We start from the raw sequence: 57671 nt of genomic DNA on the forward strand, positions 1-57671 counted from the left end.
GAGTTCTCAAGGAGCAGATGCTCACCGTCGGGACCCGCGAAGGTCCGTCTGGGGCTTGTGGCCGCCCGGCTCTGCTCACCTCGCGGTGATCTGGCCTGTGTCGGGGCCGGCCACCTCTCGGTGTTCGGCGCTCCCTGTGGGGCGGCGAAGAGAAAGTTACGTGCGTGCGTCCAGGAGGTCAAATCGGCTGGTCAGAGCCATGATCGTCCCCGTGCCGCCGCTCAGGCGGGCGGCAGGACCGCGGCCAGGGTCTTGCGGCCCCGCCGGAGGACGGCGACCCGCCCGTGCACGAAGTCCTCGGCCGCCAGGACGGCGTCCTCCTCGGAGACCTTGGCGTTGTTGAGGTGCACCGCCCCCTCGCCGATGGACCTGCGCGCCGCCGAGCGGCTCGGGGACAGACCGGTCTCGGTGAGCGCGTCCACCAGGCTCGCCCCGACCGGCAGCGTGGCCCGCGGCAGCTCGGACGCGGCGTCGACCAACGTCCGCTCGTCCACGCCCCTCGGGTCCTCCCCCCCGAACAGCGCCCTGGCCGCGGCCTCCACCGACACCACGACGTCGGGCCCGTGCACCAGCCCCGTCACCTCGGCCGCCAGGCGACGCTGCGCCGCGCGGGCGAACGGCCGCTCGGCCACCTCGACCCCCAGCTGCGCGGTGTCGTCGTCGTCGAGGAACGTGAAGTACCCCAGGTAGCGCATCACGTCCTCGTCGGCGCTGTTCAGCCAGAACTGGTGGAACGCGTACGGGCTCGTCATGCCCGGGTCGAGCCAGACGGCCCCGCCCTCGGACTTGCCGAACTTGGTGCCGTCGGCCTTGGTCACCAGCGGGGTGCCCAGCGCGTGCACGGCCTGCCGCTCGACCCGGTGCAGCAGGTCCACCCCGGCGGTGAGGTTGCCCCACTGGTCCGATCCCCCGGTCTGCAGCCTCACCCCGTGACGGCGGTACAGCTCCAGGAAGTCCGCCGCCTGCAGCAGCTGGTAGCTGAACTCCGTGTAGCTGATCCCGTGCTCGCTGTTGAGGCGCGCGCTGACGGACTCCTTGGCCAGCATCTTGCTGACCCGGAAGTGCTTGCCCACGTCGCGCAGCAGCTCCAGGGCGCTCATGCCCCCCAGCCAGTCCAGGTTGTCGACCATCTGCGCCGCGTTCGGACCGTCGAAGTCCAGGAACGGGGTCAGCTGGTCGCGGATGCGCCCCACCCACTCCTGGACCTGCTCCTGCGGGTGCAGGGTGCGTTCCGACGTGGGCCGGGGGTCGCCGATGAGCCCGGTCGCCCCCCCGACGAGGGCGTACGGCCGGTGACCGTGCAGCTGGAACCGTCGAAGCGTCAGCACCTGGGTGAGGTGCCCGACGTGCAGGCTGGCGGCGGTGGGGTCGAAGCCGCAGTACAGCGACACCGGCCCCTGCGACAGCTCGGCCTGCAGGGCGTCGGCGGGCGTGCTGACGGCCACCAGTCCCCGTCGCTCGAGGTCCTGCCATACCGCGCCGGTGGACGTGCTCACGTGGCTCCTCCGAGGTCGTGCTGCTGGTGGCCCGTCGGCCGGGTCGGGGCGGGCGACCTGGTCGTCGGTGTCGCCCACGGCTGGGCAGCACGGTACGCGGCTGCGACGCCCCGGTGCGTCGACGTGGCCTCAGGCGCGCCGGTAGGCCGACACGGTCGCGTCGCCGGGCAGCCAGAACCGCCACGGGTGCACCTCGGCGTCGCCCCCCACCCCGCTCACCCCGACGCGGCCCCCGCTGCGGGCCCGGTCCTCCCCGCCCCCGTGGAGGGTCAGGGACAGCGGGCCGGCCCCGTCGAGCAGGTCCGTGCCGTCGTGCTCGCGGGTCAGGCCCAGCACGACCGCGAGCCGGGCCGGTCCGCGGGCCAGGTCCACCGCCCGTCGGCACACCCCCCGCCCGCTCGTGCGCCGTCGCCAGGCGACGTCCTCGCCGTCGACCACCTCGCCCGCGCGCAGCAGGACGGCAGAGGCCGTGCCGGGCGGCCCGCAGACGACGTTGACGCAGTGGTGCAGCCCCAGGTGGCGGTACACGTACAGCCGCCCGGCCGGTCCGAACATCACCTCGTTGCGGGCCGTGGGCCCTCGGTAGGCGTGCGAACCGGGGTCGTCGGTGCCCTCGTAGGCCTCGACCTCGCTGATGCGCACGGAGACCCGGGCCCCGCCGACGACGCTGGTGACGACGGCGTCCAGCAGCCGTGGGGCCACCTGGAGGGCCCGGCCGCGCAGCAGGGTGCCTGCCTCCGGGCTCACGCCTGCTGCGGCCCCCGGGCCCAGCGCAGCGCCTCGCCGAGCTGCTCGCGCAGGAGCGCCCGCTGCTCGGTGACCCGCACGGGGGCGGTCCCCCCCACGGCGTCGCGGGACGCGATCGCCCCGGCCACGTCCAGCACGGTCCGCACGTCGGGGCGCAGGTGCGGGCTGATGGCCGTCAGGTCCTCGTCGGACAGCTCGTGCAGCTCGATGCCGCGCTGCTCGCACGTCTGCACGCACGCCCCGGCGACCTCGTGGGCCACCCGGAACGGCACCCCCTCGCGCACCAGCCACTCCGCGACGTCGGTGGCCAGCGAGAAGCCCGCCGGCGCCAGCGACGCCAACCGCTCGGTGTCGAAGCGGAGGGTCGCGACCATGCCGGCCATGGCGGGCAGCACCAGCGCCAGCTGGGCCACGGAGTCGATGACCGGCTCCTTGTCCTCCTGCAGGTCGCGGTTGTAGGCCAGCGGGAGGGCCTTGAGGGTGGCCAGCAGACCCGTGAGGTTGCCGATCAGGCGCCCCGTCTTGCCGCGGGCCAGCTCGGCGATGTCGGGGTTCTTCTTCTGCGGCATGATCGAGCTGCCGGTGGCCCAGGCGTCGTCCAGGCGGGCGAACCCGAACTCGTGGGTGGTCCAGATCACGACCTCCTCGGCCAGGCGGGACACGTCCACCGAGGTCATGGCCAGCACCCAGGCCGCCTCGGCCGCGAGGTCCCGCGACGCGGTCCCGTCGATCGAGTTCTCGACCGGGCGGGAGAACCCGAGCTCGGTGGCCACCAGCGCGGGGTCCAGGCCGAGCGAGGTCCCGGCCAGCGCCCCCGAGCCGTAGGGGCTGGCGTCGGCGCGCGCGTCGAGGTCCTGCATCCGGCCGATGTCGCGCAGCAGCGCCCAGCCGTGGGCCTGCAGGTGGTGGGCCAGCAGGACGGGCTGGGCGTGCTGCAGGTGCGTCCGTCCCGGCATCGGTGCCTCGGGGTGCGCCTCGGCCTGCAGGAGCAGCGCCTCGACCAGCTCGCCCACCTGGCCGGCGACCTGGCGCAGCGCGTCGCGCAGCCACATCCGCAGCAGGGTGGCGACCTGGTCGTTGCGGCTGCGACCGGCTCGCAGCCGCCCACCCAGGTCGGGGCCCAGCCGCTCGATCAGGCCGCGCTCGAGGGCGCTGTGGACGTCCTCGTCGGTGGTCGCCGGGGCGAACGTGCCCTCCGCGACGTCCGCGGCCAGCTCCGCGATCCCGCTCAGCAGCCCGTCCCGCTGCGCGTCGTCCAGCAGCCCGGCCCGGTGCAGCACCAGGGTGTGGGCGGCCGAGGCGCGCAGGTCGTACGGGGCCAGCACCCAGTCGAAGTGGGTGGACACGCTCAGGGCGGCCAGCGCGTCGGACGGCCCGCTCGCGAACCGGCCACCCCACAGGGCGCCTCCCGCGGTCGTGCCGGGGCTGTTCTGGGGGCTGGTGCTCACGCGTGCTCCTGTCGGTGGGGCGGTGCTGGGGGTGGTGCGCGCTCCAGGGGTCAGGGTCTCAGGTGACCGGCTCGGGGCGACCGGGGTCGCTGAGCTCCAGGAACCGTTGCGCGACGGCCGGGCCCCCGTCGGGGTCCCGGGTGATGACCAGCACGGTGTCGTCGCCCGCGATCGTGCCGAGGACGCCGGACACCACGGCGTGGTCGACCGCCGAGGCGAGGAACTGCGCCGCCCCCGGCGGGGTGCGCAGCACGACCAGGTTGGCCGAGGCCTCCGCGCTGACCAGGAGCTCGGCGCAACGTCGCGCCAGACGGGCCCCGAGCACGTCGACGCCGACGTCGGCCACGGGGCTGGCGTCCCCGCCCTCGCCGGGCACGGCGTAGACCAGGGTGCCGTCGCCGTGACGGACCTTGACGGCCCCGACCTCGACCAGGTCCCGGGACAGGGTGGCCTGGGTGACGACGTACCCGGCGGCGGCCAGGCTCTCGCCCAGCTGGGTCTGGGAGCGCACGGCCCGGCGGGTGATGGTGTCCACCACGGCCGCCTGGCGTGCGGCCTTGCTGCGCACCACCGGGCGCTCCTCGCGCCCGGTCGGGGCGGGGCCGGCGCTCACCGCTCGCCCCGGGCGTGCGCGAGCAACCACACCAGCAGCGCCTTCTGGGCGTGCAGCCGGTTCTCCGCCTCGTCCCACACCGCGGAGCCCGGCGCGTCCAGGACCGAGCCCTCGACCTCCTTGCCGCGGTAGGCGGGCAGGCAGTGCAGCACGACCGGGTCCGTCCCGGTCGCGACGAGCGCGGCCTCGGTGATCGCGTAGGGGACGAACGGGGCCTCGCGGTCGAGGGCCTCGTTCTCCTGCCCCATGGACACCCAGGTGTCCGTGGCCAGGACGTCCGCCCCCTCCAGCGCGGCCCGCGGGTCCTCCGTCACGGTGACCGAGCCCCCGGTCACCAGCGCTCGACGCCGGGCGTCGGCCACGACGTCGGGACGCGGCAGGTAGCCCGACGGCCCGGCCAGGCGGACGTGCATGCCGGCCGTCGCGCCGGCCAGCGCGTAGGAGTGGGCCATGTTGTTGGCCGCGTCGCCCAGGTACGTCATGGTCAGCCCGGCGAGCCGTCCGGTCCGCTCGCGGACGGTCTGCAGGTCCGCCAGCAGCTGGCAGGGGTGGAAGTCGTCGGTCAGGGCGTTGACGACGGGCACGGTGGCCACGGCGGCCATCCGCTGGATCCGGTCGTGGGCGCCCGTGCGCCAGGCGACGGCCTCGACCTGGCGCTGCAGGACCCGGGTGGTGTCCTCGACGGGCTCGCCCCGCCCGAGCTGGGACCCGGCGGCGTCGATGACCAACGGGTAGCCACCCAGCTGCGCGACCCCGACGGAGAACGAGATGCGGGTCCGGGTGCTGGGCTTGTCGAACAGCAGCGCGACGGCGCGCGGCCCGTCGAGCGGGCGGCGGGAGAACGGGTCGGCCTTGAGGGCGTCGGCCAGGTCGAGCACCTCGAGGAGCTCGGCCGGATCGAGGTCGTCGTCGCGCAAGAAGTGCCGCGGTGCGGCTGGGGTACGGGTCATCACGAGCCTCCGAGGGCGGGGCCGCTCCGCTGGAGGACCCGGTCGAGGACACCCGGCAGGGCGTCGAGGAAGGTGGTGGCCTGCGCGTCGGTCAGGACCAGGGGCGGGGCGAGCCGGACGGCGTCGGGGGCGACGGCGTTCACGACGAAGCCCGCCTCCAGCAGCTCGGCCACGGCGTCACGGGCCAGCGGTGCGGTCAGCACGAGGGCGAGCAGCAGCCCCTCACCGCGCACGCCCGCGACCAGGGGGTGCCCCAGCCCGCTCATCCCGTCGCGCAGCCGCGCCCCGACGTCGCGGGCACGCTGCAGCAGCCCGTCGCGCTCGATGACGTGGATGGTGGCGAGCGCGGCCGCGGCGGCCACCGGGTTGCCGCCGAACGTCGTGCCGTGCTGACCGACACCGAGCAGCCCGGCCACCTCCGGGCCGTACGCGACGGCCGCACCGATCGGGATGCCGCCGCCGAGGCCCTTGGCCAGGGTGACGACGTCGGGCCGCATGGCGGGGTCGGCGGCGATCGCCTCGCCCAGGTGGTGCGGCTGCTGGTGCGCCAGCCACGTCCCCGTCCGACCGGCCCCGGTCTGCACCTCGTCGAGCACCAGCAGGGCCCCGTGCGCGCGGGTGAGCCGGCGGACAGCGGCCAGGTACCCGGGCGGCGCGGGGCGCACCCCGCCCTCGCCCTGGACCGGTTCCAGCACGACCGCGGCCACCGCGCCCGCACGGGTGTCCGCCAGGGCGGTGGCCATCGCGTCGACGTCGCCGAACGGGACGTGCTCGACCCCGCCGGGCAGGGGCTCGAACGGCTCCCGGTAGGCCGGGGCGTGGGTCAGCGCGAGCGCGCCCATCGTCCGGCCGTGGAACCCGCCCTCGGCGGCCAGGACGCGGGTCCGACCGGTGCGCCGGGTGATCTTGAAGGCGGCCTCGTTGGCCTCGGCGCCGGAGCTGCAGAAGAAGACCCGGCTGCCCTCGGGGGCGTCGCTGGTGCGCAGCAACGTCTCGGCCAGGCCCACCTGGACCGGGGTGACGGCCAGGTTGGACACGTGGCCGAGCGTGGCCAGCTGGGCCGACACGGCCCCGGTCAGCGCGGGGTGCGCGTGACCGAGGGCGTTGGTGGCGATGCCGGCGAGCAGGTCCAGGAGCTGGTTGCCGTCGGCGTCCCACAGCAGGGCGCCCTCGCCCCGCACCAGCACCCGGGCCGGTCGGCCGTAGGTGCCCATGACCGCGGCGGCGTGGCGGTCGAGCCACTCCTGGCCGAGGGGACGGTCGAGCGCGCCGTCCCGGGTCGTCGTCGCCGTCATCTGCATGACTATACATGGATACGCATGGCCGGTTGGCGGGACGGACCTCGGGTGTGGCAGGTTCCGGACGTGCCTGCCGACCTCAGCGACAACCCGTCCGTCCCGCCCGACGCCGCCGCGGTGGTGGCCGCCGGACGACCCGCCGCCGTCACCGTGCGCAGCGGGGTGGTCGAGTGCCTGCACCACGGGGTCGGGGCGGCCGTCCGTCTGCCGGCCGGGGCCGGCGACCACGAGCCCGGTGACGTCGTGGCGCGGCTGGGCGAGGACTCGTGGGTGCTCCTGCCCCGGTCCGCGCTCAAGCTCCTGCACGCCGTCGCGTTCCTCGAGGTCGGCCTGGACGTGGACGACGAGCTGCTGGCGATCGTGTGCGCCAGCCACTCCGGCGAGGCCGGCCACCTGGGCGTGGTCCGGCGGCTGCTGGCCCACGCCGGGTTGTCGGTCGAGGACCTGCGGGGCACCCCCGACCTGCCGCTGGACGCCGAGGCGGCGTTCGCCTGGCGGGCCGGGGGCGGCACGGCGTGCGCGCTCACCCAGAACTGCTCGGGCAACCACGCGGGGATGCTGGCCGCGTCGGTCGCGGCCGGGTGGGAGCCCGCGGGCTACACCGCTGCCGACCACCCGGTGCAGCGGGCGATCGCGGCGACCACGGCGCGCCTGGCCGGTGGGGTGTCACCGGTCGTGGCGGTGGACGGCTGCGGGGCGCCGGCCTTCGGCACGACGGTGGCGGGGCTGGCCCGGGCCTACGCGGCGATCGCCGGCGCCCCGACCGGCACGCCCGAGGCCCGGGTCCGCGACGCCGTGCTGGCCCACCCGTGGCTGGTCGGCGGGACGGGACGACGGAACACCGTCCTGATGGGGGCCCTGCCCGGGGTCGCGGTCAAGGACGGCGCCGACGGCGTGATCGCGGCGGGCTGGGCCGGCTCCGACGGTTCCGGGGTCGGCGTGGCGGTCAAGGTGCTCGACGGCGCCGACCGGGCGCGCGGGGTGCTGCTGGGCGAGGGGATGCGACGGGCGGGGCTGGACGTGCCGACCTCGACACCGGGCGTCACGGACCCGGTGCTGGGCCACGGCGAGCCCGTCGGCGCGGTCGTCGCGCTGCCCTGGGGCTGACGGGACGTCTCGCCTCCCCGGCGCCTCAGCAGAAGGGGCAGGAGTGCGGGGCACCCAGGACCACGACGACCACCGGGACCAGCACCGACAGCCGTCGCCGGCGGTTCAGCCAGCCCAGGAACCGGCCCTGCCAGCCCTCGGCCGGCCCGAGGTCCGGACCGCCACGCGGAGGCGAGGTCGTGCCGCACGTCGGCGCCGGACCACCGGTCGGGCTGGCGGTGGCCGCGGGGCTGGTCGGGCTGCTCATGAGCGGCAGGGTACGACGTCCACCCGAGCACCCGACGCGGCAGGGCGACGGTGCGACCAGGCGGTGCACCTCAGGAGGAGCACCTCAGGAGGAGCACCTCAGGAGGTGACCATCGTCCCGGCGCCGGCGTCGGTGAACACCTCGACCAGCAGGCTGTGCGGGCGCCGGCCGTCGATGACGTAGGCGGCGGGCACGCCGCCCCGGACGGCCTCGAGGCAGCCCGCCATCTTGGGGACCATGCCGCTCTGCAGCCGCGGCAGCATCTGCTCCAGGTCGTCGGCGCTCACCTGCGACAGCAGGCTGGCGCGGTCCGGCCAGTCCGCGTAGAGGCCCTCGACGTCGGTGAGCACGACGAACCGGGTGGCCCGCAGGGCGACGGCGAGCGCGGCCGCCGCGGAGTCGGCGTTGACGTTGAGCACCTGCCCCGTGGGCCGACCGGCCGCGTCGACCTCGGGGGCGACGCTGGACACCACCGGCACCCGGCCCGCGTCCAGCAGGTCCGTGACCGCGCTCGTGTCGACCCCGACGACGTCACCGACGAGCCCGATGTCGACCTCGCTGGTCGAGCCGTCCTCGGCCGTGACGGTGGCCGTCCGCCGACGGGCGGTGAGCAGGCCGGCGTCCTCGCCCGACATCCCGACGGCGTAGGGGCCGTGGGCGTTGACGAGGCCGACCAGCTCGCGCCCGACGGAGCCGGTGAGGACCATCCGGACGACGTCCATCGCCTCGCGGGTGGTGACCCGGTAGCCGCCGCGGAACTCGCTGGCGATGCCCATCCGGTCGAGCATGGTGCTGATCTGCGGCCCGCCGCCGTGCACCACGACGGGTCGCAGCCCGGCCAGGCGCAGGAACAGGATGTCCGCGGCGAACGCGGCCTTCAGCTCGTCGTCGACCATGGCGTTGCCGCCGTACTTCACCACCACCAGGGCACCCTGGAGCTGCTCCAGCCAGGGCAGGGCCTCGACCAGGACCGCGGCCTTGGCGCCGGCCGCCTCGAGCTCCTCGGCCCGGCGGGCGGTGGGACCCGGCGGGCGGGGGTGCTCGCTCATGTCGAGTAGGCCGAGTTCTCGTGGACGTAGGCGTGGGTGAGGTCGTTGGTCCACACCGTGGCCCGGGCCGCGCCCGCGTGGAGGTCGACGAGGATCGTCACCTCGCGCCCGGACAGGTCCACGCCGGTGCGGTCCTCCCCCGGCCCACCGGCGCGGCACACCTGGACGCCGTTGACGGAGACGTCGACCGCGAGCGGGTCGAAGGCGGCCCCGGTGGTGCCCACGGCGGCCAGGATGCGACCCCAGTTGGGGTCGCGGCCGAAGATGGCGGTCTTGACCAGGGCGCTGCGGGCGATGGCCCGCCCGACCTCGACGCCGTCGTCGTCGGTCGCCGCGCCCACCACCCGGATGGCCACGTCGTGCTCCGCGCCCTCGGCGTCGGACAGCAGCTGCATGGCCAGGTCGTGGCACAGCTCGGTGAGCACGGTGGTGAACGTGGCCTCGTCCGGGACGACGCCACCGGCCCCGGACGCCATCAGGGTGACGGTGTCGTTGGTCGACATGCAGCCGTCGGAGTCCAGCCGGTCGAAGGTCACCCGGGTCGCCGCCCGCAGCGCCCGGTCGAGCGTGGCGGCGTCGAGCACGGCGTCGGTGGTCAGGTGGACGAGCATCGTGGCCAGGCCCGGCGCGAGCATGCCCGCGCCCTTGGCCATCCCGGCCACGGTCCAGCCGTCGGCGGTGCGGACCGCCTGCTTGGCCCGGGTGTCGGTCGTCATGACGGCCTGCGCCGCGGCGAGGGCGTGGGCGTCGTCGTCGCCCAGGTCGGCGGCGGCGGCGGTCATCCCGGCCAGGACGGTGGCGGTGTCGAGCGGGACGCCGATGATGCCCGTGGAGCAGACGACGACGTCCCCGCCGCCGACCTCGCGCCCGGCGGTGCCGAGCAGCTGCGCGACGTGCTCGGCGGTGCGGTGGGTGACGAGGAACCCGTCGGGCCCGGTGTAGCAGTTGGCGTTGCCGGCGTTGATCGCCACGGCGCGGGCACTGCCGCTGCGGACGACCTGCTCGCTCCACAGCACCGGGTGCGCGCGGGCACGGTTGGACGTGAAGACCGCGGCCACGGCGTCGAGCGGGCCGTCGTTGACCAGCAGGGCGATGTCCGGGCGGCCGGACGGCTTGAGCCCGGCCGTGGCGGCGCCGGCCCGGAAGCCGGCCGGGGCGGTGACACCGGTTCGCCCCGCGTCGCGCGGGCCGTCGCTGACGCGCGGGTCGCCCGCACCGCGGCTGCCGCTCGGGTCAGCGGTCACGGTGCGAGCCCCGTGGTGGGCAGGCCCAGGGTCTCGGGCAGCCCCAGCGCGAGGTTGGTGGCCTGGACCGCGGCGCCGGCGGTGCCCTTGGTCAGGTTGTCGACCGCGGCGACGACGACGGCGCGGCCGCAGCGGTGGTCGAGGGTGACCTGCAGGTGCACGGTGTTGGCTCCCAGGGTGTCGGCCGTCCGGGGCCAGCGGCCCTCGGGCAGCAGGTGGACGAACGGTTCTGCGGCGTAGGTCGAGGCCCACGCCTCGCGCAGCTGCCCGGCGGTGGTGCCGGGCACGACCCGGGCGGTGCAGGTGGCGAGGATGCCGCGCGGCATGGGGGCCAGGGTGGGCGTGAAGGACACCGTCACGGGTGCCCCCGCGGCCAGGGTCAGGTTCTGCTCGATCTCCGGCGTGTGCCGGTGGCCGCCGCCGACGCCGTAGGGGGTCATCGAGCCCATCACCTCGCTGCCGGCCAGGTGCGCCTTGGCCGCCCGACCGGCGCCGCTGGTGCCCGAGGCCGCGACCACGACGACGTCGTCGGGTTCCAGCACACCCTCGGCCAGGCCCGGCGCGAGCGCCAGCGACACGGCCGTGGGGTAGCAGCCCGGCACGGCCAGGCGGGCCGGGGCGTGCGGGTCCAGGCCCGGCAGCCGGTGCCGCTGGCGGCTGCCGCCGGCCAGCACGAGCTCCGGCAGGGCGTAGGGCCAGGCGCCCGCGTGCGCGCCGCCGTAGAACTCCCGCCAGGCCGCGGGGTCGGTGAGGCGGTGGTCGGCGGCGACGTCGACCACGAGCACGTCCGGGCCGAGCTCGGCGGCGACGGCAGCGCTGTGGCCATGGGGCAGGGCCAGCGCGACCACGTCGTGGCCGGCCAGGGTCGAGGCGTCCGTCGGCTGCAGCACGGTCTCGGCCAGCGCCGGCAGCTGCGGGTGGTGCTCGCCCAGCACCGTCCCGGCGCTGGCGGCCGCCGTCAGCGCGCCGACCTCGAGCTCGGGGTGGCCCAGCAGCAGCCGGAGGAGCTCCCCGCCCGCGTACCCGCTCGCCCCGGCCACCGCCACGCTATACGTCACAGTGCATGACCATACACAGGGTGGGGCCTCAGCCGGCTCCCAGCAGGGCGCGGCCCTGGTCGGTGAGACCGTCGACGGCGACCTGGGGGTGGCCTTGGTCGCGCCACCGCTCGGCAGTCATCCGGAAGCGGCGGCCCTCCCTGCGCTGCCCCCGGACCACCTCGACCGTGTCGCCGTCGTCCAGGTAGCCGGCCTTGTGCGACACCCGGGCGCTGGCCCGGTTGTCCTTGTACGCGGACGTCACGGCCGAACCGGCCCGCAGGTGGTCGAAGGCCAGCGACAGCACCGCCAGCCGCATCAGGCTCCCGGTGCCCCTCCCCTGGTGGGCCTGGCCGAGCCACGAGCCGGTGGACACCTCACGGGTGACGGCGAACCGGGTCGACTGCAGGTCCTGGCGCCCGACGACGACCCCGTCGCGCAGCACGGCGAAGGAGAGGTCCCACTGCTCGGCCGTCAGGGCCGCCCGTGTCCTCCAGACGTGCTGGGCGACGCTGCGGCCGCGCTCGAGGTCACCGACGTCGGCCCAGTCGCCGAGCGGCTGCCAGGACGGGTCGTGGATGCCCTCCGCCGCCACCGTGGCCAGCGCCGGGAGCAGGTCGTCGTCGACGTAGCGCAGCTCGACGCCGTCCCCGGCCCGCAGCGTGAGCCCGAAGAACGGGTGCAGGTCGTCCCAGCCGAGCGTCATGGCGCTGCCCCCTCCCGGTCGGTGACCGCACCCGTCCACGTGTCGCACGCCACCGTCCGGCCTCAGGTGCGCAGCGTCGCGCCGACCGCCTCGGCGGCCCGCAGGGCCCCGGCCCGGGCGGACTGCACCTCCTCCGCGGTCAGCGTCCGGTCGGGGGCGCGGAACCGCAACGCGTAGGCCAGGGACTTCCGGCCGTCACCGACCTGGGTCCCGGTGTAGACGTCGAACAGCCGGATCGACTCGAGCACGTCGCCGGCCCCCATCACCAGCGCCGCCTCGACCGCGCTGGCCGGGACCGATGTCTCCACGACGAGGGCCAGGTCCTCCTTGGCCACGGGCTGGCGCGAGAGGGGCTGCGCCGTGACGACGCCACCGGCCCCGGCGGCGACCACCAGGTCGAGGTCGAGCTCGACGGCACAGGTGCGGGCGGGCAGCCCCAGCCGTGCCAGCACGCGCGGGTGCAGCTCCCCGGCGTGCCCGACGAGGACGGGCTCGCCGAGGGCCCCGGCGACGTGCAGCGCGGCGCAGCGCCCCGGGTGCCACGGCGCGTGCTCGTCCGGGGTGACCGTGAGGGCGGCGCCGGCCGCCGAGGCGACCTGCCGGGCGACGTGCACGACGTCGACCCAGCCGAACGGTCGGCCCGGTCCCTGCCAGCCCGCCGGCTCGGCCTGCCCGGCCAGGACCGCGGCCAGGCGTCGCGGCTGGCGGGGCACGGCGGCGTCGAGCGCGGCCAGCTCGTCGTCGGTGGGCCTCGCGTCGGTCCCGGGGACCCCCGCGGAGGCGGTGCCGGCCGACGGCCGGACCACCAGGCCGACCTCGAAGACCGCCAGGTCGGTCTCGCCGCGCCCCAGGTTGCGCACGGCGGTGTCCAGCAGCGGCGTCAGCAGGTTCGTCCGCATCTCCGGCTGCTCGTCGCTCAGCGGGTTGGCCAGGCGCAGCGCCCGGCGGCGGGCGTCGTCGACCGGCAGCTCGAGGGCGTCGTGGGCCGCCGGGGCCACGAACGGGTAGGACAGCACCTCGACCAGGCCGGTCGAGACGAGGTGCTCGCGGACGCGCCGTACGGTGCGCTGCGCCTCCGTGAGACCGCCTCCGGGCGGCGGGGTCGGGACCCGCTCGGGGATGGCGTCGTAGCCGCGCAGCCGGGCGACCTCCTCGGTGAGCTCGGGCGCACCGGTCAGGTCGGGCCGCCACGACGGCGGGGTGACGGCCAGCCGGTCGCCCGCCGGCACCACGTCGCAGCCGATCTCGCGCAGGGTCTGCACGACCTGGTCGGTGGTGTAGTCGACGCCCACCAGCCGGGCCGGGAACGCCGGGTCGAGGCCGATGGCCTCGGCAGCGACGACCTGGTCGAGGTCCGTCCAGGCCTCGTCCGCCGTCCCGCCGCCGTGCTCCACCAGCAGGCGGACCGCGAGCTCGGCCGCCGCAGGCGCCAGGTTCGGGTCGACGCCGCGCTCGAAGCGCCGGCTCGCCTCACTGGGCAGCCGGTGCCGGCGCGCGGTCCGGCCGACGCTGACGGCGTCGAAGTGCGCGGCCTCGACCAGGACGTCCCGCGTGGCGTCGGTGACCTCGGTGTCGGCACCACCCATGACGCCGGCCAGACCCAGGATGCGGGAGGCGCCCTCGCCGGTCCCGCTGTCGGTGATGAGCAGGTCCTCCGGGTGCAGGGTCCGCTCGACGTCGTCCAGGGTGCGCAACGTCTCGCCCGCACGGGCGCGGCGGACCACGACCTCCCCGGCCAGCAGCCCCAGGTCGTAGGCGTGCAGGGGCTGACCGAGGGCCAGCATCACGTAGTTGGTGACGTCGACGGCGAGGCTGATGGGCCGCATCCCTGCCTGGGTCAGGCGTCGGGTGAGCCAGGCCGGGCTGGCCGCGGTGGGGTCGATGCCGCGCACGGCACGGGCGACGAACCGGTCGGCGCCGGCGCGACCGTGGATCGGGGCGTCGTCCTGCACCCGGACCGGGTAGCCCTCCCCCGTGCTGGGCGTCGGTGCCAGGCCCGCGACGGGGTCCACGAACGGACGGCCGGTGCTGTGGGAGTACTCGCGGGCGACGCCGCGCACGCTCAGGCAGTAGCCGCGGTCCGGCGTCACGTTGACCTCGACGGTCTGCTCGGCCAGGCCCAGCAGGCCCAGCGCGTCCTGGCCGGGAGCCAGCGTCTCGGCGTCGTGCCCGAGGCGGGTCAGCACGATGATGCCGTCGTGGTCCTCGCCCAGGCCGAGCTCGGCGGCCGAGCAGATCATGCCGTCGGAGACGTGGCCGTACGTCTTGCGTGAGGCGATGGCGAACCCGCCGGCCAGGACCGCACCGGGCAGGGAGACGACGACCAGGTCGCCGGGGGCGAAGTTGTGCGCCCCGCAGACGATGCCGCGCGGCCGGCGGGTCGACCCGTCGGTCCCGTCGGGCCCGTGCGGCCCGACGTCGACCGTGCACCAGTTGATGGTCTTGCCGTTCTTCTGCGGCTCGGGCTGCATCGTGAGGACCCGGCCCACGACGACGGGGCCGGAGACGTCACCACCGTGGATGCCCTCCTCCTCCAGGCCCACCCGGACCAGGTCGGCGGCCACCTGCTCGGCGGTGGTTCCGGTGGGGACGTCCACGTGCTCGGCGAGCCACGACATCTGTATGCGCATCAGGCGATCCCTCCGAGCTGACGGGCGAACCGGACGTCGCCCTCGACCATGTCGCGCATGTCGGCGACCCCGTTGCGGAACATCAGGGTCCGTTCCACGCCCATGCCGAACGCGAACCCGGAGTACACGTCCGGGTCCACGCCGCAGGCCACCAGGACGCGGGGGTTGACCATGCCGCAGCCACCCCACTCGATCCAGCCGGTCCCGCCGCAGGTGCGGCAGGCCGGGTCGACGACGCCCGTGCGGGCCGCGCAGACGAAGCACCGCAGGTCGACCTCGGCGCTCGGCTCGGTGAACGGGAAGAACGCCGGGCGCAGCCGCGTGGTGACGGCGTCGCCGAACATCGCCTGGGCGAAGTGGGTCAGCGTGCCCTTGAGGTCGGCCATGGTCAGGCCCTCGTCGACCGCCAGGCCCTCGACCTGGTGGAACACCGGGGTGTGGGTCGCGTCGAGCTCGTCGGTGCGGAACGTGCGGCCGGGCGCGATCACGTAGACCGGGACGCCGCGGGTCAGCAGCGACCGGGCCTGGACGGGCGAGGTGTGGGTGCGCAGGACCAGGTTGGCCTCGGGCGGGTCGACGTAGAAGCTGTCCTGCATCTGCCGGGCCGGGTGGTCGGCGCCGATGTTGAGCGCGTCGAAGTTGAACCACTCGGCCTCGACCTCCGGGCCCTCCGCCACCTCCCAGCCCATGGCCACGAACACGTCGGAGACGCGGTCCATCAGGGCGGTCAGCGGGTGAGCGGCGCCGGGGGCGCGGCGCGCGGTCGGCAGGGTGACGTCGACGGCCTCCTCGGTGAGGATGCGGGCGTCGCGCTCGGCCTCCAGCTCGGCCTGACGCTCGGTGAGCGCGCGGGTGACCTGCCCGCGGGCCTGGCCGACGAGCTTGCCGGCGGCGGCCTTCTCCGCGCCGGGCAGCTGCCCGATGGACCGGTTGGCCAGCGCCAGCGGGGAGCGGTCCCCGGCGTGGGCGAGCCTCACCTGCTTGAGGGCGTCGAGGTCGCCGGCGCTCGCCGCGGCGGCCGAGGCGGCGGCGACGGCACCACCGACGGCCTCCTCGGTGAGCTCGAGCGGGGCGACGGGCTGACCGTCGGCGGGAGCCGTGGTGGGGGCTCCGCTGGGGGCATCGTGAGGCTGGCCGGACACGGTTGCGGAGTCTAGGTGCGGGTCGCCGTCCCGTGCGCCCCGGTATCGGCGGGCGGGGCCGTCAGCGGGCGGGGTCGCGCCGGGCGCGGGCCGAGGCGTACAGGCAGACCGTCGCGGCCATGGCCAGGTTGAGGCTCTCGGCGCGACCGTGGATGGGCACCGACACCGTGGTGTCGGCCAGCGCCGCGTCCTCCACCGGCAGCCCCCACGCCTCGTTGCCGAGGACCCAGGCGTGCGGCCCCACGAGCAGGCCCCGCCCGTCGGCGGCCTGGTCCTGCAGGTCGTCCAGGTCCTGCTGACCGTCCGCAGCCGTGGCGAGGGTGGCGATGCCGGCCTGCCGGCAGGCGGCGACGACCTCGGCCAGCGGCAGACCCGTGACGACCGGGACGTGGAACAGGCTGCCCGCGGTGGAGCGGACGACCTTGGGGCTGTGGACGTCCACCGACTCCGCGGTGAGCACCACGGCGTCGGCCCCGGACGCGTCGGCGGCCCGGACGACGGTCCCCGCGTTGCCCGGGTCGCGGACCCGGGCCAGGACGACCAGGGTGCGCGGGCGGCCGGCCAGCACCTGGGCCAGGTCCACGTCCACCCGGTGGGCGACGGCCAGGACCTGCTGGGGGGTCACCGCGTCGGCCATCACCGCGAGCACCTCGGCGCTGGCCGTCCGCACCTCGACCCCGGCCTCCAGCGCCACGCGCTGGTACGCGGGGTCGGCACCAGGACCGACGTACAGGGTGTCGACGACGACCCCGACCGCGGCCTCGGGGTCGCCCACCGCGGCCAGCAGCTCGGTCACCGGCCCGTGACCCTCGACCAGGAACCGGCCCTGGGCCTGACGCACCGAGCGCCCGGAGAGCCGGGCCACCTTCTTCACCCGCTCGGCGCGGGGGTTGGTGAGCTCCGGCGCCTCCGGGCGCTCGGTCATGTGCGTGATGCCTGAGGTGCTCGTGCGCGACGGACCGCTCAGGCGGCCTTGTCGGCCTTGTCCGCCGGCTTGGCGTTCGCCGGCAGAGCCGCCTTGGCCGCCTCGACCAGGACGGCGAAGGCCGCCTCGTCGTTCACGGCCATCTCGGCGAGCATCCGGCGGTCGACCTCGATGCCGGCCAGGTTGAGACCCTGGATGAACCGGTTGTAGGTGATGCCGTTCGCGCGGGCCGCGGCGTTGATGCGCTGGATCCACAGCCGGCGGAAGTCACCCTTGCGCGCCTTGCGGTCGCGGTAGGAGTACACGCTGGAGTGGAGCAGCTGCTCCTTGGCCTTGCGGTACAGGCGCGAGCGCTGACCGCGGTAGCCGCTGGCCTTCTCGAGGACCTCGCGGCGCTTCTTGTGGGCATTCACTGCCCTCTTCACACGTGCCATGTGGTGCTCCTGCTAGTTCGTGGGGAGGTCGCTGCCGACCCGGACGTGCGAGGGAAGGCTCAGAGACCGAGCAGCTTCTTCGCGTTGCGCGTGTCCGCCTTGGACAGCACCTGGTCGACGTTCAGCTTGCGCTTGCGCCGTGAGCTCTTGTGCTCGAAGAGGTGCTGGTTGTTGGCCTGCTCGCGCATGAGCTTGCCCGACCCAGTCACCTTGATGCGCTTCTTCGCACCGGAGTGCGTCTTCATCTTCGGCACCGTGGTGCTCCTGTCTGTGTCGTGGGCCGCCCTCGCTGGACGGCGGCCCGGTGTCGCAGCCTCAGGTATCAGGCCTGCGGGGCGTCGGTGGTGGCCGTGGTCTCGACCTCGGCCTGCGGGGCCTCGACCTGCGGGGCGTCGGCCTCCGAGGCGTCGGCCTGCGGGGCATCGGCCTGCGGGGCGCCGGCCTGCGGGGCGTCGGGGGTGGCCGTAGTCTCGGCCTCGGCCTGCGGGGCGCCGGCCTGCGGGGCGTCGGGGGTGGCCGTAGTCTCGGCCTCGGCCTGCGGGGCGCCGGCCTGCGGGGCGTCGGGGGTGGCCGTAGTCTCGGCCTCGGCCTGCGGGGCGCCGGCCTGCGGGGCGTCGGCCTGCGGGGCGTCGGGGGCTGAGGTCTGACCCTCGGCCCGGGCGGCGTCCTTCTCGGCCTGCTTCGCGGCCTTGGCCTCGGTCTTGACCTCGGCCTTCTTCTTGTGCGGACCGATGACCATGACCATGTTGCGGCCGTCGACCCGAGGGGTGGACTCCACCGAACCCAGCTCGTCGACGTCCGCGGCGACCCGCTGCAGCAGGCGCAGACCCATCTCGGGCCTGGACTGCTCGCGGCCACGGAACATGATCATGACCTTGACCTTGTCGCCCGCCTTGAGGAACCGGGTCACGTGACCGGTCTTCGTGGCGTAGTCGTGGTCGTCGATCTTGAGCCGGTAGCGGATCTCCTTGAGGACCGTGTTGGCCTGGTTCTTGCGGGCCGCACGCTCCTTCATGGCCGACTCGTACTTGAACTTGCCGAAGTCCATCAGCTTGACGACCGGCGGGCGGGCCTCGGGGGCCACCTCGACCAGGTCGAGCTCGGACTCAGTCGCGAGCTTCATGGCCTGTTCGATGCGGACGATCCCGACCTGCTCGCCGTTCGGGCCGACGAGGCGGACCTCGGGGACACGGATGCGGTCGTTGATACGTGGCTCGGTGATGTGCGTGCTCCTCGGTGAGGGTCTGTGGTCTGTCCGGCGGCCTGTCGACCCGGCGGCTGCCACTGGGGCAAGCACTGGCCGGGTCCGGCGCACAGGGACGACAGCTGTCGCACACATGCTCGGGTGGTCAGACTGTCGTCGTCCCGCCCGTGGACCTGAACCGCGGACACCATGGGTGTCCGGGTGGGAGTGGCCTCCGCTTGCTGCCGACCCGGTTACCCGGGACGGCTGGTCTGCTGTCAGGGTAGCAGGGTGAACCCCGACCCCCTGCCCGAAGTGGCGCGTGACCTGGCCGACGTCCCTGCCGTGGAGGTCATCACCACCGCCGCCGTGCACCTGATGAGCGCCGCTGCGGTCAAGTGCGGTCTGGTGTCGCCCGCGGACCTGGACGGCGCGGTGGGCGAGGACGGCCGGCCGCTGACCCCGGCGGACCTGATGGACCTGGCCGAGGCGCGGAGCCTGATCATCTCCCTCGCGGGCCTGGTGACGGCGGCCGCCCCCGAGATCGGCTCGCAGCACGCGCGGGCCCTGCGGGACGGTCTCCGCTCCCTGCAGCTGGCCTTCCGGGAGGCCTCGGTGGTCCCCGACGAGCCCGGTCAGGGCCCGGGCGAGAAGCTCACCGGCCCGGTGCGCTGAGGCGCCTGCCCCACCGTCGCCCGGTGCCGGCGGACCAGGGTCAGCCCGACCAGCGCCAGCGACCCCGACACGACGGCCACCACCAGGAACGCGCTCCACGGACCGAGCAGGTCCGCGGCCCCACCGGCCAGCGGCGCCCCCATGCTGAACCCGGCCGTGGTGGCCGAGCCGTGCCAGCCCATCGCCTCCCCCCGGTTCTGCTCCCCCACCCGCCGGCTCACGCCGTCGGCGCTGGCGGACAGGGTCGGCGCCACCAGCACGCCCGCGGGCACCACCAGCAGGAACAGCAGGAGCGGGTCGACCGCGAAGACCAGGGGCAGCGTGGCCAACGACAGCCAGGCCAGCAGGACCAGGGGGCTCGAGGCGCCGCGACGCATGGCGCCGTAGACCAGCCCACCCATCCCCGACGCCACGCCCCAGACGGCGAACACCCAGCCGACCAGGTCCACCCGGTCGAGCCCGCGCAGGACGGCGATGACGCCCACCTCGGAGCCCGACAGCACGAACGCCGTGCCGAACGAGCATGCGTACATCGCCGCCAGGCCGGGGCTCATCCAGGCCGGGAGCGGCAGCCGGAGTCGACGCAGTCGGCGGTCGTCGCCCCCGGTCAACCCGGCCGCGACGTCGACCTCGCCGCCGGGCCGGTCCTGGCCCGCCGCCTGCGCCCCGTTGCCGAGCTCGCCCGGCAGGCTCCTGAGCCGCGGGTCGAGGATCGCGAGCAGGACCCCCGCCAGCGCCTCACCGATCCCGATCGCGATCAGCGCGGCCGGGGCGCCGACCTGCAGGACGGCCACGACCACCAGCGGGGGTCCCGCCACGAAGCTGGCCTCGACCAGCACGGAGTCCAGGGCGAACGCCGCCCGGCGTGAGCGGAGCGGCACCACCACGCCGATCGCCTGCCGCAGGACGGTGAACACGGGCACCGCCAGCGCCCCCGCCAGCATCGCGACGGGGATCAGCACCCAGTACGGGCTGAACGCGGCAGCGGTCCACAGCACCGGCATGGCCACGACGCTGGGCACCAGCGCCCGGCGCAGCCCCACCCGGTCCACGAGGCGACCCCGCCACGGGCTGCCGAACGCGATGCCGATGGTGAGCGCGGCCGTCACGAGGCCCGCCTCGAAGTAGCCGCGACCGAGGCCCTCGGTGACGTAGAGCGTGAGCGCCAGCCCGCCGCCGACGTGGGGGACGCGGGCCAGGACCCCGACCAGGTACAGGGCCGTCATGCCGGGGACGGCGAGGACCTCGCGGTAGGCGCCCGGCCCGCGGGACTCGATCTCGGTGCTGCTCACGGGCCCCAGTGTCGGGCACGGGTAGGACGCCCCACGCGCCCGGGAGACCGCACCGTCGAGAACCAGTCCAGTTCTCGTGGGGTGGTGGACGAAGGGCCGCAGCGGACGGTCGTCGAGGAGGGGATGGACCTGGCCCGCCCCTCGGGCTCAGCCGGCGACGGCGAGGGCCTCGGGCAGGGTGAAGGCACCCGCGTAGAGGGCCTTGCCGACGATGGCACCCTCGACGCCGTCACCGACGAGGGCCCGCAGCGCCTGGAGGTCGGCCAGGCTGCTGATGCCGCCGGAGGCCACGACGGGCTTGTCGGTCGCGGCGCACACCTGGCGCAGCAGGTCGACGTTCGGCCCGCGCATGGTGCCGTCCTTGGTCACGTCGGTGACGACGTAGCGGGAGCAGCCGTCGGCGTCCAGGCGGGCCAGGGTCTCCCAGAGGTCGCCCCCCTCCGACGTCCACCCGCGAGCGGCGAGCGTCGTGCCGCGGACGTCCAGGCCCACGGCGATGCGGTCGCCGTGCTCGGCGATGGCGCGCCGGGTCCAGTCCGGGTCCTCCAGGGCCGCGGTGCCCAGGTTGACGCGACGGCAACCTGTCGCCAGGGCCCGAGCCAGGGACTCGTCGTCCCGGATGCCGCCCGACAGCTCGACGGCCACACCGGCGTCGTCCACGGCCCGCACCACCGCGGCCAGCGCCTCGGCGTTGCTGCCGCGTCCGAAGGCGGCGTCCAGGTCGACCAGGTGGATCCACTCGGCGCCGTCGCGCACCCAGGCCAGCGCCGCGTCGAGCGGGTCGCCGTAGGACGTCTCGGAGCCGGCCTCGCCCTGCACCAGGCGCACGGCCTGGCCGTCGGCGACGTCCACCGCGGGCAGCAGCTCCAGGCGCGCGGCGCCGTCGGCGCCTGGGGTGGGCTCGGGGGCGGACGGGGTGGCGGGGGTGGCGGGCGTGGTCACGGACGCCGACGGTAGCCGGTGCGCCGCCCTCGCGCGGAGTCGGTCACCAGCACCCAGAGCACGGGCGAGGCCAGCAGGGTGACCCCCAGCGCCACGAGGCTCGTCCGCACGTCGCCCACCAGCACCCACAGCAGCACGTGGGCCGCCACGACCACCACGACGACGGGCACCCACCGCCGGACGGCGGCGCGCCGGGTGGCCGAGCGCACCCGGGTGGGCTGCAGCCCGAGCGTGCGTCGCAGCGCGCGGGCGCGGGCGTCGCGACGTCGCCGTCGCTCGACGGCCGCCAGCCGGTCGCGTTCGGCCCGCTCCCGGGCCGCGCCCGCCTGCGCCTCGCGGGCCGCGCGCCGCCGGGCCCGGTCCTTGCTCATCTCGGACTCACCTCGGGCACCTCGTGGCCGACCTCGGGAGCCCCGCCGGCTGAGCACGACGTCACGAGCGGAGCGAGTCCACCCAGCCGGCCAGCAGCGCCGCGCCGGCGTCCCCGGACTTCTCGGGGTGGAACTGGGTCGCCGTCAGGGCACCGTTCTCGACCGCGGCGACGAACCGCACCCCGCCGTGCTCCGCGTAGGTCACCAGCGGAGCGGCGATGCGGTCGCTGCCCAGGTCGGCCACGTGCTCGGGGTCGGGCTCCTCGCCCTCGACCGGGCGCTGACCCGGCGCGAGCACGGCGTAGGAGTGCACGAAGTAGAACCGCTCCCCCGCCAGACCGGCGAACAGCCGGCTGCCCTCGGGCACGTCGACGGTGTTCCACCCCATGTGGGGCACCCGCTCGGCCGGCAGCCGGCGCACCGTGCCCGGCCACTGACCCAGCCCCTCGCGGTGCCCGGCACCGGGCTCGGTCGACGCCTCGAACATGACCTGCAGGCCGACGCAGATGCCCAGGACGGGACGACCACCGGCCAGGCGGCGTCCGACCAACACGTCACCGCCCACGGCCCGGACGCCCTCGGTCACCGCGGCGAACGCCCCGACACCGGGGACGACGAGACCGTCGGCGGCCAGCGAGCGCTCGTGGTCGGCCGTCAGCTCGACGTCGGCCCCGGCCCGCTCCAGCGCACGCACGGCGGAGCGCACGTTGCCGGACCCGTGGTCCATCACGACCACGGTGGGCCGACGCGACGAGGCGGCCGCGCCGGTCCCGGGACCGGTGGCGGTGGCCGGGGTGGCGGCGGCCGGGGTGGCGGCGGCCGGGGTGGCGGCGGCCGGGGTGGCGGCGGCCGGGGTGGCGGCGGCCGGGGTGGCGGCGGCCGGGGTGGCGGCGGCCGGGGTGGCGGCGGCCGGGGTGGTGCCGTCGGCCGTGGTCACAGGGCGCCCTTCTCGCTGGGCACACCGCCCACGCGCGGGTCGGGCTCGACCGCGGCGCGGAACGCCCGGGCGAGCGCCTTGAACTGCGCCTCCACCACGTGGTGGGGGTCGCGGCCGGACAGGACGCGGACGTGGATGGCGATGCGGGCGTTGTGGGCCAGCGCCTCCAGGACGTGCCGGGTCAGCGAGCCCACGTAGTGCCCGCCGATGAGCACGTGCTCCTGACCGGCCGGCTCGCCGTCCTGCACGCAGTAGGCGCGGCCGGCCAGGTCGACGGCGGCCATGGCCAGGCACTCGTCCAGCGGCACGGTCGCGTCGCCGAAACGGCGGATGCCCACCTTGTCGCCCAGCGCCTGGTCGAGGGCCTGGCCGAGCACGATGGCGACGTCCTCCACCGTGTGGTGGGCGTCGACGTCGGTGTCGCCGTCGGCGCTGACGTGCAGGTCGACCAGGGAGTGCCGGGAGAACGTCTTGAGCATGTGGTCGAAGAACCGGACACCGGTGGACACGTCGGAGACGCCGGTGCCGTCGAGGTCGACCTCGACCACGACGCGGCTCTCCTTGGTGGCTCGTTCGATGCGCGCGGTCCGGGCAGGCGTACTCAAGGGGGCTCCTGGGTGGGTCTCGTGGGGTGCGGGTCGACGGATGCAGGTCTCGGGTCGAGGTCGCGGCGTGCGTCCGGGTCGTCGCCGACGGTACCGGGCGCGCCGCCGGCCGGGCGGGCTCAGCCGGACCGGGCGACGAGGTCCTCGAGCGCCTGGAGCAGCGTCGTGGTCTCCGCCTCTGTTCCCGCCGTGAGCCGGAGGTGCCCGACCAGGCCGACGTCCCGCACCAGGACCCCGGCCTCCAGCAGGCCCTGCCACGCGGCCGACTCGTCGCCGAACCCACCGACGAGCACGAAGTTCGCGTCGCTGGGCACGGGGCGCAGGCCCAGCCGACGGGTCCCCTCGACGATGCGGTCCCGCTGGGCCTTGATGTCCTCGACGCTGCCGAGCAGGGCGTCGGTGTGCGCCAGGGCCGCGCGGGCGGCGGCCTGGGTCAGGGACGACAGGTGGTACGGCAGCCGCACCAGGCGCATGGCGGTGGTGACCGCGGGGTCGGCCGCCAGGTAGCCGACGCGCGCCCCGGCGAACGCGAACGCCTTGCTCATGGTGCGGGTGACGACGAGACGGCGACGGCCCTCGAGCAGCGTCAGCGCGCTCGGCGTGCCCGCCCGCGCGAACTCCGCGTACGCCTCGTCCACGACCACGACGGCACCGGGCGCGGCGTCGTGGACCGCCGTCACCACGTCCAGGTCGAGCGCCGTCCCGGTCGGGTTGTTGGGCGAGCACAGGAACACCACGTCGGGGTCGACGTCGGCGGCCTGCGCCGCCGCGGCCTCGGCGGTGAGGTCGAACGGGTCCTCGCTGCTGCCGGGACGGTGCCCGTCGACCCACGCCGTGCCCGTGCCGTGGCTGATGATCGGGTGCATCGAGTAGGCCGGGGTGAAGCCCAGCGCGACCCGGCCGGGGCCCCCGAAGGCCTGCAGCAGGTGCTGCAGGACCTCGTTGCTGCCGTTGCCGGCCCAGAGCTGCTCGGCCGTCAGCGGCACGCCGGAGGTCCTGCCCAGGTAGCCGGCCAGGTCCTGGCGCAGGGCCGTCAGCTCGCGGTCGGGGTAGCGGTTGAGGTGCGGGGCGACCTCGGCGACGGCGGCCACCAGGGCCTCCACCACCGCCGCGGGGACGGGGTGGGAGCTCTCGTTGGTGTTCAGCCGGACCGGCACGTCCAGCTGGGGGGCGCCGTAGGCGCTCGCCCCGCGCAGGTCGTGGCGCAGCGGCAGCCCGTCCGCGTCGAGCCGGTCGACGGCCGACGTCCGCGGCGCCTGGTGACGCCCGGTCACGGCGTGGTCGAGGGGCGCGCCGACCCGGGCCCGGCGGCGCCCGCGGCCCTCGCCTCGAACCGCACCGTCACGGCGTCGCCGTGCGCGGGCAGGTCCTCGGCGTTCGCGAGCGCCACGACGTGGTGCGCGACGTCGGCGAGCGCCTGCTCGTCGTAGTCGACGACGTGGATGCCGCGCAGGAACGTCTGCACGCTCAGCCCCGAGGAGTGGCAGGCGCAGCCCCCGGTGGGCAGGACGTGGTTGGACCCGGCGCAGTAGTCGCCCAGGCTGACCGGCGCCCAGCGGCCGACGAACACCGCACCGGCGTTGCGGACCCGGGCGGCCCGCTCGCGGGCGTCGACGGTGTGGATCTCCAGGTGCTCCGCCGCGTAGGCGTCCACGACCTGCATGCCCGCCTCGAGGTCGTCGACCAGGACGACGGCGGACTGCGGGCCGGCCAGCGCCGTCGTCACCCGCTCGGTGTGCTTCGTGGTCGCGACCTGACGGATGAGCTCGGCGGTCACCGCGTCGGCGAGGTCGGTGGACGGCGTGACGAGGACGGCCCCGGCCATCGGGTCGTGCTCGGCCTGGCTGATCAGGTCCGCGGCGACCTCGGCGGCCACGGCGCTGTCGTCGGCCAGGATGCCGATCTCGGTCGGGCCGGCCTCGGAGTCGATGCCGATGATGCCCTTGAGCAGGCGCTTGGCCGCGGCGACGTAGATGTTGCCCGGTCCGGTGACGATGTCCACGCCCGGGACGACCAGCGTCCCGTCGGCGTCGCGGGCCCCGTAGGCCAGCATGGCGACGGCCTGCGCCCCGCCGACGGCGTAGACCTCCTCGACACCGAGCAGGGCGCACGCGGCGAGGATGGTCGGGTGCGGCAGACCGCCGAAGTCCTTCTGGGCCGGGCTGGTGACCGCGATCTGCTCGACGCCGGCCTCCTGGGCCGGCACGACGTTCATGACGACGCTGCTGGGGTAGACGGCCAGGCCACCGGGCACGTAAAGGCCGACCCGCTCCACGGGGACCCACCGCTCGGTGACGCTGCCGCCGGGCACGACCTGCACGGTCGAGTCGGTGCGGCGCTGGTCGGCGTGGACCATCCGCGCCCGGCGGATCGACTCCTCCAGCGCGGCCCGCACGGCCGGGTCGAGCGCCGCGAGGGCGTCGGCGAGGGCCTGGACGGGAACCCGCAGCTGCTCGAGCCGGACCCCGTCGAAGCGCTCGGTCGCGTCGACGACGGCCGCCACGCCCCGCGCCCGGACGTCGTCGCAGATCGGCCGGACCACCGCCAGGGCGCCCTCGACGTCGAGCTCGGCGCGCGGGACGACGCCGCGCAGCTGCCGGTGCTCCAGGTGACGTCCCCGCAGGTCGAGCGTGCGGATGGGCGCGTCGACCAGCTCGGTCGCGCCTGACGTGACCATTGTTGTCTCCACCCATCCATGGTAGGTCGCCCGGGGCGGTGCTCCCCGACCGGTGCGCGGGGCGCCTCGGACCCGCCCTGGGTACCGTCGGGCCGTGACCCGACGCAGCCCGGCCGGTCCCGGCGGGACCCCCGCCACCGTCGCCCTCGAGCAGGCCGGCATCAGCCACACCCGGCACACCTACGCCCACGACCCCCGGGTCGTGGCCGACGGCGGGTCCTACGGCCTGGAGGCGGCCGACGCGCTCGGCCTGGCCCCGGAGACGGTGTTCAAGACCCTGCTGGTCGCCCTCGACGGGGCGCCACGTCCCGGTCTGGGTGTCGCGGTCGTCCCCGTCACGCACCGCCTCGACCTCAAGGCCGTGGCGGCCGCGCTGGGCGTCAAGCGCGTCTCGATGGCCGAGCCCCGCGTCGCCGAGCGGACCACCGGCTACGTGGTCGGGGGCATCTCGCCGGTGGGGCAGCGGGTGGGGTTGCCGACCGTGGTCGACTCCTCGGCGGCCGCGCACCCGGCCGTGTTCGTCAGCGGCGGTCGACGGGGCTTCGACATCGGGCTCGCCCCCGCGGACCTCGTCCGCATCACCTCGGCCGTCCTGGCCCCCGTCGCCCGGTGAGCCCCCCGGCGGGCCGGTCGCCGGGCGGGGTCGTCCGGGCGGGTCGTCGGGCACGTCGCCGGGCTGGGAGGGCTCGCTGAGCGGGGTGGGCGGCGCGGACCTACGCTGAGCCGATGAGCACGACGGTGCCCCTCTTCCCGCTGGGCACGGTGCTCGTCCCCGGGCTGGTCCTGCCGCTGCACGTCTTCGAGCAGCGCTACCGCGACCTGGTAGCCGACCTGCTCGCCGCGGACGAGGTCGACCAGCACTTCGGGGTCGTCGCCATCCGCTCCGGGCACGAGGTCGGGGTCGGCGGGGCCCGCGCCCTGCACGAGGTCGGGACGCTCGCGGAGCTCACCGACGTCACCGCCCTGCCGGACGGCCGCTACGACGTGCAGACCGTCGGCACCCGCCGGTTCCGGCTGCTGGGCGTCGACCCGGACTCCGGCCGGCCGGACGCCGCCGTGCCCTACCTGCGCGGTCGGGTCGAGGTGCTGGACGAACCGGTCGGCGACACGGCCGCGCTCCTGGCCGGGTCGGTCAGGGCGGCGTTCGAGCGCTACCGGGCCCGGCTGCGGGGCACCGACAGCGTCCTGCCGGACGACCCGCTGCTGCTGTCGTACACGGTCGCCGCCAACATGCTGCTGGACCTGGTCGACCGGCAGCGCCTGCTGGAGTCCGAGGACACCTCCCAGCGGCTGCGCCGGGCGCTGCAGCTGCTGGCGCGCGAGGAGGTCCTGCTGCAGCTGCTGCGGGCGGTGCCCGCCACCGACGTCGTCCGCCGGGCCCCCGGCCTCAACTGACCCGACCGGCGGGTCGCGGCCCGCGACGGGCCGCCCCCGCCCCCGGCCTCCCGGGCACGCCGCCTCAGCGGTCGCGGTCCTCCCGCAGCGCCTGCCAGGCCACGTCGCGCAGCGTGTCCACGAGCACCAGCACACCGGTGGCCAGCGGCCAGAGCAGCACACCGGCCGCCACCGCCAGGTTGGGCCGCGGCGCGGTCAGGTCGCGCAGCACCTCGGCGGGGACGTCGGCGACCTCGACGGGCACCAGCAGCTGCAGCAGGGCCCCCGTGCACCAGGCCAGGACGGCGGCGAGCAGACCGCCGACCAGGAGCCCCACGAGGCGCCCCACCGCCCGGGCGTCGTGCTCCTCCTCGCGGGCCAGCACCCACCAGATGCCCGCCGCGGCGCCGGCCGCCAGGCACGCCACCGCGAACGCCGCGTCGGCGGTCCCGGCGGCCTGGAGCAGGTCCAGGTAGGTGTCGCCCGGCGCGCGGAGCCCGCCGGGGGCCAGCAGCCACCAGAGCAGACCCACGAACGGTCCGGCCGCGAGGCAGACCAGCAGGGCCCGCACCGCCACCCGGCGCGGGGACCGCCGTGCCCGCCGACGGTTCGGCCGGGGACGGCGCAGCGTCTGGTCGTTCACCCCAGGCACGCGGGGCCGAGCAGGGCTTTGAGGTCGCCGAACAGCGCCGGCGTGACCGTGACCCGCAGGCCCTCGTCCAGGCGCATCAGGGTGTCGCGGCCGGGCTGCTGCAGGCGCAGCCTCACCTCGGTGGTCCCCGGGTGGGTGTCGAGCACGACCTTCAGCCGCTCGACCACGACGGGGGTGCAGCGCGCCAGGTCCATCTGGATCGTCACCGGCCCGTCGGCCCGGGTGTCGACGTCCGGCAGGGTGATCTCGGTCGCCCGGATGCTGACCGACTCGTCGGAGCGGTTGAGGTCGCCCTTGACCACCACGACGACGTCCTCGCCGAGCACCGGCCCGGCGATGTCGTACTGGCTGGGGAAGACGAGGACCTCCACGGAGCCGGCCAGGTCCTCGACCGTGACGATGGCCCAGGTCTTGCCGGCCTTGGAGATCTTGCGCTGCACCCCGGTGACCAGACCGGCGATGGTGACCTTCGCCCGGTCCTTGATGGTCTCGTCGGTCGCGAGCTGCGCGATGGACACGTCCGCCAGCCGCGCGAGGATGCCCTCGATGCCGCTGAGCGGGTGGTCGGACACGTACAGCCCGAGCATCGACCGCTCGCGCGACAGCAGCTCCTTCTTGTCCCACTCCGGCAGGTCGGGCACGACGACGCTGACGCCGGTGGCGATGGCCACCTCGCCGTCGGCGGGCGGGCCGTCGCCCATCAGGGACGCGAACAGGTCGAACTGGCCGTCGGCCTGCTTGCGCTTGAGCGCCACAGCCTCGTCGACCGCGTCCTCCATGACCGCCGTCAGCGCCCGGCGGGTGTGCCCGAGCGCGTCGAACGCCCCGGCCGCGACCAGCGACTCGACCGTGCGCTTGTTGCAGACCGGCGCCGGGACCTTGTCGAGGAAGTCGCAGAAGTCGGCGTAGGCGCCCTTCTCCTCCCGCGCGGCGACGACCAGGTCGACCACGTTGCCGCCGACGTTGCGGACGGCCTCCAGCCCGAACCGGATGGACTGCCCCACCGGGGTGTAGTCGCGGGCGGAGGTGTTGACGTCCGGCGGCAGCACCTCGATGCCCATCCGGCGGCACTCCTGCAGGTAGATCGCCGACTTGTCCTTGTCGTCGCGGACGCTGGTGAGCAGGGCGGCCATGTACTCGGCCGGGTAGTTGGCCTTGAGGTAGGCGGTCCAGTAGCTGACCAGGCCGTAGGCGGCCGAGTGGGCCTTGTTGAACGCGTAGTCGGAGAACGGGACCAGGACGTCCCACAGCGTCTTGATCGAGGCGTCGGAGAACCCGTTGGCCCGCATCCCGTCCCGGAAGCCGACGAACTCCGCGTCCAGCACCTCGCGCTTCTTCTTGCCCATCGCACGGCGCAGCAGGTCGGCCTTGCCCAGGCTGTACCCGGCCAGCTGCTGGGCGATGGCCATCACCTGCTCCTGGTACACGATCAGGCCGTAGGTGGTGCCGAGGATGGGCTCCAGGGCCTGGGCCAGCTCGTCGTGCGGGTAGCTGACCGGCTGCAGCCCGTTCTTGCGCAGCGCGTAGTTGGTGTGGGACCCGGCGCCCATCGGGCCCGGTCGGTACAGGGCACCGACGGCCGAGATGTCCTCGAAGTTGTCGGGCTTCATCTGCCGCAGCAGCGCCCGCATCGGACCGCCGTCGAACTGGAACACCCCGAGGGTGTCCCCCCGCCCGAGCAGCTCGTAGGTCACCGGGTCCGTGGGGTCCTTGCTGAGCGCGTCCAGGTCGATCTCGACGCCGGCGTTGGCCCGGACGTTGATCAGGGCGTCGTCGAGGATGGTCAGGTTGCGCAGACCCAGGAAGTCCATCTTGACCAGGCCGAGGTTCTCGCAGCTCGGGTAGTCGAACTGGGTGATGACCTGCCCGTCCTGCTCCCGGCGCATGATCGGGATGAGGTCCAGCAGGGGCTCGCTGGACATGATGACGCCGGCGGCGTGCACGCCCCACTGGCGCTTGAGGTTCTCCAGGCCCTTGGCCCGGTCGATGACGCCCTTGGCCTCGGGGTCGGTGGCGTACAGGGTGCGGAACTCACCGGCCTCGGCGTATCGCTTGTGCTCGGGGTCGAAGATCCCCGACAGCGGGATGTCCTTGCCCATCACGCCGGGCGGCATGGCCTTGGTGAGCTTCTCGCCCATGGAGAACGGGTGGCCCAGCACGCGGGAGGCGTCCTTGAGGGCCTGCTTGGCCTTGATGGTGCCGTAGGTGACGATCATGGCGACGCGGTCGTCGCCGTACTGCTCGGTGACGTAGCGGATGACCTCGGCCCGGCGGCGCTCGTCGAAGTCGATGTCGAAGTCGGGCATCGACATGCGCTCGGGGTTGAGGAACCGCTCGAAGATCAGGCCGTGCTGCAACGGGTCCAGGTCCGTGATGCCCATGGCGTAGGCGCACATCGACCCGGCGCCCGAGCCACGGCCCGGCCCGACCCGGATGCCGTTCTTCTTGGCCCAGTTGATGAAGTCGGCCACCACGAGGAAGTAGCCGGGGTAGCCCTTGCCGACGATGACGTCGGTCTCGAACTCGGCCTGCTTGCGGCTGGCGTCGGGGACGCCCTCGGGGTAGCGGGCCTGCAGGCCCAGCTCGACCTCCTTGATGAACCAGCTGGTCTCGTCCTCACCCTCGGGGCAGGGGAAGCGGGGCATGTAGCGGCCCTCGCCCTCGGTGAACTGCACGTCGCAGCGCTCGGCGATGAGCAGCGTGTTGTCGCAGGCCTCGGGCAGCTCCCGGAACAGGTGGCGCATCTCGGCCGGGGACTTGAGGTAGTAGCCGTCGCCGTCGAACTTGAACCGCTTGGGGTCGTCCAGGCGCGAGCCGGACTGCACGCACAGCAGCACCTCGTGCGCGGCGGCGTCGGCCTGGGTCGTGTAGTGCAGGTCGTTGGTCGCGACCAGGGGGAGGTCGAGGTCCTTGGCGATCCGCAGCAGGTCCTCGCGGACGCGTCGCTCGATGTCCAGGCCGTGGTCCATCAGCTCGCAGTACAGGTTGCCCGCGCCGAACAGGTCCTTGAGCTCGGCCGCCGCCCGGACGGCCTCGTCGTACTGGCCCAGGCGCAGCCGGGTCTGCACCTCACCCGACGGGCAGCCCGTGGTGGCGATCAGGCCGTGGTGGTACCGCTCGAGCAGCTCCCGGTCCATGCGCGGCTTGAAGTAGAACCCCTCGAGGCTGGCCAGGCTGGAGAGCCGGAACAGGTTGTGCATGCCCTGGGTGTTCTCGGCCAGCAGGGTCATGTGCGTGTAGGAGCCGCTGCCGGACACGTCGTCGCGGCTGCCGTCACCCCACTTGACCCGGGACCGGTCGAACCGGCTGGTGCCGGGGGTGATGTACGCCTCGGTGCCGATGATCGGCTTGATGCCGGCCTTGGTGGCCTTGGACCAGAACTCGTAGGCCCCGAACACGTTGCCGTGGTCGGTCATCGCGACCGAGCTCATGCCGAGGCGCTCGGTCTCCGCGAAGAGCTCACCGATGCGTGCGGCCCCGTCCAGCATCGAGTACTCGGTGTGGACGTGGAGGTGGGAGAACGAGTCGCTGGACATCGGAGGTGAGTCTAGGTCGCCCCCCGGACGCTTCGACCCCGGACGCGCGGTCCGGGCCCGGGCCCCGCGTCGCCAGGCACGTGCTCGGGTGGTCGACCCGGGACGCGGCCGGGAGGATCGGCCGGGGCCCCACGCCGGGCCGGGGCGTCAGGTGCGGGCGTCGTCCTCGCGGAGGACGTCGAGGGCGCGCACGAGGTCGTCGGGGTAGGACGACTCGAGCCTCACGCGCTCACCGGTACCGGGGTGGTCGAAGGCCAGGCGGTGGGCGTGCAACCACTGCCGGCTCAGGCCGAGGCGGGCGGACATCACCGGGTCGGCGCCGTAGGTGGTGTCGCCGACGCAGGGGTGCTTCAGCGCCGACATGTGGACCCGGATCTGGTGGGTCCGCCCGGTCTCCAGGTGCACCTCGAGCAGCGTCGCGGCCGGGAACGCCTCGAGCGTGTCGTAGTGGGTGACGCTCGGCTTGCCGTCCTCGACGACCGCCCAGCGGTAGGAGTGCGTGGGGTGCCGGCCGACCGGGGCGTCGACGGTGCCCGAGCTGGGGTCGGGGTGGCCCTGGACCAGCGCGTGGTACGTCTTGTCGACCGTCCGCTGCCGGAACTGGTCCTTCAGCGAGGTGTACGCCCGCTCCGACTTGGCCACGGCCATCAGCCCGGACGTCCCCACGTCGAGGCGGTGCACGACCCCCTGGCGCTCCTCGGCCCCGGACGTGCTGATCCGGTAGCCGGCCGCGGCCAGGCCGCCGACGACGGTCGTGCCGGTCCAGCCGGGGCTCGGGTGGGCCGCGACACCGACCGGCTTGTCGACGACCACGACGTCGTCGTCGTCGAAGACGATGGTCATCCCCGGCACCGGGGCGCCGTCGGACGACAGCTCGGCCTCCTCGGGGATCTCGACCTCGAGCCAGGAGCCGGCGACCAGACGGTCGGACTTGCCGACCGCGCGACCGTCGAGCAGCACGTGCCCGCCGGCGGCGAGCTCGGCGGCACGGGTGCGGGACACGCCCAGCAGGCGGGCGAGGCCGGCGTCGGCGCGCTCGGAGTCCAGACCGTCGGGCACGGGCAGGGATCGGTGGCTCATGAGTCCTTCGGGTGCTGGGCGGGGCTGTCGGTGTCGGTCGTGGTGCCGGCCGCGGCGGCGTCGTCGTCCGGCGTGGCCGCGAACGGCACGTCGCGCACGGACAGCAGGACGACGAGGACGGCCCCGGAGACGACCGCCATGTCGGCGACGTTGAAGATGGGGAAGTTGGGCAGCTCGAAGAAGTCGACCACCTCGCCCCGCCCGAAACCGGGCTCCCGGGTGAGCCGGTCCACGAGGTTGCCGGTGGCCCCGCCCAGGAGGATCCCCAGCGCGACCGTCCAGGACATGCTCCAGGTCCGGGCCAGGGCGACCACCATGACGACCACGGCGACGCAGGCGAACGCCGTCAGCACGGGGGTGATCCCGGTGCCGAGGCTGAACGCCGCCCCGGAGTTGTAGAACAGCCGGAGACCGAACAGGTCACCCAGCACGTCGACCCGGGTGCCCGTCTCCAGACGGGCCTCGGCGAGGTACTTGGTGACCTGGTCCACGACGGCGATGACGAGCGCCGTCGCGACCCCGAGGACCAGCAGACGTGCGCGCGGCCTCGGGGGTGTGCGTGTCGCGGAGCTCAGTTCTGGCCACCGAAGGGGAAGCCGGCAGCAGCGGCGTCGTCGCCGCCGAGGCTGCGACCGCCCGTCGCGCCGGGCGTCCGGCCCGGGACGACCTGGCCCTTGCTGTCCAGCTCGCGGAGCTGGTTCTCGAGGTAGCTCTTGAGCCGGCTGCGGTAGTCGCGCTCGAAGCCACGGAGCTCGTCGATCTTGCGCTCCAGCAGGGCACGCTCCTGCTCGAGGGAGCCGAGCGTCTGGGCCTGCTTCTCCTCGGCCTCGCGGACCAGGCGGCTGGAGGTCTCCTGCGCCTCGCCGATGAGGCGGTCGCGCTCCTGCTCGCCGTTGTGGACGTGCTCGTCGTGCAGCCGCTGCGCCAGGGCGAGCATGCCGGCGACGTCGCCGCTGCCGGCGTCGACCCCGGTCGGGACCGGGCCGGACGGTGCGGCCGCGGCGGGGGCCGGGCTGGCCACGGGAGCCGGGGTCGGGACCGGGGCGGAGTCGGCGGAGCCGTTGCCGGACAGCTCGGAGACGCGGCTCTCGCTCTGCGCCAGCTGGCGGCGCAGGTCCTCGTTCTCCTCGTTGAGGCGTCGCAGCTCCGCGACCACCTCGTCCAGGAAGTCGTCGACCTCGTCCTGGTCGTAGCCCTCACGGAACTTCGTGGGGTTGAACCGCTTCTGGACCACGTCGTCTGCGGTCAACGGCATGTCGTCACCTCGTCGAGTTGTCTGTTGGAGGCCCTGGGGCCTCCGTCACGTTAGCGGACGATCGAGCAGGAACTGGCTCACCGTTGCACGGGTGACGCAGAGGCTACCCCCGCGGGACCGGTACGGATCACGTCGTCAGAACGACGCGGCCAGGGACATCAGGACGTTGTAGAGGATCACCGTCAGGAAGAACAGGATCATGAACCCCAGGTCGAGCCGGATCGACCCCAGCGTCAACGGCGGGATGACCCGGCGCAGCGCGTTCAGGGGCGGGTCGGTGGCCGAGTAGACCACCTCGAGGACCACGACCAGCGGGCCCGACGGGCGCCAGTCACGGGCGAACACGCCGATCCAGCCGATGACCAGCCGCGCGAACAGCAGGATCAGGTAGAGGAAGACGACGAACGCAAGGATCCCGAAGACGACGCCCACGACTACAGCCTAGGTGCCGCGGGGACCGGTCGTGACCTCAGGACTGGTTGAACAGCCCTGCGCCCGCGGTGACCTCGTGCTTCTCGTTGGTGACCTCGACCGCGGACGGCGAGAGCAGGAAGACCTTGCTGGTCACCCGCTCGACCGCACCGTGCAGGCCGAACACCAGCCCGGCGGCGAAGTCGACGAGGCGCTTGGCCTCGACGTCCGTCATCTCGGACAGGTTCATGATGACGGGCACGCCCTCGCGGAAGTGCTCGCCGATGATCTTGGCGTCGTTGTAGGTGCGCGGGTGCACGGCGGTGATCCGCTGCAGGTCTCCGGCGGCACGGACGGCGCTGGGAAGGTGGGTCACGGTGGCCCCTCGGGACTCGTCCTGGCGGGTGCGCACGGGACGACGGTCCGCCTCGGGCTCCTGCTCCTCGACCTCGTACTCGTCGTAGCGGTCCTCCTCGGCGAGGCCGAGGTACACGAGAGTCTTGCGTAGTGCGCCCATGACGCCTCTCCTTCTGCCGTGGCCATGCCAGACCGCCTGCGGTGCGAGGCAGTGGCACCCCTACCGATGCCGACGCTAGCCCGTCGGGGACCGCGAACCGAGGACCGCAGCCCCGACACGCAGGTGTGTCGCACCGTGGGCGACGGCCTGCTCGAGGTCACCGCTCATGCCGGCGCTGACGTGCACCGCGTCGGGGTGCTCGTGCGCCACCCGCGACGACAGCTGCTGCAGGCGGGCGAACGCCTCGGCGGGGTCCGACCCGACCGGGGCGACCGCCATCACCCCCAGCAGCCGCAGCGACGCGCTGCTCGCCACCTGCTCCGCGAGGGGGAGCAGCCCCGCCTCGACGACACCGCCGCGGGCGGGGTCGCCGTCCAGGCTGACCTGCACGAAGCACCCCACCTGCCGGCCCGTCTCGCTCGCGCCGTCCGACAGCCGCGGCAGCAGCCGCTCGTCGTCCACGGAGTGCACGACGTCGGCGAGACGCCCGACGGAGCGGGCCTTGTTGCGCTGCAGCCGGCCCACCACGTGCCACCGCAGCCCCGCGGTCGCGGCGTCCGGTTCGGCGTCGACCTGGAAGCGCTTGTCGCGGAGCTCCTGCTCGCGCGCCTCCCCCACGTCACGCACACCCAGCGAGGCCAGGACCTGCACGTCGCTCACGGGGTACGTCTTGGTCACCACGACGAGGGTCAGGCCCGACGGTGACCGGCCGGCCGCGGCGCAGGCGTCGGACACCCTGGCCCTCACCCGGCCCAGGCCGGAGACCAGCTCCGCCCGACGCGCCTCGTCGCCGCTCACGCCGCGACCACGGCGACCAGGGCGGCGTGACGACCGGTGGGGGCGTCACGGCGGTGGCTGAAGGACCGGGGGTCCTCCACCGTGCAGGCGCACCACGACTCGTCGATCCTCAGGGGCAGGCCGTGCCGCGAGGACGCCCGCTCCAGCTGCCCCCGAGCCCCGGCCGGGATGTCCAGCGCCGGGGTCCCCGCACGCGTGGTGGACGCCGCGCCCGGCACGGCGGCGGCCACCTCGTCCCGCATCTGCGCCGGCACCTCGTAGCAGCGCCCGCAGACGGTCGGCCCGGGAACCGCGAGCAGCTGTCGGGCACCGGCGGCGACCATCGCGTCGACGGCGACACCCACGATCCCGCCGTGCAGACCCCGCCGGCCGACGTGCACGGCGGCCGCGACCGCGCGCTGCGGGTCGACCAGCAGGAGCGGCATGCAGTCGGCGGCCAGGACCCCGGCGACCAGGACCGTGCCGGCGTCACCCCCCCGAGGGCCCGTGACGGTCCCCGCCCCGCCCGGCGCGCCCACGAGCAGGACGCCGTCCGCCTCCGGGGCCCCGTCGCACCACGGGCCGTCGGCGACCACGACACGGTCGGAGTGCACCTGCCGCGGGAGGAGCAGTCGCTCGGGCGAGGTCCCCAGCGCCCCGGCGACCACCGAACGCGCCGACCCGGCGTCCGCGGACGCGGCCGACAGGTCCAGGCCCCCCGTCACCGCGAGGCGGACCCGACCCACCGTGCGGTCCCACCGGAACGGCGACGTGCTCCTCCCCCGCGCCGGCAGGCCCACCGACTCAGGTACCGGGCTTGACGAAGTCCGGCACGTCCAGGTCGTCGTCGTCCAGGAAGCCGGGACGACGGCGCGTGTCGGCCGGCAGCTCGACGACCCGGGTGCCACCGCCCGGGGGCGCGTCGAGCGGGTTGGTCACCTCGGCAGCCCGGGGACGCTGCTGGGCGTCGTCGTAGCCGTCGCGACGGGCGGCCGGGGCACCCGGCTGCTGCGCCTGGCCGCCGTGCTGCTGCCGGTGCTGCTGCCCGTCGTGCTGCGGGGCAGGCTGCTGGCCGTTCGGCTGCCCGCCGTACTGCTGGCCGTTCTGCTGCCCGCCGTACTGCTGCCCGCCGTACTGGCCGTTCTGCTGGCCGTTCTGCTGGCCGTTCTGCTGGCCGTTCTGCTGGCCGTTCTGCTGGCCGTTCGGCTGCCCGCCGTACTGCTGGCCGTTCTGCTGGCCGCCGTACTGCTGGGCGGCGGGCTGCTGCGCCTGGTAGCTCCCCTGCGCAGGCGGCTGGGCCTGCTGGGACTGGCTCCCCGCGGCGGCCGCGACGGCCTGACGGCCGCCCGTGGCCTCGGCCGTGTCCTCGTCGTCGAACCCGGCCGCGATGACGGTGACCCGGACCTCGTCGCCGAGGGCGTCGTCGATGACGGCACCGAAGATGATGTTGGCCTCGGGGTGAGCGGCCTCCTGGACCAACCGGGCCGCCTCGTTGATCTCGAACAGGCCCAGGTCGGAGCCACCCTGGATCGACAGCAGCACACCCTGGGCGCCATCGACGCTGGCCTCCAGCAGCGGCGAGCTGATCGCCATCTCGGCCGCGCACACCGCCCGGTCCTCGCCCCGGGCCGAGCCGATGCCCATCAGCGCGGTACCGGCGCCCTGCATGACGCTCTTGACGTCGGCGAAGTCGAGGTTGATCAGACCGGGGGTGGTGATCAGGTCGGTGATGCCCTGCACGCCCGACAGCAGCACCTGGTCCGCCGAGCGGAACGCGTCCAGGACGCTGATGCCGCGGTCGCTGATCTGGAGCAGCCGGTCGTTGGGGATCGTGATGAGGGTGTCGACCTCGGCCTGCAGCTGGGCGATGCCGTTGTCGGCGCTCAGCGCCCGACGGCGGCCCTCGAAGGTGAACGGCCGGGTGACGACACCGATGGTGAGGGCGCCGAGCGAGCGCGCGATCTTGGCGATGACGGGCGCACCACCGGTGCCGGTGCCACCACCCTCGCCGGCGGTGACGAAGACCATGTCGGCGCCCCGCAGGACCTCCTCGATCTCCTCGGCGTGGTCCTCGGCGGCCTTGCGGCCCACCTCCGGGTCGGCGCCGGCCCCGAGCCCGCGCGTGAGGTCGCGGCCGACGTCGAGCTTGACGTCGGCGTCGGACATCAGCAGCGCCTGGGCGTCGGTGTTCACCGCGATGAACTCGACGCCGCGCAGGCCGACCTCGATCATGCGGTTCACCGCGTTCACGCCGCCGCCGCCGACTCCGACGACCTTGATGACGGCGAGGTAGTTCTGCGGTGCGGCCATGGGCGTACCTCTCGCTCGGTGCCGGACGTCCCCGTGCGGGACGTCCTCGCTGGAGCAGCTCTAACCCTCTGGTAGAGGGTTATTGTTATGTCAGCTTCTCCTGATGAGGACGGTAGGTACAGCCGCCCCCGGGAACAACGACCGGGACGGGTGTGTCGCGCGCGGGTTGCGTCCGAGGGCGCTGACGGCGCCCCACGGTCACGGTCGGACGGCGGGAGCGCCGGGTGCCGAGACGTCGTAGCGCGAGCCCGGGACGGTGTCCATCAGCCCCCGCAGGACCTCGACCTTGCGGTCGGAGTCCGCGGCGGTCCCCCACCGGACGTCGGCCCCGTCGACCACGAGCCGGACGTCGGCCGGGGACGTCGCCGACAGGTCCGTGGTCCTGCGCTGCAGGTCCGCCGGCAGGGCGGCCAGGACCTCCCGGGCCGCGGCCAGGGTGTCGGTGCCTGCCTGCTCGACGTCGACACGCAGCAGCGGCACCTCGGCGGGCGGGGTGTCGGAGGTGGCCAGGACCACGCCGTCGGCGTCGACGACGTCGAACCCGTCCGCCCCCGAGGGGACGACGGCGACGGCCACCCGTTCGGTGACGACCACGCCCAGGGTGCGGGGCCAGCGTCGCTCCACCTGCACGTCCAGGACCAGGGGCAGCTCCCGCACGGCCTCGTCGACCGCCCCGACGTCGACCGCGACCAGCGGTGTCCCCACGGCCTGGGCGGCCAGGGCGTGCACCTGCTCCGCGGGGATGCGCTCGGTCCCGCTCACCTGCACGACCCGGGTGTCCAGGTGCCCGGCGTCCCAGGCCCACCACCCGAGCCCGGCCGCCGCACCGACCACGAGCAGGAGGACCCCGGTGCCCACCAACCGGGCCCGCCGCGACGCCGCACGGACGCCGGCGACCCGCTCGTCGAGCCAGGTGACGCTCACGAGCCGGGGCGGCCGTTCCCCGACCGTGCGGCGATCGCGCTCACCAACCGCGGCCCGAGCTCGGTCACGTCACCGGCGCCCAGCGTCAGGACGAGGTCGCCCCGCCGGGCCACCTGCGCCACGGCGGCGACGGCCTCGTCGCGGTCGGGCAGGAACCGGGCGCCGGGGACGCCCGCGGCCACCAGGGCGCCGTCCACGCCGGGCTCGGGGTCCTCCCGCGCGCCGTAGACGTCCAGCACGACGACGCTGGAGGCGTCGCCCAGCGCCGTGGCGAAGCCGTCGGCGAACAACCGGGTCCGGGAGTACAGGTGCGGCTGGAACAGCACGTGCACCTTGCCGCGGCCCGCGACCGTGCGGGCGGCCGCGATGGTGGCGGCGACCTCGGTGGGGTGGTGGGCGTAGTCGTCGACCACCGTGACCCCGGCGGCCTCCCCCACGACCTCGAAGCGCCGACGGGCCCCGGTGAACTCCTGCAGACCGGCGACGACCCGGGCGGGGTCCAGCCCGAGGCCCAGGACCGCGGCGGTGAACGCCAGGGCCGCGTCGACGACGTTGTGCCGACCCGGGACCTTCAGCCGCAGCTCCCACTGCCCGGGCGCCGGCGCGTCGCCGTCCGCGGTCAGCAGGCGGGCCACCGCCAGCGTGTCGCCCTCCCGCTCGGCCTTGGGGTCCACCAGGACCCGCACGTCGGCGTCGGCGGCCTCGCCCACGGTGACCACCCGCACCCCGTTCGGGGAGTCGGCGCCGGTCGAGGACCGCGCCAGCGCCCGCGACCCCCGGTCGTCGGCCCCGACCACGAGCAGCCCGCCGGGCTGGACCCGCTCGGCGAACCGGGCGAACGCGGCGTGGACGGCCTCGACGTCGCCGTAGTGGTCGAGGTGGTCCGCCTCGACGTTGCTGACCACGGCCACGTCCGGGCGGTAGGCCAGGAACGAGCCGTCGGACTCGTCGGCCTCGGCCACGAAGACCGGGTCGGAGCCCCGGCGGGCGTTGGTCCCGTCGGCGACCAGGTCGGCACCGATGGCGTAGGAGGGGTCGAGGCCGGCGGCCCGGGCGGCCACCGTCAGCATCGAGGTCGTCGTGGTCTTGCCGTGGGTGCCGGCGACGGCGACGACGCGGTCGCCGTGCATGAGACCGGCGAGGGCCACGGAGCGGTGCACGACGGGCACCCCGGCCGCGAGCGCGGCCACGACCTCCGGGTTGTCCTCGCGGACGGCGCTGGACACCACGACGAGGACCGCCGGACCGAGGTGGCCGGCCTCGTGGCCGACGTGGACGTCGGCTCCGGCGCGCCGCAGGTCCTGCAGCGTGGCGGAGTCGCGGGAGTCCGACCCGCTGACGGGCACCCCGTCGGCGAGCAGCAGGCGGACCACGGCGCTCATCCCGGCGCCACCGGCGGCGACGACGTGGACGGGACCGGTGCGGAGCAGCTGGAGCAGCTCGTCACCGCTGACGGTGGTGGAGGGCATCACGAGGTCTCCCGGGCGGGGTCGGTCACGGCGTCGATCACGAGGTCGGCCAGGCGGTCGGCGGCGTCCAGCACGCCGAACTCGCGGGCCGCGGTGGACATCTCCTGGAGCTGGTCCGGCTCGCGCAGGACCGGCAGCAGGGTCGTACGGACCCACTGCGGGGTGAACTGGTCGTCGTCCACCAGCAGACCGCCACCGGCCGCGACCAGCGCCTCCGCGTTGAGCCGCTGCTCGCCGTTGCCCACCGGCAGCGGGACGTAGGCGGCGGGCAGGCCGAGCGCGGCGAGCTCGCAGACCGTGCCCGCACCCGCCCGGCAGACCACGGCGTCGCTGGCGGCGTAGGCCAGGTCCATCCGGTCGACGTACGTCACCACGACGTAGCGCGGGTGGGCCTCACCGGGCCCGCCCGCCTCGGGCGCGTCGGCGGGGGTGCCGGGCGGCAGCCGGACCTCCTTGCCCCGTCCGCTGACGTGCAGCACCTGCACGCCCGCGGCCGCGAGGGCCGCCGCCGCCTCCGGCATGACCTGGTTGAGTCGACGGGCACCCAGCGACCCGCCCGTGACGAGCAGCACCGGCAGGTCGGGGTGCAGACCGAAGAACGCCCGCCCCTGCGCCCGCAGGGCGGTGCGGTCCATCGTGGTGATCGCGGCCCGCAGCGGCATCCCGACGTGCGTGGCGTGCGCCAGGCGCGTCCCCGGGAAGGTGGTGGCGACGTGGGGGGTGAGGCGGGCCCCCAGCCGGTTCGCGATCCCGGGCATGGCGTTCTGCTCGTGCACGACCATCGGCAGCCCGGCCTTGCGGGCGGCCAGGTAGGCCGGGGTGGCGACGTACCCGCCGAAGCCCACGACGACGTCCGCGTCGACGTCGGCCAGCACCTGCCGGGCGGTGCGGACGGCGGCGAGGAGCCGACCGGGCAGCCGGAGCAGGTCGGGCGAGGGGCGGCGCGGCAGCGGGACGCGCGGCACGTGGCGCAGCGGCAGCCCGGCCGCGGGCACCAGCCTCGCCTCCAGCCCCTCCGCCGTGCCCAGCACCGTCACCCGGGTCCGCGGGTCACGGCGCAGCAGGGCCTCGGCCGTCGCGAGCAACGGAGCCACGTGGCCGGTCGTGCCTCCCCCGGCCAGCACCACCGACAGGGGACGACCGTCCCTCGGGGGGGTCACGGCGCTCACCGTCGCGGTCGCGCGGTGGTCGCACGCGAGCGCGTCAGCCCCGTGTCGACGACGACGGCCGCACCGGAGCGGGCCGTGCGCGCGCTGGTCGCGAGCGCCTCGCGGGCGCCCGGCTCGGACCGGGCGAACGACATCACCATGCCCAGGCCGACCATGGTGGTCACCAGCGAGGACCCGCCGCTGGACACCAGGGGCAGCGGGACCCCGATGACGGGCAGCACGCCGATGACGACGCCGATGTTGATGAGGGCCTGGCCCAGCACCCAGACCATGACCCCCGTGGTCGCGATCACGACGAACGGGTCCACCGCACGGTGCGCGACGCGGACCATGCCGACGGCCAGCGCGACGAACAGCCCCAGCACCGCCAGGGTGCCCGGCAGGCCCAGCTCCTCGCCGACGATGGCGAAGATGAAGTCGTTGTGCGCCTCCGGCAGCCAGGCCCACTTCTCGCGGCTGCCGCCCAGCCCCAGACCCCACCAGCCGCCCGAGGCCAGCGCCCACATGCCGTGGGTGGGCTGCCAGCACTCGCCGTAGATGTCGGCGCACTGGTTGCCGGTGAGCCAGGCCTCGACCCGGGTCATCCGGTAGGGCTCGCGGACCACCAGGGCGGCGACGCCGGCCACGGTCACGACCCCGCCGATCACGAAGTAGCGCAGCGGGGTGCCGGCCGCGTAGAGCAGCCCGGCGAGGATCATCATGATGACCAGCCCGGTGCCCAGGTCGTCGCCGGCCAGCACCAGACCCAGGGCCAGCAGGCCGAACGGGAAGAGCACCGGCACCACGACGTGGCCGAGGCGACCCAGCAGGTCCTGCTTGCGGGCCAGCACGGTCGCGGCCCAGACCACCAGGGCCAGCTTGACCGCCTCGCTGGGCTGCGCGGTGAAGCCCCCGACGCTGATCCAGTTCCGGTTGCCGTTGACCTCGAAGCCGAGCCCGGGGACGAACACCAGCGACTGCAGCAGCAGGGCCAGGAGCAGGGCGGGCCAGCCCAGCCGCTTCCACCACAGCACGGGCAGACGCGCCGCGACGAGCAGCAGGGGCAGCCCGACCGCGGCGAACATGAGCTGCCGGCTGACGATGGACCACGGGTTGCCGGAGGCGGCGTAGGACTCCACGCTGCTGGAGCTCAGCACCATGAGCAGGCCGAACACCAGCAGCAGCCCGGTGGCCGAGGCCACCAGGACGAAGGACGTGACCGGTGTGTCCAGGGCCCGCGCCCAGCGGTGCAGCGGGCCGGGCAGCCAGGCGGAACCGGTGGCCTGGGTCTGCGTCGTCACGAGCCCGCCGACAGCGGGCCGGAGGGGCCCGAGGGGCCGGACAGCCTCGCGACGGCACCGGCGAAGGCCTCGCCGCGGGCCACGTAGGACGTGAACTGGTCCATCGACGCCGCGGCCGGGGCCAGCAGCACCGTGGCCCCCGGACCGGCCAGCGAGGTGGCGGCCTCGACCACGTCGTCCATGAACCGGCCGGCCGCCGCGACGTCGAGTGCTCCCACCCGCCCAGTGTCGGGGGGGTCGACGAGCACGACGGGGATCTGGGGCGCGTGTCGGCGCAGTGCTGCGGCGACGAGCTCGCGGTCCGCGCCGATCAGGACCGCCGCCCGCAGCCGCGAGGCGTGCCGGGCGACCAGGTCGTCGTAGTCGGCGCCCTTGGCCAGCCCCCCGGCGACCCAGACCACCTGGGTCGACGAGCCGAGGGAGGCGTCGGCCGCGTGCGGGTTGGTCGCCTTGGAGTCGTCGACGTACCGGACCCCGGCCACCTCGCCCAGGACTGCGGCCCGGTGCGGCGGCAGGTGGGCCCCGCGCAGCCCGTCCCGGACCGCCTCGGCCGGGACCCCGAGCGCGCGGGCCAGGGCGGCGGCGGCCAGCGCGTTGGCCACCACGTGGTCCGGCACGGGCTCCCCCGCCAGCCCGACGAGGTCGGTCACGGCGGCGAGCTCGGCCGCGGCCCGGTCGCGCTCGGCGATGAAGCCGCGGTCGACGAGCAGCCCGTCGACGACGCCGAGGTCCCCGACGGCGGGGGCGCCCAGGCCGAACCCGACGGCCCGGCAGCCCTCGACGACGTCGGCGTCCCGGACCAGCTGCTCGGTGACGGGGTCGGCCAGGTTGTACAGGCAGGCGACCCGGGTGCGTTCGTAGACCCGGCCCTTGTCGAGGCGGTACGCGTCGAACCCGCCGTGCCAGTCCAGGTGGTCCGGGGCGACGTTGAGGCACACCGACGCGTAGGGCGACACCGTCCGGACGAGGTGCAGCTGGAAGCTCGACAGCTCCAGCGCCACGACGTCGTAGCCGGGGGTGCCGTCCTCGGCCACGTCGCGCACCACGTCGACGATCGGGGTGCCGATGTTGCCGGCCGTCCGGGCGCGCAGCCCCGCCGCCGTCAGCACCTGGCCGAGCAGCTCCACGGTCGTGGTCTTGCCGTTGGTCCCGGTGACGGCCAGCCACGGCGGGCCGTCGGGGCCCTGCAGCCGCCACGCCAGCTCGACCTCGCCCCAGACGACGACCCCGAGACGGTCCGCCGCCGCCAGCACGGGGTGGGTGGGCCGCCAGCCGGGCGAGGCGACGACGAGGTCGGCCCCGCCGAGCACGGGGTCGGGGTCGACGGCGAGGCGGGCGGCGTCGGCGCCCAGCAGCAGCCGGGCCCCCAGGACGTCGAGCAGGTGGGCCCGCTCCGCGGCGGGGCTGCCCGCCGCGGGTGCGGTGTCGTCGACCACCGTGACGTCGGCCCCCCGCTCGAGCAGCGCGTCGGCGGCGGAGAAGCCGGACAGCCCCAGCCCCGCCACGACCGCGGTCAGCCCTCGCAGGTCGCAGCCCAGGCCGCTGACCCGGTCGACGGCGGCCTCGCGGTCCCGGCCCGGTGCCGGCCCGTCAGCGGGTGCCTCGCTCACGCGCCGACCACCCACTCCGCGTAGAACACCCCGAGCCCGGCCCCCACGCACAGCCCGGCGATGATCCAGAAGCGGATGACGATCGTCACCTCGTTCCAGCCCTTGAGCTCGAAGTGGTGCTGCAGCGGTGCCATCCGGAACACGCGCTTGCCCGTCAGCTTGAACCCCGCCACCTGGATGATCACCGACGCGGTGATGATGACGAACAGCCCGCCGAGGATGATGAGCAGCAGCTCGGTCCGGGTGGTGATCGCCAGCCCGGCGATGGCGCCGCCGAGGGCCAGCGAGCCCGTGTCGCCCATGAAGATCTTGGCCGGCGACGCGTTCCACCACAGGAACCCGAAGCAGGCGCCCAGCAGGGCGGCGGCCACGACCGCGAGGTCACGGGGGTCGCGCACCTCGTAGCACTGCGGGCCCACGTTGGGCCCCAGGCAGGACTGGCCGGACTGCCACACGCCGATCAGCGTGTACGCGCCGAACACGAACAGGCTGGCGCCGGTGGCCAGGCCGTCCAGGCCGTCCGTGAGGTTGACGCCGTTGCTGGCCGCGGCGATCAGCAGGTAGGCCCAGAGGACGAACAGGACGGTGCCGCCGACCGCGCCCGTGACGGCCAGGTCGAGCACCGAGATGTCCCGGATGAAGGAGATGGACGTGGACGCCGGGGTCCGGCCGGCCTCGTTGGGCACCTGCAGCGCGAGCACCGCGAAGGTGACGGCCACCAGGGACTGCCCCGTGAGCTTCTGCCAGGCCTTGAGCCCGAGGCTGCGCTGGTTCCTGATCTTGGTCAGGTCGTCGAGCAGCCCGACGGCCCCCAGCCCCGTCATGAGGAACAGCACGAGCACCGCGGACCACGTGACGGGCGTCAGCGTGACCAGGTGCGCGAACAGGTACGACACCAGGACGACGACGATGATCACCGCCCCGCCCATGGTCGGGGTGCCCCGCTTGGTGTGGTGGGTCGTGGGTCCGTCGTCGCGGATGAACTGCCCGTAGCCCTGGCGCACCAGGACCCGGATGAACAGCGGCGTGGCCAGCAGCGTCAGCACGAGGCTCGTGCCGGCGGCGATCAGCACGGTCCTCATCGGTCGGTCTCCTCGTGTCCTCTGTGCGTTCCGGTCGCGAGCGTGTCGCCGAGGCGCCACAACCCGATCGAGTTGCTGGCCTTGACGAGGACCACGTCGCCCGGGGCGAGCTCGGCCTGCAGCAGGGCCAGGGCGGCGTCGGCGTCGGCCACGTGCACCGACTCCTCGCCCCAGCTGCCCTCCTGCACGGCCCCGGCGTGCACGAGCAGGGCCCCGGGCCCGACGGCCACCAGGCGGTCGATGTTGAGCCTCACCGCCAGCCGGCCGATCCGGTCGTGCGCCTCGGTCGCGCCGTCGCCGAGCTCCAGCATCTCGCCCAGCACGGCCCACGTCCGTCGTGGCGGGCGCGCGGCACGGCCCATGTGGGCCAGGGCCCGCAGGGCGGCGGCCACGGCCTCGGGCGAGGCGTTGTAGGCGTCGTTGACGACGCGGACGCCGTCGGGGCGGTCGACGACCTCCATCCGGTACCGGGCCACGGGACGCGCGGCGGTGAGGCCCTCGGCCACGACGGCGGCGGGGACGCCCAGGTGCAGGGCGACGGCGGCCGCGGCCAGCGCGTTGCCCAGGTGCTGCTCACCGGTGAGGGCGAGGCGCACGGGCTCGGCGCGCCCGGAGGCGCCGGTGCTGCGTCCCAGCAGGCCGAAGCGCAGCCGGGCGTCGGCGTCGAGCTCGACGTCGACCGCCTGCACGTCGCTGCCGTCGCCCTCCCCGACCAGCACGACGGGGGCGCTGGTGCGAGACGCCATGGCGCGGACCAGGTGGTCGTCGCCGTTGAGGACCGCCAGCGAACCGGGGCGGGCCGCGTCCAGGGCCTCGACCAGCTCGCCCTTGGCGGACGCGATCGCCTCGCGGCTGCCGAACTCGCCCAGGTGGGCGGTGCCGACACCGAGCACGACGGAGACGTCGGGCCGGGCGACCTCGGTCAGGTGGCGGATGTGCCCGGGCCCCCGGGCCCCCATCTCCAGCACCAGGAAGCGGGTGCCGCTCCCGGCCCGCAGCACCGTCAGCGGCAGCCCGAGCTCGTTGTTGTACGAGCCGTGCGTGGCGACCAGCGCCTCCCCGTGCCCGGCGTGGCGGAGCACCGCGGCGAGCAGGTCCTTGCAGGTGGTCTTGCCCGCGCTGCCGGTGATGCCGACCGTCACCAGGCCGGCGTCCCGCAGCCGGGCGTGGCTGTGCGCCGCCAGCGTGGTCAGGGCCGCCACGCCGTCCTCGACCACGACGACCGGTCCCGGGGGGGTGTCGGCCGGGGCCCGCTGCACCAGGGCCGCGGCGGCACCGGCCGCGAAGGCCGCCGCGACGTAGTCGGCCCCGTCGACGTGCTCCCCCGGCAGCCCCACGAACAGGTCGCCCGGCGCCACGGCCCGGGAGTCGACGACGGCCACACCGCTCAGGGGGGGCAGCTCGCCCTGCTCCGGGGCGACCAGGGTGCCGCCGACGAGTTCGGCGAGCTGTCGTGCGTCGCTGACGATCACGCCGGGCCACCCCCGGTCGGGCGCCAGGCCACCAGCGCGTCGCGCGCGACGGCCCGGTCGTCGAACGGGGTCGTCGTGCCGCCGACGGTCTGGCCGGTCTCGTGACCCTTGCCGGCGAGCAGCACGGTGTCGTCGGGGCCCGCGCAGGCGGCCAGCGCGGCGGCCACGGCCTCGGCCCGGTCGCCGACCTCCAGCACGGGCGCCCCGACACCGGCCAGGACGGCGGCGCGGATCAGGGCCGGGTCCTCGCCCCGGGGGTTGTCGTCGGTCACGACGACCAGGTCCGCCGCCGAGGCGGCCTCGCCCATGCCCTGGCGCTTGCCGCGGTCGCGGTCACCGCCGGCGCCCAGGACGACCACGAGCCGGCCGGGGGTCGCCGCGCGCAGGGCCGCCACGGCACCGACCACGGCCTCCGGGGTGTGGGCGTAGTCCACGACGACCAGCGGGAGGTCGTCCCGGCCGGGCAGCCCGACCCGCTCCATCCGCCCCGGGACGCCCGCCACCCCGGTGACGGCCCGCACCAGCTCGTCGAGGTCGACGTCGCGGTCGAGCACCGGGGGACGCGCGTCCGGGCCACCGTCCGGGCCGCCGGCCAGCAGCAGGTGGACCGCGCTGAGGGCGAGGGCGGCGTTGGTGGCGTTGAACGCGCCGGGCATGCCGAGCCGCAGCTGCAGGTCCGTGAGCGCCCCGTCCGGCCCGAACGGTCCCGTCACGGCCACCTGCTGACGCCCGGACGGCTCGACCGCACGCACCGCGACCGTCACGTCCGCGCCGGTGCCGGGCGCGCCGACGGTGAGCACGGCCAGGCCGTTCTCACGGGCCGCGTCGGCCACGGCGCGGCCCCAGCGGTCGTCGACCCCGACGACCGCGCGCGAGGCGAACCCGCCGGTGAACAGCCGCAGCTTGGCGGCGAAGTAGCCGGCCAGCGTGCCGTGGAAGTCCAGGTGGTCCCGCGACAGGTTGGTGAACACCACCAGGGCGAAGCGGGTGCCGTCGACCCGGTGCTGGGCCAGGGCGTGGCTGGACACCTCGGCCGACACCGCCCGGCAGCCGGCGTCGGCCATCCGTCGCAGCAGCTGCTGCAGGTCCGGCGCCTCAGGGGTGGTGAAGCTGCTGGCCAGGGCCTCGTCACCGATCCGGGAGCGGATGGTGCCCACCAGGCCCGTCCGGACGCCGAGGGCCCGGAGCACCTCGTCGAGCAGCGTCGAGACCGTGGTCTTGCCGTTGGTCCCCGTCACGCCCACCAGCGCCAGCTCCGCGGACGGGTCGCCGAACACGTCCGCGCTGATGCGGCCCAGCACCTCGCGGGGGTCGTCGTGCAGCAGGACCGGCGGCGCCTGGAGCCCCTCCTCGTGCAGCACCCGCTCGACCACCTGCACCCCCGCCAGGTCGGTGAGCACCGCCACCGAACCGGCGCGGACCGCCTGGTCGACGTAGTGCGCACCGTGGGTGCTGGCGCCCGGCAGCGCCGCGTAGAGGACGCCGGGACCGGTCCGCCTGGAGTCCAGGGACACGCCTGTGACCTGCGCGGACAGCGCTACGGGGTCCCCGGTCGCCGACCGGTGGTCACCGTCGCCGGAGGGAGCCGCGCCGGGGAGCAGGCGCAGCCGCAGGTCATGGCGGTCCGAGAGCTCACGGACCGTCGGGGGGGTCGTCGGCACGCGCCGGAGGTTACCGTCCGCCGGTGGGGGTGACGGTGTCGCGAAGGGGGTCACGGGTCACCACGTCAGGGGGAAGGGCTGGGGTTCCCCGTCGGAGGCGGGGACCCCCTCGGCGGCGAGCGCGGCACTCATGATCTTCTGGAACACGGGGGCCGCGGTCGTGCCGCCGAAGATGCCGCTGGTGGGGTCCTGCACGTTGACCGCGACCACGATCTCGGGGGCCTCGGCCGGCGCGAAGCCGATGAACGAGGCCGTGTAGCCGCAGTAGCCGCCGCAGGCCTCGTCGTAGCGCTGCGCGGTACCGGTCTTGCCCGCCACGCGGTACCCGGGGACGATCGCGTTCGAGCCCGTGCCGGTCTCGCCCGACACCGCCGACTCGAGCATGCTGCGCATGATGGCGGCCGTCTCGCTGGACAGGACCCGGTCGGTGGTGCCGGTGGGTTCGGGCACCACGTCGCCGTCACCGTCCCTGACCCCCACCACGACCGACGGCTCGACCCGGACGCCGTCGTTGGCGATGGTCTGGAAGACCGAGGCGATCTGCACGGCGTTCACGCTCACGCCCTGGCCGAACATCACGGTGTAGCGCTGGGAGCCGGACCAGTCGCCGGGGTCCGCCAGCAGCCCCGGGGTCTCCCCCGCCAGCCCCAGACCGCTCGTCCTGCCGTAGCCGAAGGCCTCGAACCAGGCGTGGAGCTGCTCGTTGCTCATGCCCTCGCCCGCCAGGATCGTGCCGACGTTGCTGGACTCGGCCAGCACGCCCGCCGTCGTCAACGGTTGCACCTCGTGGGGGTGGGAGTCCTTGAACCGGCCGCCGCCGCGGGCGATGGAGTCCGCGACCTCGAACGGCGTGGTGGGCGCGACCAGGCCCTCCTCCAGGGCCGCGGCGATGGTGATGACCTTGGACGTGGAGCCGGGCTCGAAGGCCTCACCGACGGCACGGTTGCCGCGGTCCTCGGCGTCGGAGGCACCCGGGTCGTTCGGGTCGAAGCCGGGCGCGTTGGCCATCACGAGCAGCTCGCCGGTGTCCACCCGCATGGCGATGGCGGTCGCGGACTGCGCGCCGGAGGTGCGGACGGCCTCGGCGAGGGCGTCCTCGGCCATCCACTGCAGGTCCCGGTCCAGGGTGAGCACCACGTCGGAGCCGTCCACCGGGACCTTCTCCTCCGTGGCGCCGCCGGGGATGGGCCGCGCCGCGCGGCTCTCGCCGCTGACCTCGTAGCGCAGGTAGCCGTCCTCGCCGGACAGGTCGTCGTCCAGGCTCATCTCCAGCCCGCCCAGGCCGTGGCCCTCCTCCCCCACGAACCCGAGGACGCCGGCCGCGACCTGCCCCGCGGGGTAGGTGCGCCGTGACGCCTGCTCGCTGAAGATGCCGACGATGCGCAGCTCCGCGACCTCCCGGTACACCTGCGGCTCGATGTCCTTGACGACGTAGCCGAAGCGGGCGTCGCCGTCGAGCCGCTCGGTGACCGTCTGCACGTCCATGCCGAGGACGGGAGCCAGCCTGGCCGCCGCGGCCCGTGGGCCCGCCCGGCGGGGGTCCTCGGGGTCGACGTAGGTCGCCACCAGGGTCTGGTCCACGGTGATGTGGCGCTTCTCCACGGTCGAGGCGAGGACCTGCCCGGACCGGTCCACGACGTCACCGCGGTGGGCGAGCAGCTCAGACGTGCGGAGCCGGCTGTCGAGGGCCTCCTGGGCCAGCGCCGTGGACTCCAGCGCCTGGATCTGGAACAGCTTGCCGGCGTAGAGGCTGCAGACGACGCAGATCACGACGAGGGCGACGCGCAGGCGCAGCGGGGTCCGGCCGGGTCGGGCGTTCCTGCCTCGACCGCCACCCCGCCCACCACGGTTCCCGCGGCTCCCGGAACCGCCGGGGCCGCCGGGGCCGCCCGGGCGCCGGACCGACGCGGGGCGGGACGGTGCGGGCCGGGCCGACGCCGCAGGCCGGTCCGACGCCGCGGGCCGGGCCGACGCCGCGGGCCGGCGGGCGGGGCGCTCGGCGCCGTCCGCCTTCGTCCGGGGCCGTGGTGCGCCGCGGGACGGTCGCCGTTCCTGCGGCATCGGATCCCTACCCTTCACGTGCGTTCAGCTGGACTCTGCCCTGGTGCGACTGCGTCGGTGCGTTGCTGGTGCGGCGCGCCTCACGGTTCCTCGACGGGTTCCTCGACCGGAGGCGGCGCCCCCGTGCCGTCCGGGGCGATCACGATGGTCTGCGGGGCAGGGACCATGCCGAGGCCACGGGCCTGCTCGGACAGCGCGGACGGCGAGGAGCGCACCAGCAGCTGCTGCTCCAGCGACTGCTGCTGGTCCACGAGCAGCCCCTGACGTGACTGCAGCTCCGCGATGGTGAAGGCGTTGCCGGAGATGGCGACGTTGAGCAGCAGCAGCCCGAGCATCAGCGCCCCCAGGACCGCGGTGCAGGTCAGCGCGAACCCCACCCGTCGGGGACCCTGGTCCGGTCGTGTGACGACCCGCATCCGCGGCCGGGGGTCGGGGGACGTCCGCGCGGCGGGTCGCGCCGAGGTGGCGCGGGCGGTCGCGGACCGAGCCGTCGCGGACCGGGCCGTCACCGACCCACCGGCCACCGACCGGCCGGACGCCGGACGACCAGGTGCGGGACGGGAGACGGGACGGGGCGCGAGGGCCGGAGCACTCATGCGGACCTCCTCGTGATCGCACGCAGCCGCACGGAGGCGGCCCGGGGGTTGGCCTCGACCTCGGCCTCGGTGGCCTTCGCGGCGCCCTTGACCAGCAGGGCGTAGGGGGCGGGCTCGGGCTCGACGGGCAGCCCCGGCGGGACGTCGACGGTGCTCAGGCGGGCGAAGGCGCGCTTGACGAGTCGGTCCTCGCCCGAGTGGTACGACATGACGACCATGCGACCGCCGGGGGTCAGCCGCTCCAGCCAGGCGGGCAGGGCGCGGGCCAGCCCGGCGATCTCGTCGTTGACCTCGATGCGCAGCGCCTGGAACAACCGCTTGGCGGGGTGCCCACCGGTGCGACGCGCCGCGGCCGGGACCGCGCCGTAGACCAGCTCGACGAGGCGCGCGCTCGTGGTGAACGGCTCCTGCTCGCGGGCGGCGACGACGGCCCTGGCGATCCGGTCGGCGAACTTCTCGTCGGCGTGCGAGCGCATGATCCGGACCAGCGTCCGTTCCGGGTAGGTGTTGAGGACGTCCGCGGCGGTGGGCCCGGTGTCCCCCATCCGCATGTCCAGCGGGGTGTCCCGGGCGTAGGAGAAGCCCCGTTCGTCCAGGTCCAGCTGCATGGAGGACACGCCCAGGTCCAGCAGCACGCCGTCGACCCGGGTGACGCCGGCGGCGGTGAGCACCTCGTCGACGTCGTCGTGGACGGCACCGACTCCCACGAACCGCTCGCCGTACCCGGCGAGGCGTCGACCGGCCTCGGTCAGGGCGACGGGGTCCCGGTCGACACCGACGGCCCGGGCGAGGGGGGCGGCGTCGAGCAGTGCGGCCGTGTGACCACCCAGCCCCAGGGTGCCGTCGACGACGACCGCACCCTCGTGCTGCAGGGCCGGCAGCAGCAGGTCCACGCAGCGGGACAGCATCACCGGTACGTGCGCGGCGTCACCCGCCCCCGAGGTGCCGGCGGCGGACGCGTCCTCGGCCGGGGCGCCCTGCGGGCGCCCGGACGAGGGGTCGGGGTCGACGACCTCGGTCATGCCGTCCTCCTGGTGGTGGGTGGTGGTGCCGTGGGCACCGACCGTCCGGGTCCCACGCCGCCGACGACCGGCCTGGCACCGGGGAAGGTGAGCCAGGACGGGCGCGGCGGCGGGAGACCCCGCCGGTCGGGTGGAGCGCGTACGGGCCGGGCTCACAGCACGCCCGGGAGGATCTCGGTGGAGCGTTCGGCGAACGCCTGCTCGCCGGCCTGCTGCAGGTCCTGCCACGTGGTGGCGTCCCAGATCTCGAGCCGGCGGCCGACACCCAGCACCGCGAGCTCGCGGCTCAGGCCCGCGTACTCCCGCAGCAACGGGGCGATGGTCACGCGGCCCTGCTTGTCGGGGACCTCGTCCTGCGCCCCGGCCAGCAGCATCCGGGCGTACTCCCGCGCGTCCTTGTTGGTCAGCGGGGCCCCGGCGAGCTCGTCGACCAGGCCCTCGAACGCGACCCGGGGGAAGGCGAACACGCACCGCTCCTGCCCCCTGGTCATGACGATCCCGCCGTCGAAGGCCGACCTCCACTTGGCGGGGAGGATCAGCCGGTTCTTGTCGTCCAGGCGCGGGGAGAACGTCCCGAGGAACATCGGCTCCCCCCTCCATCGCCCGTCGGTGAGCCCATCTGGCTCCACGCTACTCCACTTTCCTCCACATCGTCGGTCTCTCGCTCCACCGACTTGAGTCAGGAGGCCATCCGACCTGGTCAGAGCGTTCTCGATCGCCGCCGGCGCGCCGACCGACGACTGCTGACGGCTGCCCCCCCCCCGGCGCGGCGACCGTCAGCCTGACCCCCTCCCCAGGTGCTCTGACCAGGCACGATGCGGTCGACGCCGGGTGTCCGCGCGCCCCGCGGCGGCTTCGTCGGGACCAGGTGGAGCGTTGTGGAGCACGAGGGGGCGCGGACGGATGGTGACCAGTCAGGACGTCCCGGGCCGACCGGACGGGCGCGGCGGTCCGTCGGGGCCGACCCGGCCACCCGTGCGACGATCTGCGGGGACGACTGAGTGCGGAGGGTTCATGACGACGGTCGAGCAGCAGGCGCCGACGCTTGCCGAGGCGGCGGCGACCGCGGGGGCGGTCCGGCAGGCGATGCGCCGGGTGGTGGTGGGCAAGGACCACGTGGTCGACCTGGCCCTGGTGACCCTGCTCGCCGAGGGGCACCTGCTGGTGGAGGACGTCCCCGGCGTCGGCAAGACGCTGCTGGCCAAGGCGCTCGCCCGCAGCATCGACTGCTCGGTCCGACGCATCCAGTTCACCCCGGACCTGCTGCCCAGCGACGTGACGGGGGTGAGCATCTGGAACCAGGAGCGTGGGGACTTCGAGTTCCGCCCCGGTGCCGTGTTCGCCAACGTCGTCATCGGCGACGAGATCAACCGGGCCTCGCCCAAGACCCAGTCGGCCCTGCTGGAGTCCATGGAGGAGCAGCAGGTCACCGTCGACGGGACGACCTACCCCCTGGCGCCGCCGTTCATCGTGGTGGCGACCCAGAACCCGGTCGAGATGGACGGCACGTACCCGCTGCCGGAGGCGCAGCGGGACCGGTTCATGGTGAGGGTGGCCATGGGCTACCCCCGGCCCGAGGACGAGCTCCGGCTGCTGGACACCCACGCCGGGGACGACCCCCTGCTGACGCTGGCCCCGGTGGCCGACGCCGAGGCCGTGCGCCGGGCGGTGGCGGCGGTGCGCGGGGTGCACGTCTCCGACGCGCTGCGACGCTTCGTCCTCGACCTCACCCAGGCCACCCGGACCCACCCGGACCTGCGCCTCGGCGCGTCGCCGCGAGCCGGGCTGCAGCTGGTGCGGGCGGGGCGCGCGATGGCCGCGCTGTCGGCCCGGGACCACGTGCTGCCCGACGACGTCCGCCGGCTGGCCGGTCCCGTCCTGGCCCACCGGCTGCTGCCCAGCTCCCGAGGCCGCACGGCCCGCAAGGACCCGTCGACCGTGGTCGCGGAGATCGTCGCCGCCACCCCCGTGCCCGGCGCCCGCGGCTGAGCCGGTCCGTCGTGCGTCTGGCCGACCTGCACGCGAGCTGGTCCGGGCTCACCTCGCGAGGGACCTCGTTCCTCACCGCCGGCGTGGTCGCCCTCGGGTGCGCCCTCGTCCTCGGTCAGCCCGACCTGGTCCGCGTGGCCGGGCTGCTGGCGGTGCTGCCGGTGGTCGTGGTGCTGCTGATGGCCTCGCGGCGGCTCGAGCTGGCCGTCACCCGCTCGACCGAGCCACCCCGGGGGTCCGTCGGCGAGGAGGTCGAGGTCGTCCTCGAGGTGGCCAACCGCTCCTCCGGTCGCACCCCGGTGCTGCTGCTGGAGGACCACGTGCCCCCGGGGCTGAGCGCCACGACCCGCGTGGTGCTGCCGCCGCTGCGACCGCGCGAGTCCGCCCGGGTCAGCTACCGGATGCTCGCCACGCGCCGGGGCCGGTTCTCCGTGGGGCCGGCCCGGCTGCTCGGCGTGGAGCCCTTCGGCCTGGTGGAGCGGACCTGGGAGGCCACGAGCCGGGACGACCTGCTGGTCCGGCCGGTCGTCGACCCGCTGCCCAGCGTGCTGCCGGTCCGACGCACCGGCCGGGGCGGCGACTCCGACCTGGGCGGCGCCGGGGTGGTCGGGGACCCGGACCTGAACGTCCGCGAGTACCGCGACGGGGACGACCTGCGTCGGGTGCACTGGCCCACCACCGCCCGTCGGGGCGAGCTGATGGTCCGCCCCGACCAGCACCCGCAGGACCACAACGCCGTGGTGCTGCTGGACTCCCGGGCCGACGGCCAGCGCGGCCGCGACGAGGCCTCGACCCTGGAGGTGCTGGTCCGGGCGGCCGCCTCCGTCGTCGTCCACGCCGCGGACCTGGGGCAGCGCGTCGTCCTGCTCGGCGACGGCGAGGACCCGCAGCAGGCCTCGCACGACTCGGCCCACCGCGACGACGCCGACGACGACCCGGTCGAGGACGCGCTGGACCGCCTCGCCGTGCTCCGGCCCACCGGGCCCGACACCCTGGCCGCCGCCGTGGAGCAGCTGCCCCTGCACCACCCCTCGATGGTCGTCGCCCTGCTCGGCGAGGTCGGCCCGGAGGACGTCGAGGTGCTCGCGGGCAGCGCCCGTGACGCCGCCAGGGCGGCGATGGTGTGCGTGAGCACCCGCTTCGAGCAGCTGTCACCGGCCCGGCGTCGCCTGCTGGAGGACCGGCACGAGGCGGCGCTCTCGCGGCTGAGCGAGTCCGGCTGGCGGGTGACGGAGCTGCGCCCCGGCGACGACCTGGCCGGGGCCTGGGAACAGCTGCGCGCCTCCCGGGTGACCGCATGACGGTGGTGCGGACGTGACCCGCGACGTCCGGGCGGCCCTGCTGTCGGCCGTGGCCACCCTGATGACCATGCTGGCGCTGACGCCGCTGCTGGCCGACCGGGACTGGCTGCAGCCGGTGGCCCTGGTCGTGGTCGCGGTGGGCCTGGCCGGGACGGCCGTGGCCGCAGCGAACCTCCCGCGCTGGCTCTCGCCGCTGCTGGGCGCCCTGGCCGGTTTCGTCATCACGACGGCGCTGCTGGTCCCGGCGCAGGCGACGGCCGGGGGGTTCGTCCCCACCCGGGGCTCGGTGGAGGCGCTGGGGATCCTGCTGCGCAGCGGCCTGGCCACCACGCAGCAGGCCGTGCCGCCCGCACCGACCGAGACCGGGGTGGTGGCCATGCTCACCCTCGCCGCCGGGGCGGTCGCCGTGCTCACCCTCACCATCGCCGGCCCCCTGCGACGCCCGGGCGCGGCCGGGCTGCCGCTGCTGCTGGTCGTCTGCGTCGCCACGGCGCTGGCCCCGGACGGGATCGGCCTGCTCGGCTACCTCTCGGCCGCCCTCGGCTACCTGGGTCTCGCCCTCACCGACGCCGACCAGCGGGTCCGGGACTGGGGCGCGGTGCTCCAGCGACGCGGCCGGTCCGGTGAGCCCGCGCCGTCGGGGGTCACCGAGCACCTGGTGACCGCGGCCGCCGTCACGGCGGCCGTCGCGCTGCTCGCCGGGGCCGCGCTGCCCCTGCTGACCCCGGGGAGCGGCGGCGGCCGGCTGCAGAGCATGGTGCAGGAGCGCTTCGGGGGTGGGGCCGGCGAGGGGACCCGGTCGGTCAACCCGTTCCTGGACATCCGGGACGACCTCGCGTCCCAGGACGACACGGTCCTGCTGCGGTACGCGACGGAGGCGACCGACCCGGACCCGCTGCGGATCCTGACCGCCGACGCCTTCGACGGTGCCGTGTGGCGCCCCACCCCCCCGGACCCGGCCACCGGGCTGCCCCTGCAGGACGGGCTCCCCACCCCGCCCGGGGCGGACGCCCAGGTGCTCGCGGACGCCCCGCTGGTCACCACCTCGATCGCCGTGGGACCGCTCGCGCAGTCGTTCCTGCCCCTGCCCTACCCGGCCTCCGCCGTCGACGTGGCCGGCACCTGGGGCTACGACGCCCGGACCCTGAACGTCCTGTCGGAGGAGGAGACCACCGAGGGTCTGTCCTACTCCGTCACCCACTACGACATCCGCCCGGACGCCGCCCGGCTCGACGCCGTCCCGCCGGACGGCCTGGACCCGCTGTGGACCCAGATCCCGGACGACATGTCCGAGGTCGTGCTGACCGAGGCGCAGCGCGTCGTCGAGGCGGCCGGGGCGGCGACCCGCTACGAGCAGGCGCTGGCGCTGCAGCAGTGGTTCCGCAACACCGGGGGGTTCACCTACTCCCTGGACGCGCCGGACGTGACCGACCGCGACGCCGTCCAGGCGTTCCTGGAGGACCGGAGCGGCTACTGCGTGCAGTTCGCCTCGACCATGGCCCTGATGGCGCGCAGCCTCGACATCCCGGCCCGGGTGGCCGTCGGGTTCCTGCCGGGGGACGAGACGTCGCCGGGGCAGTGGGAGATCCGGGCCGACGACGCGCACGCCTGGCCGGAGCTGTACTTCGAGGGCGTGGGCTGGGTGCGGTTCGAGCCGACGCCGTCCACCCGGACGCAGCTGCCGCCGGAGTGGGCCATCCCCCGTTCCGAGCCCGGCGACCCGTTCGCCCCGGTCCCCAGCCAGCCGGCGCAGGTGCCGGAGGAGGCCGCCCCCGGCGACCCGGTCCCCCCCTCCTCGTCGACGGGCGAGGGGACCGGCGCCCTGGGCACCGTCCTCGCCGTGCTGCCGCAGGTGGGTCTCGTCCTGCTGGTGCTCGGGGTCCTGGCCGGCGTGCTGGCCCTGCCCCGGACCTGGCGCTGGTGGCGCAGCCGTCGCCGGTCCCGGCGCGTGCGGGGCGACGACGCGGCGACGGCGACGGCGGCCTGGACCGAGCTGCTGGAACGGCTGGGCGACCTGCAGGCCCTGCCGCGCGGGGCCACCGTCCGGGAGCAGGCCGCCGACCTGGTGGTGCGGGAGCGGCTGCCGCACGAGGCCGACGACGCGGTCCGGCGGTTGGCCGAGGCGGTCGAGCGCGCCCTCTACGCGGTCGAGCCGGCGCCGGTCGACACGCTCGAGCAGGACGTGCGTACGGTCCTGGAGGCCGTCGCCGCCACGAGGGAGGGCCGTCAGCGGGCGGTCGCGACGTGGTTCCCGTCCCCCGCCCCTCGCCTGGTCGCCCCACCGCACGGACGGGTCGGTGAGCGGGTCGGCTGAACGGAGGCGCCGGCTCAGGTCCTCAGGACCGGACGCCGACTCAGGTCGTCAGGA

General features: G+C 75.0%; 53 protein-coding genes. 7 read left to right on the plus strand and 46 right to left on the minus strand.

What is annotated here, in order from left to right; translation table 11 throughout:
- Positions 1-221: 221 nt before the first annotated feature.
- The 6 genes from tyrS to ACR80Q_RS09750 all read right to left on the minus strand — a co-directional run bounded on the left by tyrS (position 222) and on the right by ACR80Q_RS09750 (position 6555).
- Positions 222-1496 (minus strand): tyrosine--tRNA ligase, encoded by a 1275-nt coding sequence (tyrS, locus tag ACR80Q_RS09725; RefSeq protein ID WP_435377407.1) that lies wholly within the window; start codon positions 1494-1496, stop codon positions 222-224.
- A gap of 129 nt (positions 1497-1625) precedes the next feature.
- Positions 1626-2243, minus strand: a complete 618-nt coding sequence (locus ACR80Q_RS09730; protein WP_435377408.1) for a DNA-3-methyladenine glycosylase — start codon at positions 2241-2243, stop codon at positions 1626-1628.
- Complete coding sequence (argH, locus tag ACR80Q_RS09735) at positions 2240-3691, minus strand: argininosuccinate lyase (protein WP_435377409.1); 1452 nt, start codon at positions 3689-3691, stop codon at positions 2240-2242. The genes ACR80Q_RS09730 and argH overlap by 4 nt, the downstream gene beginning before the upstream one ends.
- Before the next feature lie 58 nt (positions 3692-3749).
- Positions 3750-4304, minus strand: coding sequence for an arginine repressor (locus tag ACR80Q_RS09740; RefSeq protein ID WP_435377410.1), 555 nt, complete (start codon positions 4302-4304; stop codon positions 3750-3752).
- Positions 4301-5254 (minus strand): ornithine carbamoyltransferase, encoded by a 954-nt coding sequence (argF, locus tag ACR80Q_RS09745; RefSeq protein ID WP_435377411.1) that lies wholly within the window; start codon positions 5252-5254, stop codon positions 4301-4303. The genes ACR80Q_RS09740 and argF overlap by 4 nt, the downstream gene beginning before the upstream one ends.
- Positions 5254-6555: an acetylornithine transaminase gene (locus ACR80Q_RS09750; RefSeq protein ID WP_435377412.1), complete on the minus strand. Its 1302-nt coding sequence runs from the start codon at positions 6553-6555 to the stop codon at positions 5254-5256. The genes argF and ACR80Q_RS09750 overlap by 1 nt, the downstream gene beginning before the upstream one ends.
- A gap of 63 nt (positions 6556-6618) precedes the next feature.
- Here ACR80Q_RS09750 and ACR80Q_RS09755 point away from each other — a divergent pair, with 63 nt between their 5' ends.
- Complete coding sequence (locus ACR80Q_RS09755) at positions 6619-7659, plus strand: asparaginase (protein WP_435377413.1); 1041 nt, start codon at positions 6619-6621, stop codon at positions 7657-7659.
- Positions 7660-7684: 25 nt separating this feature from the next.
- Here the strand turns inward: ACR80Q_RS09755 and ACR80Q_RS09760 are convergent, their stop codons facing one another.
- The 11 genes from ACR80Q_RS09760 to infC all read right to left on the minus strand — a co-directional run bounded on the left by ACR80Q_RS09760 (position 7685) and on the right by infC (position 18412).
- Positions 7685-7906, minus strand: a complete 222-nt coding sequence (locus ACR80Q_RS09760; RefSeq protein ID WP_435377414.1) for a hypothetical protein — start codon at positions 7904-7906, stop codon at positions 7685-7687.
- Between the two features lie 98 nt (positions 7907-8004).
- Positions 8005-8955 (minus strand): acetylglutamate kinase, encoded by a 951-nt coding sequence (gene argB / locus ACR80Q_RS09765; protein WP_435377415.1) that lies wholly within the window; start codon positions 8953-8955, stop codon positions 8005-8007.
- Positions 8952-10199 (minus strand): bifunctional glutamate N-acetyltransferase/amino-acid acetyltransferase ArgJ, encoded by a 1248-nt coding sequence (argJ, locus tag ACR80Q_RS09770; RefSeq protein WP_435377416.1) that lies wholly within the window; start codon positions 10197-10199, stop codon positions 8952-8954. The genes argB and argJ overlap by 4 nt, the downstream gene beginning before the upstream one ends.
- On the minus strand, positions 10196-11257 hold the full coding sequence (gene argC / locus ACR80Q_RS09775) for an N-acetyl-gamma-glutamyl-phosphate reductase (RefSeq protein ID WP_435377417.1): 1062 nt from the start codon (positions 11255-11257) through the stop codon (positions 10196-10198). Before argC ends, argJ begins: the two co-directional genes overlap by 4 nt.
- Positions 11258-11285: 28 nt before the next feature.
- Positions 11286-11942: a GNAT family N-acetyltransferase gene (locus ACR80Q_RS09780; RefSeq protein ID WP_435377418.1), complete on the minus strand. Its 657-nt coding sequence runs from the start codon at positions 11940-11942 to the stop codon at positions 11286-11288.
- A gap of 62 nt (positions 11943-12004) precedes the next feature.
- The gene (pheT, locus tag ACR80Q_RS09785) at positions 12005-14572 is read right to left on the minus strand and encodes a phenylalanine--tRNA ligase subunit beta (protein ID WP_435377419.1); all 2568 of its coding nucleotides are present in this window, start codon (positions 14570-14572) and stop codon (positions 12005-12007) included.
- A complete protein-coding gene (gene pheS, locus ACR80Q_RS09790; protein WP_435377420.1) occupies positions 14572-15714 on the minus strand; it encodes a phenylalanine--tRNA ligase subunit alpha in 1143 nt (380 codons plus the stop codon). Before pheS ends, pheT begins: the two co-directional genes overlap by 1 nt.
- Before the next feature lie 61 nt (positions 15715-15775).
- Complete coding sequence (locus ACR80Q_RS09795; protein ID WP_435377421.1) at positions 15776-16639, minus strand: TrmH family RNA methyltransferase; 864 nt, start codon at positions 16637-16639, stop codon at positions 15776-15778.
- 38 nt (positions 16640-16677) lie between these two features.
- The gene (gene rplT, locus ACR80Q_RS09800) at positions 16678-17073 is read right to left on the minus strand and encodes a 50S ribosomal protein L20 (RefSeq protein WP_435377422.1); all 396 of its coding nucleotides are present in this window, start codon (positions 17071-17073) and stop codon (positions 16678-16680) included.
- A 59-nt stretch (positions 17074-17132) separates the two neighbouring features.
- A complete protein-coding gene (rpmI, locus tag ACR80Q_RS09805) occupies positions 17133-17327 on the minus strand; it encodes a 50S ribosomal protein L35 (protein WP_380168530.1) in 195 nt (64 codons plus the stop codon).
- Positions 17328-17395: 68 nt separating this feature from the next.
- Positions 17396-18412 carry a translation initiation factor IF-3 gene (gene infC / locus ACR80Q_RS09810; protein WP_435377423.1) on the minus strand — a complete coding sequence of 339 codons (1017 nt, stop codon included), beginning with the start codon at positions 18410-18412 and terminating at the stop codon, positions 17396-17398.
- Positions 18413-18547: 135 nt separating this feature from the next.
- On the opposite strand from infC, the gene ACR80Q_RS09815 reads away from it, so the two are divergent.
- Positions 18548-18931 (plus strand): DUF1844 domain-containing protein, encoded by a 384-nt coding sequence (locus ACR80Q_RS09815; protein ID WP_435377424.1) that lies wholly within the window; start codon positions 18548-18550, stop codon positions 18929-18931.
- Here ACR80Q_RS09815 and ACR80Q_RS09820 read toward each other — a convergent pair.
- The 7 genes from ACR80Q_RS09820 to hisD form a co-directional block, all read right to left on the minus strand.
- Positions 18892-20223: an MFS transporter gene (locus ACR80Q_RS09820; protein WP_435377425.1), complete on the minus strand. Its 1332-nt coding sequence runs from the start codon at positions 20221-20223 to the stop codon at positions 18892-18894. The genes ACR80Q_RS09815 and ACR80Q_RS09820 overlap by 40 nt on opposite strands.
- A gap of 147 nt (positions 20224-20370) precedes the next feature.
- Entirely contained in the window at positions 20371-21093 is a 723-nt protein-coding gene (gene priA, locus ACR80Q_RS09825) for a bifunctional 1-(5-phosphoribosyl)-5-((5-phosphoribosylamino)methylideneamino)imidazole-4-carboxamide isomerase/phosphoribosylanthranilate isomerase PriA (protein WP_435377603.1), read from the minus strand.
- 68 nt (positions 21094-21161) lie between these two features.
- Complete coding sequence (locus ACR80Q_RS09830) at positions 21162-21536, minus strand: hypothetical protein (RefSeq protein ID WP_435377426.1); 375 nt, start codon at positions 21534-21536, stop codon at positions 21162-21164.
- A gap of 61 nt (positions 21537-21597) precedes the next feature.
- Positions 21598-22263 carry an imidazole glycerol phosphate synthase subunit HisH gene (hisH, locus tag ACR80Q_RS09835; protein ID WP_435377604.1) on the minus strand — a complete coding sequence of 222 codons (666 nt, stop codon included), beginning with the start codon at positions 22261-22263 and terminating at the stop codon, positions 21598-21600.
- 206 nt (positions 22264-22469) lie between these two features.
- Positions 22470-23078, minus strand: coding sequence for an imidazoleglycerol-phosphate dehydratase HisB (gene hisB, locus ACR80Q_RS09840; RefSeq protein WP_435377427.1), 609 nt, complete (start codon positions 23076-23078; stop codon positions 22470-22472).
- A 119-nt stretch (positions 23079-23197) separates the two neighbouring features.
- The gene (locus ACR80Q_RS09845) at positions 23198-24292 is read right to left on the minus strand and encodes a histidinol-phosphate transaminase (protein ID WP_435377605.1); all 1095 of its coding nucleotides are present in this window, start codon (positions 24290-24292) and stop codon (positions 23198-23200) included.
- A gap of 56 nt (positions 24293-24348) precedes the next feature.
- Positions 24349-25755, minus strand: a complete 1407-nt coding sequence (gene hisD / locus ACR80Q_RS09850) for a histidinol dehydrogenase (protein ID WP_435377606.1) — start codon at positions 25753-25755, stop codon at positions 24349-24351.
- Positions 25756-25849: 94 nt separating this feature from the next.
- Here hisD and ybaK point away from each other — a divergent pair, with 94 nt between their 5' ends.
- Together ybaK and ACR80Q_RS09860 are read left to right on the plus strand one after the other, a co-directional pair.
- Positions 25850-26368, plus strand: coding sequence for a Cys-tRNA(Pro) deacylase (ybaK, locus tag ACR80Q_RS09855; RefSeq protein WP_435377428.1), 519 nt, complete (start codon positions 25850-25852; stop codon positions 26366-26368).
- A gap of 113 nt (positions 26369-26481) precedes the next feature.
- Positions 26482-27150 (plus strand): LON peptidase substrate-binding domain-containing protein, encoded by a 669-nt coding sequence (locus tag ACR80Q_RS09860; protein ID WP_435377429.1) that lies wholly within the window; start codon positions 26482-26484, stop codon positions 27148-27150.
- Between the two features lie 64 nt (positions 27151-27214).
- On the opposite strand, the gene ACR80Q_RS09865 is transcribed toward ACR80Q_RS09860, so the two are convergent.
- The 22 genes from ACR80Q_RS09865 to mraZ all read right to left on the minus strand — a co-directional run bounded on the left by ACR80Q_RS09865 (position 27215) and on the right by mraZ (position 52597).
- On the minus strand, positions 27215-27772 hold the full coding sequence (locus ACR80Q_RS09865) for a hypothetical protein (protein WP_435377430.1): 558 nt from the start codon (positions 27770-27772) through the stop codon (positions 27215-27217).
- A complete protein-coding gene (gene dnaE, locus ACR80Q_RS09870) occupies positions 27769-31317 on the minus strand; it encodes a DNA polymerase III subunit alpha (RefSeq protein WP_435377431.1) in 3549 nt (1182 codons plus the stop codon). The genes ACR80Q_RS09865 and dnaE overlap by 4 nt, the downstream gene beginning before the upstream one ends.
- Positions 31318-31464: 147 nt before the next feature.
- Positions 31465-32397, minus strand: coding sequence for an RluA family pseudouridine synthase (locus tag ACR80Q_RS09875; RefSeq protein ID WP_435377432.1), 933 nt, complete (start codon positions 32395-32397; stop codon positions 31465-31467).
- Positions 32394-32972: a signal peptidase II gene (gene lspA, locus ACR80Q_RS09880; protein ID WP_435377607.1), complete on the minus strand. Its 579-nt coding sequence runs from the start codon at positions 32970-32972 to the stop codon at positions 32394-32396. The genes ACR80Q_RS09875 and lspA overlap by 4 nt, the downstream gene beginning before the upstream one ends.
- On the minus strand, positions 32969-33652 hold the full coding sequence (locus ACR80Q_RS09885; RefSeq protein ID WP_435377433.1) for a DivIVA domain-containing protein: 684 nt from the start codon (positions 33650-33652) through the stop codon (positions 32969-32971). Before ACR80Q_RS09885 ends, lspA begins: the two co-directional genes overlap by 4 nt.
- Positions 33653-33787: 135 nt before the next feature.
- Positions 33788-34084, minus strand: a complete 297-nt coding sequence (locus ACR80Q_RS09890) for a YggT family protein (RefSeq protein WP_435377434.1) — start codon at positions 34082-34084, stop codon at positions 33788-33790.
- A 37-nt stretch (positions 34085-34121) separates the two neighbouring features.
- Positions 34122-34580 carry a cell division protein SepF gene (locus tag ACR80Q_RS09895; protein ID WP_435377435.1) on the minus strand — a complete coding sequence of 153 codons (459 nt, stop codon included), beginning with the start codon at positions 34578-34580 and terminating at the stop codon, positions 34122-34124.
- Positions 34581-34655: 75 nt separating this feature from the next.
- Positions 34656-35378 (minus strand): YggS family pyridoxal phosphate-dependent enzyme, encoded by a 723-nt coding sequence (locus ACR80Q_RS09900; protein WP_435377436.1) that lies wholly within the window; start codon positions 35376-35378, stop codon positions 34656-34658.
- Positions 35375-36103, minus strand: coding sequence for a purine nucleoside phosphorylase YfiH/LACC1 family protein (locus tag ACR80Q_RS09905; RefSeq protein ID WP_435377437.1), 729 nt, complete (start codon positions 36101-36103; stop codon positions 35375-35377). Before ACR80Q_RS09905 ends, ACR80Q_RS09900 begins: the two co-directional genes overlap by 4 nt.
- A 58-nt stretch (positions 36104-36161) precedes the next feature.
- Positions 36162-37667, minus strand: a complete 1506-nt coding sequence (ftsZ, locus tag ACR80Q_RS09910) for a cell division protein FtsZ (RefSeq protein WP_435377438.1) — start codon at positions 37665-37667, stop codon at positions 36162-36164.
- A gap of 198 nt (positions 37668-37865) precedes the next feature.
- Complete coding sequence (locus tag ACR80Q_RS09915) at positions 37866-38591, minus strand: cell division protein FtsQ/DivIB (protein ID WP_435377439.1); 726 nt, start codon at positions 38589-38591, stop codon at positions 37866-37868.
- Positions 38588-40060 carry a UDP-N-acetylmuramate--L-alanine ligase gene (murC, locus tag ACR80Q_RS09920; protein WP_435377440.1) on the minus strand — a complete coding sequence of 491 codons (1473 nt, stop codon included), beginning with the start codon at positions 40058-40060 and terminating at the stop codon, positions 38588-38590. Before murC ends, ACR80Q_RS09915 begins: the two co-directional genes overlap by 4 nt.
- On the minus strand, positions 40060-41220 hold the full coding sequence (gene murG, locus ACR80Q_RS09925) for an undecaprenyldiphospho-muramoylpentapeptide beta-N-acetylglucosaminyltransferase (RefSeq protein WP_435377441.1): 1161 nt from the start codon (positions 41218-41220) through the stop codon (positions 40060-40062). Before murG ends, murC begins: the two co-directional genes overlap by 1 nt.
- A gap of 5 nt (positions 41221-41225) precedes the next feature.
- Positions 41226-42509 (minus strand): putative lipid II flippase FtsW, encoded by a 1284-nt coding sequence (ftsW, locus tag ACR80Q_RS09930; protein WP_435377442.1) that lies wholly within the window; start codon positions 42507-42509, stop codon positions 41226-41228.
- Positions 42506-44119, minus strand: coding sequence for a UDP-N-acetylmuramoyl-L-alanine--D-glutamate ligase (gene murD / locus ACR80Q_RS09935; RefSeq protein ID WP_435377443.1), 1614 nt, complete (start codon positions 44117-44119; stop codon positions 42506-42508). The genes ftsW and murD overlap by 4 nt, the downstream gene beginning before the upstream one ends.
- On the minus strand, positions 44116-45201 hold the full coding sequence (gene mraY / locus ACR80Q_RS09940; RefSeq protein ID WP_435377444.1) for a phospho-N-acetylmuramoyl-pentapeptide-transferase: 1086 nt from the start codon (positions 45199-45201) through the stop codon (positions 44116-44118). The genes murD and mraY overlap by 4 nt, the downstream gene beginning before the upstream one ends.
- Positions 45198-46673 (minus strand): UDP-N-acetylmuramoyl-tripeptide--D-alanyl-D-alanine ligase, encoded by a 1476-nt coding sequence (locus ACR80Q_RS09945; protein WP_435377445.1) that lies wholly within the window; start codon positions 46671-46673, stop codon positions 45198-45200. Before ACR80Q_RS09945 ends, mraY begins: the two co-directional genes overlap by 4 nt.
- Positions 46670-48334, minus strand: a complete 1665-nt coding sequence (locus ACR80Q_RS09950) for a UDP-N-acetylmuramoyl-L-alanyl-D-glutamate--2,6-diaminopimelate ligase (protein ID WP_435377446.1) — start codon at positions 48332-48334, stop codon at positions 46670-46672. The genes ACR80Q_RS09945 and ACR80Q_RS09950 overlap by 4 nt, the downstream gene beginning before the upstream one ends.
- A gap of 57 nt (positions 48335-48391) precedes the next feature.
- Positions 48392-50104: a peptidoglycan D,D-transpeptidase FtsI family protein gene (locus ACR80Q_RS09955; RefSeq protein WP_435377447.1), complete on the minus strand. Its 1713-nt coding sequence runs from the start codon at positions 50102-50104 to the stop codon at positions 48392-48394.
- A gap of 371 nt (positions 50105-50475) precedes the next feature.
- Complete coding sequence (ftsL, locus tag ACR80Q_RS09960) at positions 50476-50991, minus strand: cell division protein FtsL (protein ID WP_435377448.1); 516 nt, start codon at positions 50989-50991, stop codon at positions 50476-50478.
- Positions 50988-52013: a 16S rRNA (cytosine(1402)-N(4))-methyltransferase RsmH gene (gene rsmH, locus ACR80Q_RS09965; protein WP_435377449.1), complete on the minus strand. Its 1026-nt coding sequence runs from the start codon at positions 52011-52013 to the stop codon at positions 50988-50990. The genes ftsL and rsmH overlap by 4 nt, the downstream gene beginning before the upstream one ends.
- Before the next feature lie 152 nt (positions 52014-52165).
- Positions 52166-52597 (minus strand): division/cell wall cluster transcriptional repressor MraZ, encoded by a 432-nt coding sequence (gene mraZ / locus ACR80Q_RS09970; protein ID WP_435377450.1) that lies wholly within the window; start codon positions 52595-52597, stop codon positions 52166-52168.
- Positions 52598-53027: 430 nt separating this feature from the next.
- Between mraZ and ACR80Q_RS09975 the strand changes: the two genes are divergently transcribed.
- Genes ACR80Q_RS09975 through ACR80Q_RS09985 form a run of 3 tightly spaced genes read left to right on the plus strand, consistent with a single transcriptional unit; the run spans position 53028 to position 57617 of the window.
- Entirely contained in the window at positions 53028-54002 is a 975-nt protein-coding gene (locus ACR80Q_RS09975) for an AAA family ATPase (protein WP_435377451.1), read from the plus strand.
- Positions 54003-54013: 11 nt separating this feature from the next.
- On the plus strand, positions 54014-55303 hold the full coding sequence (locus tag ACR80Q_RS09980) for a DUF58 domain-containing protein (protein WP_435377452.1): 1290 nt from the start codon (positions 54014-54016) through the stop codon (positions 55301-55303).
- Positions 55304-55316: 13 nt separating this feature from the next.
- Positions 55317-57617: a transglutaminase TgpA family protein gene (locus ACR80Q_RS09985; protein ID WP_435377453.1), complete on the plus strand. Its 2301-nt coding sequence runs from the start codon at positions 55317-55319 to the stop codon at positions 57615-57617.
- Positions 57618-57671 lie beyond the last annotated feature (54 nt).

Origin of the sequence: Aquipuribacter aurantiacus (genome assembly GCF_051216895.1) — a bacterium.
Taxonomy (GTDB): Bacteria; Actinomycetota; Actinomycetes; order Actinomycetales; family JBBAYJ01; genus Aquipuribacter.

What these genes read in the sequence shown, in the direction of transcription:
- argF (WP_435377411.1), bottom strand. Translation starts at nt 5,254, where the DNA reads ATGACCCGTACCCCAGCCGCACCGCGGCACTTCTTGCGCGACGACGAC.
- ACR80Q_RS09750 (WP_435377412.1), bottom strand. Translation starts at nt 6,555, where the DNA reads ATGCAGATGACGGCGACGACGACCCGGGACGGCGCGCTCGACCGTCCC.
- ACR80Q_RS09760 (WP_435377414.1), bottom strand. Translation starts at nt 7,906, where the DNA reads ATGAGCAGCCCGACCAGCCCCGCGGCCACCGCCAGCCCGACCGGTGGT.
- argB (WP_435377415.1), bottom strand. Translation starts at nt 8,955, where the DNA reads ATGAGCGAGCACCCCCGCCCGCCGGGTCCCACCGCCCGCCGGGCCGAG.
- ACR80Q_RS09780 (WP_435377418.1), bottom strand. Translation starts at nt 11,942, where the DNA reads ATGACGCTCGGCTGGGACGACCTGCACCCGTTCTTCGGGCTCACGCTG.
- pheT (WP_435377419.1), bottom strand. Translation starts at nt 14,572, where the DNA reads ATGCGCATACAGATGTCGTGGCTCGCCGAGCACGTGGACGTCCCCACC.
- ACR80Q_RS09795 (WP_435377421.1), bottom strand. Translation starts at nt 16,639, where the DNA reads ATGACCGAGCGCCCGGAGGCGCCGGAGCTCACCAACCCCCGCGCCGAG.
- rplT (WP_435377422.1), bottom strand. Translation starts at nt 17,073, where the DNA reads ATGGCACGTGTGAAGAGGGCAGTGAATGCCCACAAGAAGCGCCGCGAG.
- infC (WP_435377423.1), bottom strand. Translation starts at nt 18,412, where the DNA reads ATGTGTGCGACAGCTGTCGTCCCTGTGCGCCGGACCCGGCCAGTGCTT.
- ACR80Q_RS09830 (WP_435377426.1), bottom strand. Translation starts at nt 21,536, where the DNA reads ATGAGCAAGGACCGGGCCCGGCGGCGCGCGGCCCGCGAGGCGCAGGCG.
- hisH (WP_435377604.1), bottom strand. Translation starts at nt 22,263, where the DNA reads ATGGACCACGGGTCCGGCAACGTGCGCTCCGCCGTGCGTGCGCTGGAG.
- hisD (WP_435377606.1), bottom strand. Translation starts at nt 25,755, where the DNA reads ATGGTCACGTCAGGCGCGACCGAGCTGGTCGACGCGCCCATCCGCACG.
- ACR80Q_RS09860 (WP_435377429.1), top strand. Translation starts at nt 26,482, where the DNA reads ATGAGCACGACGGTGCCCCTCTTCCCGCTGGGCACGGTGCTCGTCCCC.
- dnaE (WP_435377431.1), bottom strand. Translation starts at nt 31,317, where the DNA reads ATGTCCAGCGACTCGTTCTCCCACCTCCACGTCCACACCGAGTACTCG.
- ACR80Q_RS09875 (WP_435377432.1), bottom strand. Translation starts at nt 32,397, where the DNA reads ATGAGCCACCGATCCCTGCCCGTGCCCGACGGTCTGGACTCCGAGCGC.
- ACR80Q_RS09885 (WP_435377433.1), bottom strand. Translation starts at nt 33,652, where the DNA reads ATGCCGTTGACCGCAGACGACGTGGTCCAGAAGCGGTTCAACCCCACG.
- ACR80Q_RS09895 (WP_435377435.1), bottom strand. Translation starts at nt 34,580, where the DNA reads ATGGGCGCACTACGCAAGACTCTCGTGTACCTCGGCCTCGCCGAGGAG.
- ftsZ (WP_435377438.1), bottom strand. Translation starts at nt 37,667, where the DNA reads ATGGCCGCACCGCAGAACTACCTCGCCGTCATCAAGGTCGTCGGAGTC.
- murC (WP_435377440.1), bottom strand. Translation starts at nt 40,060, where the DNA reads ATGCCCTCCACCACCGTCAGCGGTGACGAGCTGCTCCAGCTGCTCCGC.
- mraY (WP_435377444.1), bottom strand. Translation starts at nt 45,201, where the DNA reads ATGAGGACCGTGCTGATCGCCGCCGGCACGAGCCTCGTGCTGACGCTG.
- ftsL (WP_435377448.1), bottom strand. Translation starts at nt 50,991, where the DNA reads ATGAGTGCTCCGGCCCTCGCGCCCCGTCCCGTCTCCCGTCCCGCACCT.
- rsmH (WP_435377449.1), bottom strand. Translation starts at nt 52,013, where the DNA reads ATGACCGAGGTCGTCGACCCCGACCCCTCGTCCGGGCGCCCGCAGGGC.
- mraZ (WP_435377450.1), bottom strand. Translation starts at nt 52,597, where the DNA reads ATGTTCCTCGGGACGTTCTCCCCGCGCCTGGACGACAAGAACCGGCTG.
- ACR80Q_RS09975 (WP_435377451.1), top strand. Translation starts at nt 53,028, where the DNA reads ATGACGACGGTCGAGCAGCAGGCGCCGACGCTTGCCGAGGCGGCGGCG.